Annotated in this window: 39 protein-coding genes and 1 pseudogene; 27 read left to right on the plus strand and 13 right to left on the minus strand. The window is 72.8% G+C overall.

Annotation, left to right across the window (positions count from 1 at the left end; genetic code table 11):
* Positions 1–297 precede the first annotated feature (297 nt).
* From QNO07_RS25650 to QNO07_RS25660, 3 genes are all read left to right on the plus strand, one after another.
* Positions 298–768 carry a hypothetical protein gene (locus tag QNO07_RS25650; RefSeq protein ID WP_283994846.1) on the plus strand — a complete coding sequence of 157 codons (471 nt, stop codon included), beginning with the start codon at positions 298–300 and terminating at the stop codon, positions 766–768.
* A 216-nt stretch (positions 769–984) separates the two neighbouring features.
* Positions 985–1,776 (plus strand): hypothetical protein, encoded by a 792-nt coding sequence (locus tag QNO07_RS25655; RefSeq protein WP_283994847.1) that lies wholly within the window; start codon positions 985–987, stop codon positions 1,774–1,776.
* Between the two features lie 186 nt (positions 1,777–1,962).
* Entirely contained in the window at positions 1,963–2,397 is a 435-nt protein-coding gene (locus QNO07_RS25660) for a VOC family protein (protein ID WP_283994849.1), read from the plus strand.
* Positions 2,398–2,457: 60 nt separating this feature from the next.
* On the opposite strand, the gene QNO07_RS25665 is transcribed toward QNO07_RS25660, so the two are convergent.
* Together QNO07_RS25665 and QNO07_RS25670 are read right to left on the minus strand one after the other, a co-directional pair.
* Complete coding sequence (locus tag QNO07_RS25665) at positions 2,458–3,255, minus strand: class I SAM-dependent methyltransferase (protein WP_502961941.1); 798 nt, start codon at positions 3,253–3,255, stop codon at positions 2,458–2,460.
* Entirely contained in the window at positions 3,255–3,857 is a 603-nt protein-coding gene (locus tag QNO07_RS25670) for a DUF3043 domain-containing protein (RefSeq protein ID WP_283994851.1), read from the minus strand. The genes QNO07_RS25665 and QNO07_RS25670 overlap by 1 nt, the downstream gene beginning before the upstream one ends.
* Before the next feature lie 276 nt (positions 3,858–4,133).
* Here QNO07_RS25670 and QNO07_RS25675 point away from each other — a divergent pair, with 276 nt between their 5' ends.
* Positions 4,134–4,916, plus strand: coding sequence for a PspA/IM30 family protein (locus QNO07_RS25675; protein ID WP_283994893.1), 783 nt, complete (start codon positions 4,134–4,136; stop codon positions 4,914–4,916).
* A 37-nt stretch (positions 4,917–4,953) separates the two neighbouring features.
* Positions 4,954–5,244, plus strand: a complete 291-nt coding sequence (gene pspAA, locus QNO07_RS25680; protein ID WP_283994852.1) for a PspA-associated protein PspAA — start codon at positions 4,954–4,956, stop codon at positions 5,242–5,244.
* A 161-nt stretch (positions 5,245–5,405) separates the two neighbouring features.
* Here the strand turns inward: pspAA and QNO07_RS25685 are convergent, their stop codons facing one another.
* A complete protein-coding gene (locus QNO07_RS25685; RefSeq protein ID WP_283994854.1) occupies positions 5,406–5,615 on the minus strand; it encodes a hypothetical protein in 210 nt (69 codons plus the stop codon).
* Positions 5,616–5,725: 110 nt separating this feature from the next.
* On the opposite strand from QNO07_RS25685, the gene QNO07_RS25690 reads away from it, so the two are divergent.
* Together QNO07_RS25690 and cobT are read left to right on the plus strand one after the other, a co-directional pair.
* The gene (locus QNO07_RS25690; RefSeq protein ID WP_283994855.1) at positions 5,726–6,934 is read left to right on the plus strand and encodes a bifunctional adenosylcobinamide kinase/adenosylcobinamide-phosphate guanylyltransferase; all 1,209 of its coding nucleotides are present in this window, start codon (positions 5,726–5,728) and stop codon (positions 6,932–6,934) included.
* Positions 6,935–7,045: 111 nt separating this feature from the next.
* Positions 7,046–8,143, plus strand: coding sequence for a nicotinate-nucleotide--dimethylbenzimidazole phosphoribosyltransferase (gene cobT / locus QNO07_RS25695; protein ID WP_283994856.1), 1,098 nt, complete (start codon positions 7,046–7,048; stop codon positions 8,141–8,143).
* A gap of 66 nt (positions 8,144–8,209) precedes the next feature.
* Here the strand turns inward: cobT and QNO07_RS25700 are convergent, their stop codons facing one another.
* The gene (locus tag QNO07_RS25700; RefSeq protein WP_283994857.1) at positions 8,210–8,962 is read right to left on the minus strand and encodes a hypothetical protein; all 753 of its coding nucleotides are present in this window, start codon (positions 8,960–8,962) and stop codon (positions 8,210–8,212) included.
* A gap of 42 nt (positions 8,963–9,004) precedes the next feature.
* Between QNO07_RS25700 and QNO07_RS25705 the strand changes: the two genes are divergently transcribed.
* The 6 genes from QNO07_RS25705 to aceE all read left to right on the plus strand — a co-directional run bounded on the left by QNO07_RS25705 (position 9,005) and on the right by aceE (position 18,972).
* Complete coding sequence (locus QNO07_RS25705; RefSeq protein WP_283994859.1) at positions 9,005–9,796, plus strand: adenosylcobinamide-GDP ribazoletransferase; 792 nt, start codon at positions 9,005–9,007, stop codon at positions 9,794–9,796.
* Positions 9,797–9,919: 123 nt separating this feature from the next.
* Positions 9,920–11,467 carry a leucyl aminopeptidase gene (locus QNO07_RS25710; RefSeq protein WP_283994861.1) on the plus strand — a complete coding sequence of 516 codons (1,548 nt, stop codon included), beginning with the start codon at positions 9,920–9,922 and terminating at the stop codon, positions 11,465–11,467.
* A gap of 424 nt (positions 11,468–11,891) precedes the next feature.
* The gene (gene lpdA / locus QNO07_RS25715) at positions 11,892–13,280 is read left to right on the plus strand and encodes a dihydrolipoyl dehydrogenase (protein WP_283994862.1); all 1,389 of its coding nucleotides are present in this window, start codon (positions 11,892–11,894) and stop codon (positions 13,278–13,280) included.
* 97 nt (positions 13,281–13,377) lie between these two features.
* Positions 13,378–15,114 carry a 2-oxoglutarate dehydrogenase, E2 component, dihydrolipoamide succinyltransferase gene (gene sucB / locus QNO07_RS25720; RefSeq protein ID WP_283994863.1) on the plus strand — a complete coding sequence of 579 codons (1,737 nt, stop codon included), beginning with the start codon at positions 13,378–13,380 and terminating at the stop codon, positions 15,112–15,114.
* A 188-nt stretch (positions 15,115–15,302) separates the two neighbouring features.
* On the plus strand, positions 15,303–15,926 hold the full coding sequence (locus QNO07_RS25725) for a GntR family transcriptional regulator (protein ID WP_283994864.1): 624 nt from the start codon (positions 15,303–15,305) through the stop codon (positions 15,924–15,926).
* A 337-nt stretch (positions 15,927–16,263) separates the two neighbouring features.
* Positions 16,264–18,972 carry a pyruvate dehydrogenase (acetyl-transferring), homodimeric type gene (gene aceE / locus QNO07_RS25730; RefSeq protein WP_283994865.1) on the plus strand — a complete coding sequence of 903 codons (2,709 nt, stop codon included), beginning with the start codon at positions 16,264–16,266 and terminating at the stop codon, positions 18,970–18,972.
* Between the two features lie 82 nt (positions 18,973–19,054).
* Here aceE and QNO07_RS25735 read toward each other — a convergent pair whose 3' ends face one another.
* Both QNO07_RS25735 and QNO07_RS25740 read right to left on the minus strand, forming a co-directional pair.
* Positions 19,055–19,195 (minus strand): methionine/alanine import family NSS transporter small subunit, encoded by a 141-nt coding sequence (locus QNO07_RS25735; protein ID WP_283994866.1) that lies wholly within the window; start codon positions 19,193–19,195, stop codon positions 19,055–19,057.
* Positions 19,195–20,754, minus strand: a complete 1,560-nt coding sequence (locus QNO07_RS25740) for a sodium-dependent transporter (protein ID WP_283994867.1) — start codon at positions 20,752–20,754, stop codon at positions 19,195–19,197. The genes QNO07_RS25735 and QNO07_RS25740 overlap by 1 nt, the downstream gene beginning before the upstream one ends.
* 147 nt (positions 20,755–20,901) lie before the next feature.
* Here QNO07_RS25740 and QNO07_RS25745 point away from each other — a divergent pair, with 147 nt between their 5' ends.
* The gene (locus tag QNO07_RS25745) at positions 20,902–21,873 is read left to right on the plus strand and encodes a helix-turn-helix transcriptional regulator (protein WP_283994868.1); all 972 of its coding nucleotides are present in this window, start codon (positions 20,902–20,904) and stop codon (positions 21,871–21,873) included.
* Between the two features lie 45 nt (positions 21,874–21,918).
* On the opposite strand, the gene QNO07_RS25750 is transcribed toward QNO07_RS25745, so the two are convergent.
* The gene (locus tag QNO07_RS25750) at positions 21,919–22,884 is read right to left on the minus strand and encodes an SDR family oxidoreductase (RefSeq protein WP_283994869.1); all 966 of its coding nucleotides are present in this window, start codon (positions 22,882–22,884) and stop codon (positions 21,919–21,921) included.
* A 355-nt stretch (positions 22,885–23,239) separates the two neighbouring features.
* On the opposite strand from QNO07_RS25750, the gene QNO07_RS25755 reads away from it, so the two are divergent.
* Positions 23,240–23,758, plus strand: coding sequence for a DUF4240 domain-containing protein (locus QNO07_RS25755; protein WP_283994895.1), 519 nt, complete (start codon positions 23,240–23,242; stop codon positions 23,756–23,758).
* 66 nt (positions 23,759–23,824) lie between these two features.
* Here the strand turns inward: QNO07_RS25755 and QNO07_RS25760 are convergent, their stop codons facing one another.
* Positions 23,825–24,331, minus strand: coding sequence for a GNAT family N-acetyltransferase (locus tag QNO07_RS25760; protein WP_283994870.1), 507 nt, complete (start codon positions 24,329–24,331; stop codon positions 23,825–23,827).
* 50 nt (positions 24,332–24,381) lie between these two features.
* Between QNO07_RS25760 and QNO07_RS25765 the strand changes: the two genes are divergently transcribed.
* The 6 genes from QNO07_RS25765 (at position 24,382) to QNO07_RS25790 (ending at position 30,746) form a co-directional block, all read left to right on the plus strand.
* Positions 24,382–25,272 carry a TIGR01777 family oxidoreductase gene (locus tag QNO07_RS25765; RefSeq protein ID WP_283994873.1) on the plus strand — a complete coding sequence of 297 codons (891 nt, stop codon included), beginning with the start codon at positions 24,382–24,384 and terminating at the stop codon, positions 25,270–25,272.
* A gap of 230 nt (positions 25,273–25,502) precedes the next feature.
* A complete protein-coding gene (locus tag QNO07_RS25770) occupies positions 25,503–26,828 on the plus strand; it encodes an FAD-dependent oxidoreductase (RefSeq protein ID WP_283994874.1) in 1,326 nt (441 codons plus the stop codon).
* A gap of 179 nt (positions 26,829–27,007) precedes the next feature.
* On the plus strand, positions 27,008–28,054 hold the full coding sequence (locus tag QNO07_RS25775; protein WP_283994875.1) for a phosphatidylinositol-specific phospholipase C domain-containing protein: 1,047 nt from the start codon (positions 27,008–27,010) through the stop codon (positions 28,052–28,054).
* A gap of 364 nt (positions 28,055–28,418) precedes the next feature.
* Complete coding sequence (locus QNO07_RS25780; protein ID WP_283994877.1) at positions 28,419–29,222, plus strand: polysaccharide deacetylase family protein; 804 nt, start codon at positions 28,419–28,421, stop codon at positions 29,220–29,222.
* Between the two features lie 170 nt (positions 29,223–29,392).
* A complete protein-coding gene (locus QNO07_RS25785) occupies positions 29,393–29,833 on the plus strand; it encodes an SPW repeat protein (RefSeq protein WP_283994878.1) in 441 nt (146 codons plus the stop codon).
* A gap of 190 nt (positions 29,834–30,023) precedes the next feature.
* A complete protein-coding gene (locus tag QNO07_RS25790) occupies positions 30,024–30,746 on the plus strand; it encodes a CPBP family intramembrane glutamic endopeptidase (RefSeq protein ID WP_283994880.1) in 723 nt (240 codons plus the stop codon).
* A gap of 196 nt (positions 30,747–30,942) precedes the next feature.
* Here the strand turns inward: QNO07_RS25790 and QNO07_RS25795 are convergent.
* Positions 30,943–31,815, minus strand: a pseudogene (locus QNO07_RS25795) (LysR family transcriptional regulator); the annotation flags it as partial.
* Positions 31,816–31,898: 83 nt separating this feature from the next.
* Between QNO07_RS25795 and QNO07_RS25800 the strand changes: the two are divergent.
* Genes QNO07_RS25800 through QNO07_RS25810 form a run of 3 tightly spaced genes read left to right on the plus strand, consistent with a single transcriptional unit; the run spans position 31,899 to position 35,465 of the window.
* The gene (locus tag QNO07_RS25800; RefSeq protein ID WP_283994882.1) at positions 31,899–32,603 is read left to right on the plus strand and encodes a succinate dehydrogenase cytochrome b subunit; all 705 of its coding nucleotides are present in this window, start codon (positions 31,899–31,901) and stop codon (positions 32,601–32,603) included.
* A 1-nt stretch (position 32,604) separates the two neighbouring features.
* A complete protein-coding gene (locus tag QNO07_RS25805; protein WP_283994883.1) occupies positions 32,605–34,725 on the plus strand; it encodes a fumarate reductase/succinate dehydrogenase flavoprotein subunit in 2,121 nt (706 codons plus the stop codon).
* Positions 34,722–35,465, plus strand: a complete 744-nt coding sequence (locus QNO07_RS25810; protein ID WP_283994884.1) for a succinate dehydrogenase/fumarate reductase iron-sulfur subunit — start codon at positions 34,722–34,724, stop codon at positions 35,463–35,465. Before QNO07_RS25805 ends, QNO07_RS25810 begins: the two co-directional genes overlap by 4 nt.
* On the opposite strand, the gene QNO07_RS25815 is transcribed toward QNO07_RS25810, so the two are convergent.
* The 4 genes from QNO07_RS25815 to QNO07_RS25830 all read right to left on the minus strand — a co-directional run bounded on the left by QNO07_RS25815 (position 35,416) and on the right by QNO07_RS25830 (position 39,314).
* Positions 35,416–36,276 (minus strand): alpha/beta fold hydrolase, encoded by an 861-nt coding sequence (locus tag QNO07_RS25815; protein ID WP_283994885.1) that lies wholly within the window; start codon positions 36,274–36,276, stop codon positions 35,416–35,418. The genes QNO07_RS25810 and QNO07_RS25815 overlap by 50 nt on opposite strands.
* Before the next feature lie 174 nt (positions 36,277–36,450).
* Positions 36,451–36,822 (minus strand): hypothetical protein, encoded by a 372-nt coding sequence (locus QNO07_RS25820; protein WP_283994886.1) that lies wholly within the window; start codon positions 36,820–36,822, stop codon positions 36,451–36,453.
* Positions 36,823–36,976: 154 nt separating this feature from the next.
* A complete protein-coding gene (locus QNO07_RS25825; protein WP_283994887.1) occupies positions 36,977–37,960 on the minus strand; it encodes a sigma-70 family RNA polymerase sigma factor in 984 nt (327 codons plus the stop codon).
* A 241-nt stretch (positions 37,961–38,201) separates the two neighbouring features.
* Positions 38,202–39,314: a medium chain dehydrogenase/reductase family protein gene (locus tag QNO07_RS25830; protein ID WP_283994888.1), complete on the minus strand. Its 1,113-nt coding sequence runs from the start codon at positions 39,312–39,314 to the stop codon at positions 38,202–38,204.
* Positions 39,315–39,751: 437 nt separating this feature from the next.
* Here QNO07_RS25830 and QNO07_RS25835 point away from each other — a divergent pair, with 437 nt between their 5' ends.
* From QNO07_RS25835 to QNO07_RS25845, 3 genes are all read left to right on the plus strand, one after another.
* On the plus strand, positions 39,752–40,069 hold the full coding sequence (locus QNO07_RS25835; RefSeq protein WP_283994889.1) for an SCO4225 family membrane protein: 318 nt from the start codon (positions 39,752–39,754) through the stop codon (positions 40,067–40,069).
* A 230-nt stretch (positions 40,070–40,299) separates the two neighbouring features.
* Positions 40,300–40,902: a GNAT family N-acetyltransferase gene (locus tag QNO07_RS25840; protein WP_283994890.1), complete on the plus strand. Its 603-nt coding sequence runs from the start codon at positions 40,300–40,302 to the stop codon at positions 40,900–40,902.
* A 198-nt stretch (positions 40,903–41,100) separates the two neighbouring features.
* Complete coding sequence (locus QNO07_RS25845; RefSeq protein ID WP_283994891.1) at positions 41,101–42,090, plus strand: aldo/keto reductase; 990 nt, start codon at positions 41,101–41,103, stop codon at positions 42,088–42,090.
* Positions 42,091–42,462 lie beyond the last annotated feature (372 nt).

The raw sequence follows: 42,462 nt of genomic DNA on the forward strand, positions 1-42,462 counted from the left end.
AGACCGCACTCGCAGCCTGACCACCACACCAATGGTGTCCGTCAAAGCGGAACAAGCTCAGTCATGGCCGCGCGGGCTGGACGGCGATATCAGCGGGGCACTGACGGCGCGTGGGCTCTGAGCGAAGCTCGTCGACCGCCCAGCGCAGACCAGATCGCTGTAGTTACTCGGCCAGCGGACGCCAGCCACACTCCCCATGCGAACAGGCCAAGTCACGGATGAAGCCGAGAAGCTTCCTTGCCGGAGCCCGGGAACAGCGATTGCCTTTCGCGTGAATGGAATCACCGTGGAGGGGTCATGACCTTCAAGAAGCGCTACCACATCGCTGCAGCCGCCCTCGTACTCGGGCTGGGAGCTCAGACATTTGCAGCTCCGTCAGCTACCGCTGAGTCGACGCGCTCGTTCGCAGCATCCGAAGAGGCAGTTCCGGGCGTTGCCCCGTTAGACGCCGATTCGACTGCTGTCTACTTAGACGGCTCAGGCAAGGAAATAGACATGTCAGCGGGCGAGGAGTCCACGTCAACTCCATCGGCCCTTGCAGGGTGCACGCCCTACAGCGGACGGGACAACCCCCACTACTCCAGGGGAGACGTTTCCGGTCACGGCTGGTGGAAGAAGGGGACCTGCACCAAGGACCGTGCCGACGTGTACAACTGCCTGTATGAGTGGTACACGGACAACTCCTGGCGCCAGAAGGCGTGCTCGCCGAAGAAGAGACTTCGGCCGTACACCGGAAGTGGCGATCGCACAGTGGCGCGCGAAGTGTGACGGCCGGCAGGAGACTTCATGGCGCAACCACGTGGATGTCGATGTAGTCGGCCAAGGTGACACCGCCGACCGGCCCTACAGGCAGGCCCAGGTCAACTGTCGGGTCTACTAGTCTGCGACATAGTTGAAGAACGGAAAGATAAGGGAGCCAGCGTGTCGGACGGCAGTATCTCAGCGCAGCCGGGCGTTATGCCTGGAGCCCGGCGGAGCGCGGGCATGATGTTCGCCGCTCTGTACGGCACGCTGGCTCCCCACTCATGGCACTCTGCGGATTCGGAGCCCGACGCCTATTCGCTGTTCCACGATGGTTCGATCGCGATGGGATGGCTCGACGACACGTCAGCCGGGGGCGGTTCCGAGGATCGCATGACCCGTGCACCCGGGCTTTGGGGCATGAACGACGCCGGGTGGGACCACCCACTGGAGACGGCCGGAACCGGCCTGATCGCGTGGTTCCAGGTAGAGGCCAGCGCAGTCGCCGACGACCGGCCATTGCCGGTACGTCCTTTCTTGCGATGCGCCGAGGCCGCGACAGCACGCGCCGGCACCCAGGACCTGTCCGCGGTGCAGCTTCTCCTACCGGTACAGGGCCTCGACCCTGCCTCGCGCCCCCCGTACGCGCCCGTGCCGGCCATGCTGACCAAGGAGTGGTTCGCTCAGAGCGCCCCGCACGCGAGGACCCGTGTGCAGGTCCACATCAGCAGCGGCCAGAACCCGGCATTCCCCGGTCTCTCACAGCAACTCGCCGACCACATCGCTCACCTGGACCAGGACGTCTTCACGTACGAGATCCACGAGGTGGCCGACCATGACGCCGTGATCCCTCCTCCGATCGACGACGGCGCCTGGGACGGACCGCCCCGGCACAGCGTGACGATGCGCGGAGAACTCGCAGAATGGACAGTGGACGCGATCGGATGGCTCAGCGAAGTGATCGCCGATTGTTACGCCTCCCTCGGGCTCCGCACACCTCTGCTGCTCACCGTCACACACACCCGACGACCCTGAGCCGATGACGAAGGCCGCGACACTGCGCAAAAGGGCCTGACTGAGGCCTATCTGCCTGCGCACGCCGGAACAGCTTGCCGCGAGTTCGAACGTGGCACAGCCGCCCCCACCAGTAAGGCGGGCCGAGCAGTCGCGTGCGCGAGAAACCGTGTGGTGAGGGAGGAACCCCGCCCCTATGGTGGGCCGATGGCGCTGATCAGGCAGGTCCAGGTCACCTTCGACTGCGCGGAACCCGAGCGCGTCGCCCGCTTCTGGTGCGAGGTACTGGGGTACGTCGTCCCGCCGCCACCGGAGGGCTTCGCCACCTGGGGCGAGTTCGACCGCACGCTGCCGCCTGAGCGTCAGGGGGCGGCGTTCGCCTGCACGGATCCCTCGGGTGCGGGCCCACGGCTGTTCTTCCAGCGCGTTCCCGAGAGCAAGGTCGTCAAGAACCGGCTGCATCTCGACGTGCGGGTCGGCACCGGGCTCGTGGGTGAGGAGCGCCTGGCCGCACTGGAGGCCGAATGCGCACGGCTGGTCGCGCTCGGCGCGGTACGCGGGCGGCTGCTGCGCGCCGACGGCGTCAACGAGTCGTGCCTCGGCATGCAGGACGTCGAGGGCAACGAGTTCTGCCTCGACTGAGCAGCCGCGAACCCGACCGCAGGACCGCGCGGAGTGCCTCAGCCGGGCGCGGGCGCGGGTTCAGCCGCGCACGCCGCACAGGTGCAGCAGGGCCGCCACCTGGCGGTAGGGGTCGGTGCGGCCGGCCCGCTCCTCGGCGGCGAACAACCGGTCCCACTCCTCGCCCTCGGGCACCGACGCGCCGTCGGGTGCCTGATCGGTGAAGACCCGGACGCCGTACCACTGGTGCAGCGGCGCGTTGATGCCCACCAGGTGGGCGGTGAGCGCGTCGAGCCGGTCGGCGCGGGCGGCGACCCCGAGCCGGTTGGTGTAGGCGGGGTCGTCGAAGGCGGCCTGCGCGCCCGTCCAGTCCCCGGCGAGACCGGGCCGCATCGCGAGCGCGGCGGCGTTGCGCACCAGCAGCGACAGCAGCCCGCCCGGGGCCAGCACCCGGGCCAGCCCGGCGAGCATCGGACCGGGCTCGTCGATGTACATCAGCACACCGTGGCAGAGCACGACGTCGAAGGTGCCCGGATCGAAGTGCGCGCCCGTCTCCCGGCCGTCGCCGGCCAGCAGCCGCACCCGGTCGCGTATGCCCTCGGGCTCCCCCGCGAGCGCGGCGCGGGCGGCGTCAAGCATCACCGGGTCGGGCTCCAGGCCCGTCACCTCGTGTCCGGCACGGGCCAGGCGCAGCGCCTGCACGCCCTGCCCCGGGCCGACGTCCAGCACCCGCAGGCGCCGGCCGACGGGGAAGCGGGCGGTTATCTGCTCGTCGAGCTGCCAGGCCACCAGCGACTGCCGGACCTCGTCCCGCAGCCGTCCGGCGCCGTCCAGCCACCGTTCGGCGGCGTCCCCGCCGAACTCCAGTACTCCGGTCATCAGCGGCGGGGGGCCTCACCACGGGCCACCTGGGGCTTGGGCAGCCGCATGCGGCGCATCTGCAGGGTGCGCATCAGGCCGTACATCGTGGCGCCACGCAGGTTCTCGTTCGGCAGGCGCTCCTGGAGCGCCTTCTTGAGCCGGAACCGGGTGAACACCGAATCGACGACGATCATGATGATCACGCCCATCCAGAGCAGCAGCGAGATGTTCTTCGCCTGAGCCGACTCAATCAGGCTCATCACCAGGATGAACACCGCGATCGGCAGGAAGAACTCCGCCACGTGCCACTTGGAGTCGATGAAGTCGCGGGTGAAACGGCGCACCGGACCCCGGTCACGCAGCGGCAGGTACCGCTCGTCACCGGTGGCGAGCGCCTCGCGCTGCTTCGCCAGTTCGGCGCGGCGCAGCTCACGCGACCGCTTGGCGGCCTCCTTGCGGTTGGCCGGCGGCTTGGAGAGGCTGCGTCGCTGGGACTGGGCCTCCCGTCGCTTGGGCGTAGGGCGGCCCTTGGGCGCCTGCGGGTTGCGGGTCGACTGCGTCAGGTCCTCGGTCGCCGGGGCGGGCGCGGCCTGCTCATCCTTGGAACGGCTTCGGAACACGAGCCAAGAGTACGTCGTGCCCGGGTATGGGCCCCACCCCCGGTGGGAACGATCCGGCAACGGTGGAACCGCACCGCGCGCGCGTCGCACGTTTCCTCGGGGCCGCGTCTACTCCCTGAGCGGGAGAAGGCGGCTGGCACGATCGTCCTGGAGAATGAGCGCATCCGGCGCCGAACAGTGCGGTAATGGAACCAGGGCCCGTAGTGTGGGTCCTGAGAAGGTGCGCAAGGCTCAAGTCCGTTACGAAGGGGGCGCGCGAGGCCCATGAGCGGTGTCATGAAGCGGATGGGGATGCTTTTCCGCGCGAAGGCCAACAGGGCCCTGGACCGGGCTGAGGACCCGCGCGAAACGCTGGACTACTCGTACCAGAAGCAGCTCGAACTGCTGCAGAAGGTGCGTCGCGGTGTCGCCGACGTGGCGACCTCCCGCAAACGTCTCGAACTGCAGCTCAACCAGCTGAACGGCCAGTCGGACAAGCTGGCCGAGCAGGGCAAGAAGGCGCTGGCGCTGGGCCGGGAGGACCTCGCCCGCGAGGCGCTGTCCCGTCGTGCCGCCCTCCAGCAGCAGGTCTCCGACCTCCAGGTGCAGCACCAGACGCTGCAGGGCGAGGAGGAGAAGCTGACGCTCGCCGCGCAGCGGCTGCAGGCCAAGGTGGACGCCTTCCGCACGAAGAAGGAGACCATCAAGGCCACCTACACCGCGGCGCAGGCGCAGACCCAGATCGGCGAGGCCTTCTCCGGCATCTCCGAGGAGATGGGCGACGTCGGCATGGCGATCCAGCGGGCGGAGGACAAGACCGCGCAGCTCCAGGCCCGTTCCGGGGCCATCGACGAGCTGCTCGCCTCCGGGGCGCTGGACGACCCCACCGGCACCGCCAAGGACGACATCACCGCGGAGCTGGACCGCATCTCCGGCGGCTCGGACGTCGAGCTGGAGCTGCAGCGCATGAAGGCGGAGCTGGCCGGCGGTACCAGCGGTGGCCAGCAGGCCATCGAGGGTGGCGACGGCACGGCGCAGGACCCCCGGGGCCAGAGCGCCCCCAGGTTCGACAAGCAGTGACGACAGTGGCTCTGAGCCCCGTGAGAAGGAGCGCAGCGTGATCGTAAGGATCATGGGGGAAGGCCAGGTGAAGCTGGACGACAGCCACTTCGCCGAGCTCAACAAACTGGACGACGAGCTGCTGGCGGAGATGGAGAGCGGTGACGAGGACGGTTTCCGGCGCACGCTGGAGGCCCTTCTCGACGCCGTCCACCAGCTGGGCTCGCCTATGGCGGACGACGTGCTGGAGCCGTCCGAGCTGATCCTCCCCGAGCGGGGGGCGACGATCGACGAGGTCCGCGCGATGCTCAGCGACGAGGGCCTGATCCCGCTGGAGCCCGGCAGCTGAACACCCGGACGCAGCAACCGCCGGTGCCCCGGCTCCCCTGAACCCCCGGGAGCCGGGGCACCGGCGTCTTCCGGGCGCACCCAGCCGCTCGCACCGGACCAACCGTTCCCACCGAACCGTCCGGGCGCGCCACGCCGGTCGGGCGCACCCGGACGGGTGGTTCAGTCCTGGGCCTCCTGCAGGCTCATCGGCCCGTAGATCTTGCTCCCGTCCTCGAAGAGCGTCACCTGGTCGACGCCGCCGTCGAGCAGCTCCTTCCAGATCTCCCCGATCCAGGACTCCGCGTCGCCCTGCGTGGAGAAGTCCTCAACCGCCACCGGGGAACCGGTCTCCGTACCGTCGGCCTTCTCGAACCGCCACGTCCACGCCATGTCCGCCTCCAGGAGATCATCGGCATCACTGCCCGCAGCGTACTCGTGACGCAGCGGTCCGCAGGCGGGGTCCCCGCGCTTTCCCGGCCCGGACAGGAGACGATCGTCAGGTGGACGTGACTCTGCTCGGCACCGGCGCCCCCGCCGGCCTCCCCTGCCCCGGCTGCTCCTGCGCGGTGTGCGCGACGGCCGTCGGCGAGCACGCCCGTGCCGCCACCGCACTGCTCGTGGACGGGCTCCTGCTGGTCGACCTCACCCCCGGTCCGGCGTTCGCGGCAGCGCGGGCCGGCCAGTCGCTCCAGGGCGTGCGCCAGGTGGTGCTGTCGCATCCGCAGGACGGCCCGCCGCTGGAGTTCCCCGCCGGGCTGCCCGCGCCGGTGCGGGTGCCGGACGGGCAGCGGCTGTCGCTGATCAGCGGGCACCGGGTGCGCGCGGTGGCGCTGGACGCGCCCGGCACCGGCTACGAGGTCGGCGGCCCGGACGGGCGCCGGCTGCTGTACCTGCCGCCCGGCGGGGCGCCCGCCGGGCCGGCCGGACCGCCGGGCGGCGAACCCTACGACCTGGTGCTGCTCGACGTGGTGAACCGCCCCGAGGCGCTGGCCCGGCTGCGGGCCGCCGGAGCCGTCGGGCCGACGACCGACGTGGTGGCCGTGCACCTGGGCCACCAGGTGCCGCCGGGCGTCGAGCTGCGCCGCCGCCTGGCGGCGCTGGGCGCGCGCTGTGTGCCGGACGGCACGACGCTGACCGTCGGCGACTACCGCCGGGTGCCGGACATCCCACGGCGGACCCTGGTGCTGGGCGGGGCGCGGTCGGGCAAGTCGGTGGAGGCGGAGCGGCGGCTCGCCGCGTTCCCCGAGGTCCTGTACGTGGCGACCGGCGGCACCCGCAGCGGCGACCGGGAGTGGGCGGAGCGCGTCCGGCTGCACCGGGACCGGCGGCCCTCCGGCTGGCGGACGGTCGAGACCTGCGACCTGGTGCCGCTGCTGGCCGACGAGCAGGGGCCGCCGCTGCTGGTGGACTGCCTGGCCCTGTGGCTGACCGACGCGATGGACGCGGTGGACGCCTGGACGGACGAGGTGTGGGCCAACGGCGGTGCCCGCAGGCTCGCCGCGCGGGTCGCGGAACTGGCGGAGGCGTTCCGGGAGACCGGGCGGACGGTGGTCACGGTCAGCAACGAGGTCGGCTCGGGCGTGGTGCCCGCCACCGCGTCGGGCCGCCGGTTCCGGGACGAGCTGGGCCGCCTCAACGCGGCGGTGGCCGCCGAGTGCGAGCACGTGCTGCTCGTGACCGCCGGCATCGCCAGCCCGCTGCGGGGCTGAACCGGCGGCGGGCACGGCACGCGGGACGCAGTCTCGCGCAGCCCCGGGCCGCGGGGCGGGGCCACGGGGCTGCGGAGCTACGGGGCCGCGGAGGGCCGGTAATCTCACCGCATGAGTGAAGACCGGCTGGACCTCGACGACTTCGGCAACCTCATCGAGCGCCCCGACGGCGGCATCCGGCGCGACGCCGAGGAGCGCCGCGCGCGGACCGCTCCGGCCCCCGGCTCCCTCGGCCGGCTGGACGAGCTGGGCGAGTGGCTGGCCGCCGCGCAGGGCCGCGTCCCCGCGCAGTACCTCAGCCGGCCGCGCATGGTCGTCTTCGCCGGGGACCACGGCGTGGCCTCGCTCGGCGTGTCCGCCCGTCCGGCCGGTTCCGCCGTCGAGCTGGTACGGGCCGCACTGGACGGGGAGAGCGCCGCCGCGGTGCTGGCCCGCCGGGCCGGGGTGCCGGTGCGGATCGTCGACGTGTCCGTGGACTGCGACCCGGCGGAGCTGCCCGCCGAGGTCACCCGCTTCCGGGTGCGGCGCTCCGGTGGGCGCGCCGACATCGAGGACACCCTGACGCCGGCCGAGGCCGAGCAGGCGTTCCGTGCGGGCATGGCCGTCGCGGACGAGGAGGCAGACGCGGGCACCGACCTGGTGGTGCTCGGCGACCTGAGCGTCGGCGGCACGACGGCCGCCGCGATCCTCGTCGCGGCGCTGTGCGGCACCGACGCTTCGGTGGTCACCGGCCGGGGCGGCACCCCCGTCGACGACCTCGTCTGGATGCGCAAGTGCGCGGCCATCCGCGACGGGCTGCGCCGCGCCCGTCCGGTGCTCGGGGACCAGCTGCAGCTGCTCGCCGCCGTCGGCGGCGCGGACCTCACCGCCATCACCGGGTTCCTGCTGCAGTGCGCGGTCCGGCGCACGCCGGTGGTGCTCGACGGCGTCGTGTCGGCCGCGTGCGCCCTGGTGGCGCAGCGGGTCGCGTTCCGCGCGCCCGACTGGTGGCTGGCCGGGCACCGCAGCGGGGAGCCGGCGCAGGCGAAGGCGCTGGACCGGATGTCGCTCGACCCGCTGCTGGACCAGCGGGTGACCGCCGGGGAGGGCACCGGCGCGCTGCTCGCCCTGCCCCTGGTGCTGGCCGCCTCGGCGCTCGCCGCGGAACTGCCGGCCCGGCCGGAGGAGCCGGAGGCCGCCGCCGAACCGGAGGTCCTGGACGCCACCTGACGGGAGCCGCCCGACGGGACGCCACCCGAGCGGTCCACGCGGCTGCCGTGGCGGCCCGCGCGGCGCTCAGTCCCGGTCGGGCGCGCCGGCCACCGCGTCGTCGAAGCGCCGCCGCAGCACGCCCCACCGGGCGTCGTGCCGGGTGGCGCGGCGCCGGGCCGCGGCGCGGGCCCTGGGGCGCCGCCGGTAGAGGCGGCGTGCCCACGGTGAGCCGGGCCGGGCCAGCCGCACCGCGCCGACCAGCGACACCAGCGGCACGAGCACGCCCAGCACCGCCATCCGGAACTTGCCCTTGGCCAGCGCCACCAGCGAGCAGCAGACGTGGAAGGCCACCGTGCCGAGCACCGCGGTCCGGTCACCGCGCTCGTCCTCGGTGAGGCCGTCCGTGCCGAACGGGGCGAAGCCGAGCAGCAGCAGACCCAGCAGCGCCGAGGTGAGCACCACCGCCTCCACGCTCTTGCGGCCGTTCTCGCTCCAGTACACGTCCGACAGGTGCAGCACCAGGGCGAACTCGTCGAGCACCAGGCCGGCGCCCGTGCCGAACACCAGCGCCGTGGCGTAGGCGACGGCGGACGCGTCGGGTGTGCCGATGCCCGCCGCGAACCCGCCGAAGCCTCCGACGACCATCAGCACGACACCGGGCACCACGTGGTGGACGTGCACGCCGCCGGAGGAGACGTTGCGGAACGGGCCGTGCCCGGCCCGGATCAGCCGGGTCACCGTGCGGGTGAGGAGGAACGTCGTCAGGAACGCCAGAAGCGCCAGCGTCAGCGGGAGCTTGCCCGTGTCGAGGATGTCGCGCTGCCACCAGTCACCCATGGCCACAGGGTCGGCCGCCGGGGGCGGTTAGCCTGTCGCCCGATGAACGACACACCGGCACGTCCCACGGACGGCCCGCGCTTCGCCTTCGGCACGCTGACCGTGCTGCCCGTCAAGGTCACCCGCTGGGACCGGGAGGCGGCGCGGGCCGGCATGCTCTGCGCCCCGCTGGCCGGCGTGGTGGTCGGGCTGCTGGCCGCGGCGGCGGGTGGTCTGCTGCTGCTGGCGGGGGCCGGTCCGCTGCTGGCCGCGGCGGTGACGGTGGCGGTGCCCGCGGCGCTCACCCGCGGGCTGCACCTGGACGGGCTGGCCGACGTGGCGGACGGGCTGGGCAGCGGCAGAGACGCCGACGGGGCGCTGCGGGTGATGAAGCAGTCCGACATCGGGCCGTTCGGTGTGCTCACCCTGGTGCTCGTGCTGCTGGTCCAGGTGGCGGCGGTGGCCGAGCTGTACGCCGCCGGCTGGGCGGCGGGCGGCGCGGCGGTCGTGGTGGCCGCCACCGCGGCCCGCGCGGCGCTCACCGCCGCCGCCCGCCGCGGTGTGCCGGCGGCGCGGCCGGAGGGGCTCGGCGCGGCGGTCGCCGGCACCGTGCCGGTGCCCGGTGCGGTGGCGGTCGCCGCTGTGACCGCGGCGGCGTCCGCCGCCGTTCTGGGCGCGGCGGGCGGCGTGCTCGGGGCCGTGCAGGGCGCGGTGGCGGTGCTGGCCGCGCTGGGATGCGCCGAGGTGCTGCTGCGGCACTGCCGGCGGCGGCTGGGCGGGGTCACCGGGGACGTGTTCGGGGCGCTCGCCGAAGTGGCCGCCACCGCGGCGCTGCTGGTGCTCGCCCTCGGATGAGACCGCTCGCCGCCGGGCGGGCGGGCGCTGCGGCGGGCGTCGCGGGACCTGACCCGTGAGGCGCACGGCGCGCAGGCGTAGGCTCGGGGCTCTCAGAAACCGACGAACAGGATCGCCACCACCGTGACTGCACTCACCCTGAGCTCATCGTCCGCCGCGACGCTGCGTGCGGACGTCGTTGTCATCGGCATCGCCAAAAGCGGTAAGCCGAACGGCACTCCTTCCGTCGCCCCGGGCGCGGAGGCCGTCGAGAAGGCTTTCGGCGGCAAGCTCGGTGCCACCCTGGAGACGCTCGGCGCGAGCGGGGGTGAGGGCGAGGTCACCAAGCTGCCCGCACCTGACGGCCTGAAGGCTCCCGTCGTGCTGGCCGTCGGCCTGGGCGACGCGCCCGCCGACGGTGCCTCCTTCTCCCCCGAGTCGCTGCGCAGGGCGGCCGGTTCGGCTGCCCGTGCCCTCACCGGCACCGCCAAGGCCGGGTTCGCGCTGCCCCTGACGGACGGCGCCGAGTCGGTCGCCGCCGTCGCCGAGGGCGCGCTGCTGGGCGCCTACACGTTCCGCGCCTACCGCAGCAAGGGCAAGGACAAGGGCAAGAACGGCGCGAAGGACTCCGGCGCACCGCTGGCCGAGATCGCCGTGCTGGGCGCGAAGTCCCGCGACAAGCAGCACAAGGCCGCCGCCGAGCGCGCCACGGTGCTCGCCGAGGAGGTCGCGCGGGCCCGGGACCTGATCAACATGCCGCCCAACGACCTGTACCCGGGCACGTTCGCGGAGCAGGCCAAGGCCGCCGGCAAGGAGTTCAGCGTCAAGGTCGAGGTGCTGGACGAGAAGGCGCTCGCCAAGGGCGGCTACGGCGGCATCCTGGGCGTCGGGCAGGGCTCGCAGAACCCGCCGCGCCTGGTCCGCCTGTCCTACACGCACGCCAAGGCGGCCAAGACGCTCGCCCTGGTCGGCAAGGGCATCACCTACGACTCGGGCGGCATCTCGCTGAAGCCGGCCGGCCACAACGAGACCATGAAGTGCGACATGAGCGGTGCCGCCGCGGTGTTCTCCGCCGTGGTCGCCGCCGCCCGCCTCGGGCTGAAGGTCAACGTGACGGGCTGGCTGGCGCTGGCGGAGAACATGCCCTCCGGCAACGCGACGCGCCCGGGCGACGTGCTGAACATGTACAACGGCACGACGGTGGAGGTGCTCAACACCGACGCCGAGGGCCGCCTGGTCCTGGCCGACGCCCTGACCCGCGCCTGCGAGGAGTCCCCGGACGCCGTGGTGGACGTGGCGACGCTGACCGGCGCGATGGTGCTGGCGCTCGGCAACCGGATCTTCGGCATCATGTCCAACGACGAGGCGTTCCGCGCCGAGATCCACGAGACGGCCGAGCAGGCCGGCGAGCAGGCGTGGCAGATGCCGCTGCCCGTCGAGCTGCGCAAGGGCATGGACTCGCCCGTGGCGGACATCGCCAACATGGGTGAGCGTATGGGCGGCGGCCTGGTCGCCGGCCTGTTCCTGAAGGAGTTCGTCTCCGAGGGCACCCCGTGGGCGCACCTGGACATCGCCGGTCCCGCGTTCAACGAGTCGGGCCCCTTCGGCTACACGCCCAAGGGCGGCACCGGCTCCGCCGTGCGCACCCTGGTCCGGCTGGCCGAGCGCACCGCGGACGGCGCGCTGGGCTGACCGCCGCACGTACCGGCCGGCCCGCCCCTCGGCGGGCCGGCCGCCTGCTGCGCCGCCCGCGCCCGCCCACGCCGACCGTGACGTCCCGCCGCGGGGTTTGGGTTGCCGCTTTCCGCGCACCCGGTCCTGCGGGCGGCCGGCGGGGCGCGGCGCGGCAGGTCGCCGGTGTGTTCGCCCAGAGCGATCCCCGTCACGTACCTGCCGGTAGAAGCGCCCTGAGTGCCGTGGTTCTGGCGGTACGACCGCTTGGTCACCCCTGGGACCCCGGCCCGGCGTCCCACCGCCCGCCAACAAGTGCGAAGATGTTGTACCGGCAGGACAGGGGCCCGCTGAATCCGAAGGGCCGAAGCAAGTAGCGGCCGCACATACAGCCGCCCGGTCATAGCCGACCGGCTCCGGCGCACCCATGCATGGAGGACGTGACGTGGCGAACGACGCCAGCACCGTTTTCGACCTAGTGATCCTCGGAGGCGGTAGCGGCGGTTATGCCGCCGCCCTGCGCGCTTCGCAGCTGGGCCTGGACGTCGCCCTGATCGAGAAGGGCAAGGTCGGCGGCACCTGTCTGCACAACGGCTGCATCCCCACCAAGGCGCTGCTGCACGCCGGAGAGGTCGCCGACGCCGCGCGCAACAGCGCCGAGTTCGGTGTCAAGGCCACCTTCGAGGGCATCGACATGGCGGCGGTCAACAAGTACAAGGACGGCGTGATCTCCGGCCTGTACAAGGGCCTCCAGGGCCTGATCGCCTCCCGCAAGATCACCTACGTGGAGGGTGAGGGCCGGCTGTCCTCCGCCACCTCGGTGGACGTGAACGGCACCCGCTACGAGGGCCGCCACATCCTGCTGGCGACCGGCTCCGTGCCGCGTTCCCTGCCGGGTCTGGAGATCGACGGCAACCGGATCATCTCCTCCGACCACGCGCTGGTCATGGACCGCGTGCCGCAGTCCGCGATCGTGCTCGGCGGCGGTGTCATCGGCGTCGAGTTCGCTTCGGCCTGGAAGTCCTTCGGCACGGACGTGACCATCGTCGAGGGCCTGCCCCACCTGGTCCCCGCCGAGGACGAGAACAGCTCGAAGTTGCTGGAGCGCGCGTTCCGCAAGCGCGGCATCAAGTTCTCCCTCGGCTCGTTCTTCGAGAAGGCCGAGTACACCGAGAACGGCGTCAAGGTCAGCCTGGCGAACGGCAAGGAGTACGAGGCGGAGGTGCTGCTCGTCGCCATCGGCCGCGGCCCCGTGTCGCAGGGCCTGGGCTACGAGGAGGCCGGGGTCGAGATGGACCGCGGCTTCGTCCTGGCCGACGAGTACTGCCGCACCAACGTCGAGACCGTCTCGGCCGTCGGCGACCTCATCCCCACCCTCCAGCTGGCGCACGTCGGCTTCGCCGAGGGCATCCTCGTCGCGGAGCGGCTGGCCGGGCTGAAGGTCGTCCCCATCGACTACGACGGTGTCCCCCGGGTGACGTACTGCCACCCCGAGGTCGCCTCGGTGGGCATCAGCGAGGCCAAGGCCAAGGAGGTGTACGGCGCCGACAAGGTCGTGACGCTCAAGTACAACCTCGGCGGCAACGGCAAGAGCAAGATCCTCAAGACCGCGGGCGAGATCAAGCTCGTCCAGGTACGCGACGGTGCCGTGGTCGGCGTCCACATGGTCGGCGACCGGCTCGGCGAGCAGGTGGGCGAGGCCCAGCTGATCTACAACTGGGAAGCGATGCCGGCCGAGGTCGCGCAGCTCATCCACGCCCACCCGACGCAGAACGAGGCCCTCGGCGAGGCCCACCTGGCCCTCGCCGGCAAGCCGCTGCACTCCCACGACTGAGCCGGTCGGGCGCGACCGCACGACCACATTCGCACTTCCCCGGGCGCACACGAGCAGTCCGAGCCCGGGGAGACCATCGTTAGGAGCAACAGAAACCATGGCGGTTTCCGTAACCCTTCCGGCGCTCGGCGAGAGCGTCACCGAGGGCACCGTCACCCGTTGGCTCAAAGCCGAGGGTGAGCGCGTCGAGGCCGACGAGCCGCTGCTCGAGGTCTCCACCGACAAGGTCGACACCGAGATCCCCGCCCCCGTCGCGGGTGTGCTGTCCTCCATCAAGGTCGCCGAGGACGAGACGGTCGAGGTCGGCGCCGAGCTGGCGCTGATCGACGACGGCTCCGCCGCGGACGACGAGGCCGCCGCTCCGGCCGCCGAGCCGGCGCAGCAGGCCGAACCGGAGCCCGCACCGCAGCAGCAGGCGCAGCCCGAGCCGCAGCAGGCCGAGCAGCAGCAGGCCGAGCCCGCGCAGAAGCCCGCACCGGACCAGAAGCAGGGCGGTGCCTCCGGCACCGACGTCGTGCTGCCGGCGCTGGGTGAGAGCGTGACCGAGGGCACCGTCACCCGGTGGCTGAAGGAGGTCGGCGAGTCCGTCGAGGCCGACGAGCCGCTGCTCGAGGTCTCCACCGACAAGGTCGACACCGAGATCCCCGCCCCCGTCGCCGGCACCCTGCTGGAGATCCTGGTGGGCGAGGACGAGAGCGCCGAGGTCGGCGCCAAGCTCGCCGTCATCGGCGAGGCCGGTGCGGCCCCCGCCCAGCAGGCCGAGCCGCAGCCCGAGCCGGCCCAGCAGGCCGAGCCCGAGCCGCAGCAGGCCGCGCCCGCGAAGCCGCAGCAGCCGGCACCGGCCGCGCAGCAGCAGGCGCCGGCCCCGCAGTCCGCTCCCGCGCCGCAGCAGCCCGCTGCCGGCGGAGGCGAGGGCGCCTACGTGACCCCGCTGGTGCGCAAGCTCGCCGGTGAGAACAGCGTGGACCTGTCCTCGGTGAAGGGCACCGGCGTCGGCGGCCGCATCCGCAAGCAGGACGTGCTGGCTGCCGCCGAGGCGGCGAAGGCGCAGGCCCCGGCCGCCTCCTCGCCCGCGGCCTCCGGACCCAGGTCCCCGGCTCTTGAGGCGTCGCCGCTGCGCGGTCAGACGGTCAAGATGTCGCGGATCCGCAAGGTCATCGCCGAGAACATGATGAAGGCGCTGCACAACCAGGCGCAGCTGTCCTCCGTCGTCGAGGTCGACGTCACCCGCGTGATGCGGCTGCGGCAGCAGGCCAAGGAGGGCTTCCTGGCGCGCGAGGGCGTCAAGCTGTCCCCGATGCCGTTCTTCGTGAAGGCCGCCGCCGAGGCGCTGAAGGCCCACCCGGTCGTCAACGCCAAGATCAACGACGACGGCACCGTCACCTACCACGACGTCGAGAACATCGGCATCGCGGTGGACTCGGAGAAGGGCCTGATGGTCCCGGTCATCAAGGGTGCGGGCGACCTCAACATCGCCGGCATCGCGAAGAAGACCGCGGAGCTGGCCGGCCGGGTGCGTACCGGCAAGCTCAGCCCGGACGACATGTCCGGCGGCACGTTCACGATCAGCAACACCGGCTCGCGCGGTGCGCTGTTCGACACGATCATCGTGAACTACCCGCAGGTGGCCGAGCTGGGCATCGGTGCGACCGTGCGCCGCCCGGTCGTCATCGACCACCCGGAGCTGGGTGAGACCATCGCCATCCGCGACATGGTCTACCTGACGCTCTCCTACGACCACCAGCTGGTCGACGGTGCCGACGCCGCCCGCTACCTGAGCGCGGTCAAGGCCCGCCTGGAGGCAGGCGAGTTCGAGGGCGAGCTGGGTCTCTGACCCGCTCCCCGTCTGCACGGCGGTGCCCCGCCCGGAGACCTCTCCGGGCGGGGCACCGCCGTCTGCGGTCCGCCCCTGGGACCCGGGGCGGACCGGGCGGCTTCCCGCGGCGGGTGGATCGGGCCACCGCGCGGCACGGCTGCCGGGTGCGGCGCCGTATCGTCAGGGAACGACAGTTAGGAGCCCCCATGACCCCGCCGGTCGTCCACTCGCTGCGCGAGCAGATCCGCGAGCACCTCGTGGAGGGCATCGTCAGCGGCAGGTGGAAGCCGGGCGAGCGGATCGTGGAGCGCCGGATCGCGGTGGAGCTGGAGGTCAGCCAGACACCGGTCCGCGAGGCGCTGCGGGAGCTGGAGACGCTGCGCCTCATCGAGTCGGCGCCGAACAAGGGCGTGCGGGTGCGGGCGCTGTCGGCGGCGGACCTGGAGGAGATCTACCCCGTGCGGGCGGGCCTGGAGCAGATCGCCGCAGAGGCGGCGGCCCCCCGGCTGGCCGCCGACGTGTCGGCGCTGGAGCCGCACGTGCGGGCGCTGTACGCGGCGGACCGGGCGGGGGACGCGGAGGCCCAGGTGCGGCACACCGTGGCCTTCCACCGGGAGCTGGTGCGGGCCTCGGGCAACAGCGTGCTGCTGCACACCTGGGAGTCGCTGGGCATCGAGGTCTGGACGGCCCTGTCGATCCGCTGGCTGGGCACGGTGCAGGAGTCCTACGCGGAGGAGCACGAGGCGCTGGTGGAGGCGTTCAGGTCCGGTGATCCGCGGGTGGCCGAGCTGGTGAAGGACCACGTGCTGGGTTGCGCACCCCGCCCGTGACAGCCCGCCCGTGACAGCCCGCCCGTGACAGCCCGCCCAAGTCCGCCGGTGACATCCCGCCGGTGACTCCGCCGCCGGTGACGTCCCCGCAGTGACTCCCGCCCGTCCCGATGGGGACCAGCGCGCGGCAGCACCTTACGCACCGAACATCACTTTTCTCCCTGCACTGGGTGCCCGCTTCAGTGGCACGGAATGCCAACTTTGCCCGGCGAAAGCTCTTTTTGGCTCCGACACTTTGATCGATCATCGATCGCGACTTACAGTCGACCCCGCGGGCGCACCCCTGTCCTGCCTGCCCCGAACACCCCGCACCGTCCCCATCCCGGAAGGCGGCCTCATGACCGACCCCGTGTCCCCCCGTACCAGCGAGCTCGACCAGCTCGTGGACCGCGACCCGCAGGAGACCGCCGAGTGGCGCGAGTCCCTGGACGCCGTCACCACGGCCGCGGGGCCGCATCGCGCCGCCTACCTGGTACGCAGGACCGTCGAGCACGCCCGGCACAGCGGGCTGGCCGTGCCGTCCCTGCTGGAGACGGACTACGTCAACTCCATCCCGACCGACGCCGAGCCGGAGCACCCCGGTGACGAGGCGATGGAGTCCCGCATCACCGCCTGGAACCGCTGGAACGCCGCCGCGATCGTCACCCGCGGCAGCCGCCACGGCGTCGGCGGCCACATCGCCACCTTCGCCTCCGCGGCCTGGCTCTACGAGACGGGCTTCCAGCACTTCTTCCGCGGCAAGGAGGACGCCGGATCGCACGGCTCCGGCGACCAGCTCTACATCCAGGGCCACGCCTCCCCCGGCATCTACGCCCGCGCCTTCCTCGACGGGCGGCTCAGCGAGCAGCACCTCGACCACTTCCGCCAGGAGGCGGGCGGCCAGGGGCTGCCGTCCTACCCGCACCCGCGGCGGCTGCCGTGGATGTGGGAGTTCCCGACCGTCTCCATGGGCCTGGGCCCGCTGTCCGCGATCTACCAGGCGCGTTTCAACCGCTACCTGACGCACCGCGGCATCAAGGACACCTCCGCCTCGCACGTGTGGGCGTTCCTCGGCGACGGCGAGATGGACGAGCCCGAGTCGACGGCCTCCCTCGCCCTGGCCGCCCGCGAGGGCCTGGACAACCTGACCTTCGTCATCAACTGCAACCTGCAGCGCCTCGACGGTCCGGTCCGCGCCAACTTCAAGATCGTGCAGGAACTGGAGGCCCAGTTCCGGGCCGCCGGCTGGAACGTGGTCAAGTCCCTGTGGGGCAGTGCCTGGGACGAGCTGTTCCGGCTCGACACCACCGGCGCGCTGCTGCGCCGCCTGCGCGAGGTGCCGGACGCCCAGTTCCAGACCTACGCCACCCGTGACGCGGCCTACATCCGCGAGCACTTCTTCGGCGCCGACCCGGCCCTGGTGGAGATGGCCGGGCTGATCGGCGACGCGAAGATCGCCGAGTGCTTCCAGAGGTCCCGGGCCGGGCACGAGCCGCGCAAGGTGTACGCCGCCTACCGGGCCGCCGTCGAGCACAAGGGCGCGCCGACCGTGATCCTCGCGCAGACGGTGAAGGGCCACACTCTCGGGCCGGGCTTCGAGTCCCGCAATGCCAACCACCAGATGAAGAAGCTCTCCGGCAAGGAGTTCCGCGCCATGCGGGACCTGCTGGACCTGCCCATTCCCGACGCGCGGCTCGACGACGACCTCGTCCCCTACGCCCACCCCGGCCCGGACTCGCCGGAGGTCCGCTACCTCCAGGAGCGCCGCGCCGCCCTCGGCGGCCCGGCACCGGCCCGGCGGGTGCATCCGGTGGCGCTGCCCGAACCGCCGCAGAAGGCGTTCCAGGCGGGCGAGAGGGGTTCGGGCTCGCAGCCCGTCGCCACCACCATGGCGTTCGTCCGGCTGGTCAAGGACCTCATGCGGGACAAGGAGACCGGCGCCCGCTGGGTGCCGATCGTGCCGGACGAGGCCCGTACCTTCGGCATGGAGGCGCTGTTCCCGTCGGCGGGCATCTACTCGCCGCTGGGGCAGACCTACGAGCCGGTCGACCGCGACCAGCTGATGTACTACAAGGAGGCCAAGGACGGCCAGATCCTCAACGAGGGGATCACCGAGGCCGGGGCCGTGGCCGACTTCACCGCCGCCGCCACGTCGTACGCGACGCACGGCGAGCCGATGATCCCGTTCTACATCTTCTACTCGATGTTCGGCTGGCAGCGCACCGCCGACCAGTTCTGGGCGCTCGGCGACCAGCTCGGCCGGGGCTTCGTGGTCGGCGCGACCGCGGGACGCACCACGCTGACCGGCGAGGGCCTGCAACACGCGGACGGCCACTCGCCGCTGATCGCGGCGACCAACCCGGCGGCGCTGAGCTACGACCCCGCGTTCGCCTACGAGGTCGGCGTCATCGTCCGCGAGGGCCTGCGCCGCATGTACGGCCCGGACACCGGCCAGGATCAGAACGTCTTCTACTACCTGACGGTCTACAACGAGCCGATGCCGCAGCCGGCGATGCCGCCGGGTGTCGAGGAGGGCATCGTCCGCGGCCTCTACCGGTTCCGCGAGGCGGATCTCGCCGCCCTGCCGAAGGCCGACGCGACCGACACCCCGCGCATCCAGCTGCTCGCCTCGGGCACGGCCGTGCACTGGGTGCTGGAGGCGCAGCGGCTGCTGGCCGAGGACTGGGGCGTGGGCGCCGACGTGTGGTCGGCGACGTCCTGGGGTGAGCTGCGCCGGGACGCGCTGGACTGCGACGCCGCCGCGCTGCGCGGCGAGGACCGCACGCCGTGGGTGACCCGCGCGCTCGCCGGCGCGCCCGGCCCGGTGCTGGCCGTCAGCGACTGGATGCGCCAGGTCCCGGACCAGATCAGCCAGTGGGTGCCGCAGGAGTACTCCTCGCTCGGCACGGACGGCTTCGGCCTCTCCGACACCCGTGAGAACGCGCGCCGACACTTCGGCGTCGACGCGCCCTCGATCGTGGTGGCGGCACTGGCGCAGCTCGCACGGCGCGGTGACGTGAAGCGGGAGACGGTCAGGCTCGCGGCGGAGCGGTACGGCCTGAGCTGAGGTTCCCGCACAGGCGAGAGCGCCCCCGGCCGGAGGCTTCCGGCCGGGGGCGCTCCGGTACGGCAGGGGGTCGGCCGCTGACTCAGGCCGGCGGACCGGTCTGAGCGTCGGCCTCCGGCTCGACCTCCTGGGGGTGGCCCCGCAGCTTGAGGATGGCCGCGATCAGGCCGCCCCACACGATGACGATGGAGATGATCATCATCACGATGGCACCGGTGGACATCAGCTGTTCCTCTCGTCGGGGGCGGCCGGGGGCTCCTGGGTGTCGGTGACCACCGGGACGCCTTCCTCCGGTGGCAGGTCACTGGGCCGCCGCCAGGGGATCAGGGCGATGAGTACGGCGACGACCAGCGCGCCGATGGCCGCGCCCCAGCCCCACCAGATCAGGAAGCCCGTGTCGTAGCCCTCGTAGTTCTCCGACAACTCCTGGCGGAGTGCGTCGACCAGCATCCAGCCGAGCACGACCGGCGTGATGACGCCCAGGCAGATCTTCCACCAGTGGCCGAGCCGCACCGCGGACGTCGCGTCGGCGTCCTTCTGCAGGGACGGGAGCCGGCGCAGCACCCACGCGATCGTGATCACGCTGACCAGCGCGGCGAGCGCGATGCCGTACTGGTTGATGAAGTGGTCGGAGGCGTCCAGCAGGTACAGGCCGCCGTCCGTGGGGAACAGCACGAGGGAGACCAGCGCGACAGCCCCGCCGCAGACCAGCACGGCCGGCACCCGGGCCATCCCGGTGCGGTCCTGCACGGCGGAGACCACCACCTGCACGATGCTGATCAGGGAGGACAGGCCGGCGATCACCAGCGAGCCGAAGAAGAGCACGCCGAACAGGGTGCCCAGCGGCATGTTGGAGATGATCGTCGGGAAGGCCACGAAGGCCAGTCCCAGGCCGCCCTGCACGTCGCCGACCTCACCGCCGGTGCTGGCGGCGAGGAAGCCCAGCGTGGCGAAGACGCCGATGCCGGCGAGCAGTTCGAAGGAGCTGTTGGCGAAGCCGGCCACCAGCGCGGAGCCGGTCAGGTCGGCCCGGCGGCGCAGGTAGGAGGCATAGGTGATCATGATGCCGAAGCCGATGGACAGCGAGAAGAAGATCTGCCCGTAGGCCGCCACCCACACCTTGCCGTCGGTGAGCGCGTCCCAGTCGGGTGAGAAGAACGCGTCCAGCCCGAGAGAGGCGCCCTCCAGCGTGACGGCCCGGATGACGAGCGCCACGAAGAAGACGACGAGCAGCGGGATGAAGATCTTGTTCGCGGCCTCGATGCCGCGCCGCACGCCGAAGGCGAGGATGACCAGGACGGCCACCCACACGAACAGCAGCGGCCAGAAGACCCCGCTGACGTAGGTCGAGGATGTGCCGGGCTCCTCGCCGAGCTTGAGGAAGTCCCCGAACAGGAAGCTCTCGGGGTCCCCGCCCCACTGCTGACCGACGGAGAACCCCACGTAGCGCACGGCCCAGGCGAGGATGACCGCGTAGTAGGTGGCGATGACGAAGCAGATCGCGACCTGCCACCAGCCGATGAACTGCGCCGGTTTGGCCAGTTGCCGGTACGCGGCCGGCGGGGACTGGCGGTACTTGCGGCCGATCGTGTACTCGAGGATCAGCAGCGGCAGACCGGCGGTGAGAAGGGCGATGAGGTAGGGCAGCAGAAACGCTCCGCCACCGTTGCTGTAGGCCTCGGCCGGGAATCTCCAGATGTTGCCCAGCCCGATCGCGGAACCGATCGCGGCAAGCAGGAATCCCGCCCGAGTGCCCCACTGCTCGCGGGGTTTAGTGACCATGGCTCAAATCCTTGGTGACGGTAGAGGTGACCGAACGTTAGCAGTGAAGAACATTTCAGACATCTCGTCAGGCCTCGTGTCCGGAAAGCGAGACGGCTGCAACGCCCCGGTCACCCATCCGCACCCGCCGCGCGGCACAATGCAGCCATGCGTGCTGCCCGGCTGATCAGGATGGTGCTGCTGCTGCAGCACCGGCGGACGATGACCGCCGCCGAAATCGCCGCGGAGCTCTCGGTGTCGGAACGCACCGTCACCCGGGACGTGGCCGCACTCGGCCAAGCGGGTGTCCCGGTCTACGCCGAACGTGGCAGGTCCGGCGGATACCGCCTGGTGGGGGGCTATCGCACGGGCCTCACGGGCATCGCCAAGGGCGAGGCGGAGGCACTGTTCCTCTCCGGTGTGCCCTCGGCGCTGCGGGACCTCGGCCTGGCGGACGCGGCGTCGGCCGCCCGCCTGAAGGTCTCCGCCGCGCTCAGCCCCGAGCTGCGCGACGCTCCCCGCACGGTGGCCCAGCGGTTCCACCTGGACGCGCCGAACTGGTGGCAGGAGGTCGAGACGCCGGCCTTCCTGCCGGCTCTCGCCGAGGCGGTCTGGGACGACCTGCCCGTGACGGTGCGTTATCGTCGCCGCAACGGCGAGGTGGTCCGGGAACTGGAGCCCTACGGCCTCGTGTTGAAGGCGGGCGTGTGGTATCTGGCCGCCGCGACCGGCGGCGGTTTCCGGGTCTACCGGGTCGACCGCTTCGGCGAGGTGACGGCCCGGCAGGGGCGCTTCGTGCGGGACGAGGAGTTCGACCTCCCGGGCTTCTGGGACGAGCGGGCCGCGGCGTTCGCCCGTTCGGTGCTGCGAGAGCAGGTCGTGCTGCGGCTCACCCCGGCCGGGGTGCGGAACCTGCGGTTCGTCTGCGGGGACCGCGTCGCGGCCGACGAGGCGGTGGCCGCCGGGACCCGCGAGGAGGACGGCCGGCTGACGGTCACGCTGGCCGTGGAGTCCCAGGAGGTGGCCTTCGGGCAGCTGTTCGCGCTGGGACCGGAGGCGGAGGTGTGCGCGCCCGCCCCGCTGCGGGAGCGCTTCGCCCGGGCCGCGGCGCGCATGGCCGAGGTCTACCGGCGCCCCTGACGGCCGGACGGGAGCACCCGGGGGCGTTCCCGTCCGGCACCCGGCTCAGCGGTAGTCCGCCACGTCGACCTCCCTGCCGCTCATGACCTCCTTCAGGTAGCGCCAGGCGTCCGGCTGCGACCCGTCCGCGTCCTTCACGCCGTACTCGCGAGCGAGCTGTCCGCTGTCCACCGACTGCCCGTTCCAGCGCGCCACGTCGGTGTCCGCTGCGAGCGCGGCCACGCAGCGGCCCAGGAACAGCGGCGACTCGGCGATGGCGAAGGTCGGCTCCTTGGCTACGGCGTCCCGCCAGTTCTCCTCGGTGACACCGAACGCGTCGAGCATCTGCTCCGACCGCAGGAAGCCCGGGGAGACGCACACCGCGTGGCCGCCGTGCGGCTTCAGCTCGGCGGCGAGGGCCTTCGCCATCCGGATGGGGGCGTACTTGGCGACGTCGTAGCAGAAGCTCTCGCGGTACTCCCGGTTCGAGTCGGCCGTGCCGTCCGTCACCTCGATCACCAGGGCGCCCGGCCGGCGGATCAGCAGCGGCAGCATGCGGTGGCTGGTGATGACGTGGCTGTCGATGCCCAACCGCAGCATGCGCAGGTTGGCCTCAAGGTCGAGTTCCCACAGCGGCTTGTGGAACACGAGCAGGTGGTCGCCGCCCCAGATGTCGTTGACCAGCACGTCCAGCCGCCCCTGCTCGCGGTCGATGCGCTCGGCGAGCCCCGCCACCTGCTCCGGGTCCAGGTGGTCGACGACCACCGCGATGCCGGTGCCGCCCGCCTCGTCGACGAGTTCCGCGGTCTGCTCGATGGTCTCGCCCGCCCGGCCGACCTCGCTCAGCCGGTCCCTTGTGGTGCGCCCGGTCGCGTACACGGTCGCGCCGGCCCGTCCCAGCTCCACCGCCATCGCCCGGCCGGCGCCCCGGGTGGCGCCCGCGACCAGCACGACCTTGCCGGCCAGCGGGCGCCGGGGACCGTCCGACGTGTCCCCGGGGCCGTCCTGGGTGGGGTGCGCGTGCTCTGTCATGGTGCAACGTCCTCTCGTCCGGTTGCCGTCACCAGGTCGTCATCGGCAACTCCCGCCACGCTGACAGGGAAACCGGACATCTTCTGTCGCCTTTCCCGGACCGGGTTCCGGACCGGATTCCGGGCGGCCCCGCCGGGCGGCCTTCCCGCGCTGGGTCGCCCGCCGGATCAGGGGCCAGGTCGCCACGGCTCAGCCCAGGGCGACGAGGTTCAGCCCAGGACGGGCAGCTCGCCGCCGGGGCGCAGCCGACCGGTCAGCGCGTTCGACGCCCGCATGCCGCACGTAACGACACGGGCGCATCCGCGTGGCTCCGCGTGCGCGAAGGGCCGCCAGGCCCGATGCTGGTCCCGTGACACTGCACGAGGACGAGTTCTGGCAGCTCATCGACGCCACCCGGCAGGCCGCCGGAGGTGATCCGGACGAGCATGCCGAACTGCTGGTCGACCGCCTGGCCGGTCTCGACCCGGACACGGTGGTCGACTTCGCGCGCCACTTCGAGGCCCGCTACCAGCGGTCCTACCGCTGGGACCTGTGGGGCGCCGCCTGGGTGCTGCTCGACGGGGCGAGCGACGACGTCTTCGACTCGTTCCGCTGCTGGCTGATCGGGCAGGGCCGGCAGGTGTTCGAGGGGGCGCTGCACTCCGGCGGCGACGCGCTGGCGAAGCTGCTGGAGGACTTCGACCCGGAGGCCGACGGTGAGGGCGAGGATCTGGCGTACGCCGCGGACGAGGCGTACGAGCAGCTGACCGGAGGCGAGTTGCCCGATCTGGGCCCGGAGCCTCCGGCCGATCCGCAGGGCACGCCGATCGCCCTGGAGGACGACGCGGTGCTGGCCGAGGAGTTCCCCCTGCTGTGGGCCCGCTTCCGCAGCTGAGCGGCTGAAGCAGCCCGCGGGCGAGCGGGTCCGGTCGCCGGCCGGAGCGCGACGCGGGCCCGTCGCTCAGCGTCCGCCGGGCGGGAGGACGCGGCCCATCAGCACGTCGTCGACGGTCCGGCCCTCGACGACGAACTCCCCCGGCAGGACACCCTCCACGGTGAAGCCCTCCGTCGCGTACAGCCGGCGGGCCGGGGTGTTGGTGGCGAGCACCCGCAGGGTGAGGCGGGTGACGTCCTGGAGGCGGCAGGTGTCGGCGGCGGCCCGCAGCAGGGCGCGGGCCACGCCCCGGCCGCGGGCCCAGTCGTCCACCGCCAGGCCCTGGATCTGGCGCACATGGCGGTTGCTGGGCAGCGGGGTGGGGGCCACCAGCCGCAGGTACCCGGCGGTGCGTCCGCCGACCACCGCGACCAGGTGGTTGCGGGGCAGGTGGTGGCCGTCGAAGAACGGCCCGTACGGCCTGCGCGGTCGCGGCGTGACGGCGTGCAGCGGCGACCAGGTGCGCCCGTCGAGGTCCGCCAGGGCCTCCCCGTCGGTCGCGGCGGCGGTTCGGATCAGCGGTTCCCCTTGCATGCCGGGCACTCTGCCTCGCCTTCCGGGCGGGTGTCCACCAGGATGGGGCCATGCGAATCGTGATCACCGGTGCGTCCGGACTCATCGGCTCCGCCCTCGTCCGCTCGCTGCGGAGTGACGGGCACGACGTGGCACGGCTGGTGCGCCGCCCGCCTGCCGCGGCGGACGAGGTCGAGTGGGATCCGCAGGCCGGCCGGGTGGACTCCGCAGGGCTGGAGGGCTGCGACGCGGTCGTCCACCTGGCCGGTGCGGGCGTGGGCGACAAGCGCTGGACCGACGGTTACAAGCGGGTGATCCGGGACAGCCGCGTCCAGGGGACCGCGACGCTGGCCGCGGCGCTGGCCGACCTGCACACACCGCCGAAGGTGTTCGTGTCCGGCAGCGCCATCGGCTTCTACGGCGACACCGGCGACCGGGCGGTGGACGAGGACGCACCGCCCGGCACCGGCTTCCTGCCGGAGATCTGCCAGGAGTGGGAGGCGGCGGCGGCGCCGGCCGCCGACGCGGGCATCCGCACCGTGTTCCCGCGCACCGGCCTGGTGGTGTCCCGGGAGGGCGGCGCGTGGGGCCGGCTCTTCCCGATCTTCAAGGCGGGTCTGGGCGGCCGGATGGGTGACGGCCGGCAGTTCTGGAGCTTCATCTCGATGCACGACGAGATCGCCGCCCTTCGGCACCTGATCGACACCGGGTCGCTGTCCGGGCCGGTCAACCTCACGGCGCCCGACCCGGTGCGGAACCGGGAGGTGACGGCCGCGATGGGCCGGGTCCTGCGGCGCCCGACGATCGCCGCGGTGCCGGCCCCGGTGCTGAAGGTGGCGCTGGGCGAGTTCGCCCAGGACGTGCTGGGCAGCCAGCGGGTGGTGCCGCTGCGGCTGCTGGAGTCGGGTTTCCGGTTCGCCTTCCCAAAGATCAACGAGTCGATCCGGGCAGCCCTGGGCTGAGCCGGGGCGGCGCGGGGCACACCGCGGAGGGGAGCCGTCCGCACACGCCGGCGGGTCGGCGCAGGACCGGCGGCAGGGCTCCGGTGGCGTGCGACCGCCGTGCGACCGTGCACTGCCGGTGCGCGACTGCCCCGGAGCCCTTACCTTCGTAGGGTCGTGTCGTACGTGAGTTCCGCTCGCACGGGCCGGGGACCGGCCCGCACATCGGGTAAGCATTCTCGGGAGGGCATGTGCCCAGCACCGCACCGATACGTCGCACGGACACCGCCGACGTGGTGATCATCGGCGCCGGACTCGCCGGACTCGCCGCCGCGCACCACCTGAGCAGCGCCGGCGTCGCCGTCACGGTGCTGGAGGCCGCCGACCGGATCGGCGGCCGACTGGGGACGGAGCGCACGGACGGCTACCGGCTCGACCACGGCGCCCAGCTGTTCTGCGCCGACTGGCCCGAACTGGCCCGCTGCCGCGGGCTGGAGGCGCTGGCACTGCGGCCCTTCTCGCCCGGCGCGGTCGTGCGCAGCGGCGACCGTTCGGTGCGGGTGAGCGGTGCCCGCACCCTGCGCCCGGGGGGAGGCGCAGGGGGCGCACGCCATTCCGCACGCGCCCTGGCGGGTGCGCTGGACGCCGCCCGGCTGCGGGGGCAGCTGGCACGGCTGGGCAGCACCCCGATCGCCCGGCTGCACACCCGCTCGGAGCTGCCGGCGGGTCGCGCGCTGACCGCCCGCGGCGTGCCGGCGCGGACCGTCGAGGGGCTGGTCAGGCCGCTGGTCGGCGCGCTGCTCGGGGACCTCGACCTCACCACCTCCAGCCGCGTCGTCGACCTCGCGCTGCGCGGGTTCGCCCGTCGCGGCCTGTGCCTGCCGGCGGGCGGCGCCGCGGCGGTGCCCGAGCTGCTGGCCGCCGCGCTGCCGCGCGGCACCGTGCGCACCGGGGTGCGGGCGGTGTCGGTGTCCACCAACGCGGTCGAGACCGAGGCGCACGGCGTGCTGGCGTGCCGGGCCGTGGTCATCGCCACCGGCGCGCGGGACGCCGCCGCGCTGCTGCCGGGCCTGCGGGTGCCCGCGTTCCACCCGGTGACCGTGCTGCACCACGCGGCGGACGCCGACCCGCCGCTGGAGGACACCTCGCTGCTGCTGGACGCCGACCGCCGGGGGCCGGTGGCGCACACCATGGTCGCCTCGGCGGTGGACCCGTCCCGGGCCCTGCCGGGGCGGACGCTGGTGACGTCGGTGGTGCTGGGCAGGAGCGCGTTCGACTCGGTGGCGGCCCTGGACCGCGCCGCCCGGGCCCAGTTGACCCGGTTGCACGGGGCCGGCGCGGACAGCTGGGAGCTGCTGTCCGCCCGGCACGACGCGTACGCGGTGCCCGCGATGCCGGCGCCGCACGACCTCCAGCGCCCGGTGCGGGTGCTGACCGGGCTGTACGTCTGCGGTGACCACCGGGACACCAGCACCCCGCAGGGCGCGCTGCACTCCGCACGCCGGGCGGCGAGAGCCGTCTGCCGGGACTTCGGGGTGGCCACCACCTCCGGCGCGGCCTTACCGGCCGCCGCCTGACCACAGCGGCGACGGGCGCACCCGGGCAGCGAGCCCCGGGTGCGCCCGTCGCCGTGCGCCCCTGCCCTCCCCCTTGCTGCGCACGTTGCCGTGCCGTCGCCGCAATGTGCGTCGGCGTTTGTCGACCCTCTGCCTGCGAGGGAGTCAACTGCCCTACGCTGTCGCCCACTTGACTGGCCATGACAGCGAAGGCGGCGTCCGACGTGCTCAAGTCCACCCCCCTGGCCGCAGCAGCGGCTCTTCTCCTGCTCGCCACCGCTCCCGCGCAGGCTGCCGACACCGGCTCCCTGCCCTACTCCGCCACCACGGGCGTGGGCGTGCACAACGCCTACGAGAAGTCCACCTTCCCCTTCCTCGCCGACGCGTTGGACTCCGGGGCGGGCCTGCTGGAGTTCGACGTGTGGACGAACAGTTTCGCGCCGGGCTGGCGCGTCTCCCACAACAAACCGCTCGCCAACGACAACAACTGCGAGAACGCCTCCTCCGCCGCGCAGTTGCGCACCCGGCCGCGGAACCAGCGGCTGGACGGGTGCCTGGCGGACCTGCGGGCCTGGCACGACGCGAACCCGGGGCACCGGCCGATCCTGTTGAAGATCGAGATGAAGGACGGCTTCTACGGCAAGGGAGGCCGCGGACCTGCCCAGTTCGACGCGCTGGTCAACAGCAAGCTGGGCGACGCCGTCTACCGGCCCGGCCAGCTGACGGGCGGCCACGCCACGCTCGACGAGGCGGTGCGGGCCGACGGCTGGCCCACCCGCGACCAGTTGGCGGGCAAGTTCCTCATCCACCTGATCCCCGGCACGGTGGAGGAGGGCAATCCGCTCGACACCCTGTGGACCGACCGCGAGTACGCCACCCACCTGCGCACGCTCGCCTCGGCGGGCCGCCTGAACGAGGCCGTCGCCTTCCCCGCGGTCCACCGCGCCGAGGCCGGCGACCCGCGGGTGGGCCGCTACGCCGACGCGTCCATCCGCCCGTGGTTCGTGGTCTTCGACGGGGACGCCGCCGCCTACGGGTCGATCGACACCCGCTGGTACACCAGCCGCAACTACCTGCTCGTGATGACCTCGGCGCACAACGTGCCGCCTGCGATCGACGCGCGCACCCCGTCCGAGCCCGACGCCACCGCCCGCGTCGCCCTGCTGGCCTCCCGGGGCGCGGGCCTGGTGACCTCCGACTGGGCCTCGCTCCCCCGGGTGCTCGGCACCGTCCTGCCGCACGGCTGACCGGCTGACCGGCCGGCGGCCGGATGGACGGGCCGACCGGTGGATCGGCAGACGGGTGGACCGGCAGAACGGCAGATCGGCTGGACTGACCGGCAACGCTAGCGGCTCGGGAGCGGTGGCGCGCGCTGGAACGGTCGTACGGGTGCTGTACGGCCGGACACGGCGCCGCCGCCCCGGGTCAGCGGCGACTTCGTGAGACCTGTACGTCATGCAATATGACAAATCCGATGCGCTCTGCCACTCAGCGAGGACACCCCAGCACCCCGCGGACCCGCCGCCCGCGGGTCCCGACGAGTCGCCAGGGGCGGTCGGGTCGCAGGCCCCGACCCCGGACGGGCGGGCCGCCCCGCGCGCGACACGGCGCATGCTGCTGCGCGGCGCGGCCTGCCTGGGGCTGGTCGGCGTCCACCGCCTGCTGGCGGCGGCTCCCGCACACACACCCGGCTTCGGCGGCGTCGCGGCGGTTGCCGACGACGCACGGCCCGCTGCCGAGTCCTACCGGCTGCGCCCGCTCGCCGGCACCGAGCGCCTGCCGTCAGGTGCGCCACCGCACGGGCCGCGCACGGTCCGCACCGAGGCGCATCTGACTCTCAGTGAGCCGGGCAGCAAGATCGCGCTGACCTTCGACGACGGTCCCCACCCGCGCCAGACCCCGGCGGTGCTGCGCATCCTGCGCCGCCACGGCGCCCGGGCCACCTTCTTCGTCATCGGCGAGAACGCCGGCTGGAACCCCGACCTGGTCAAGGCGATCGCCGACGACGGCCACCTGATCGCCAACCACTCCTGGAGCCACCCGCAGCTCAACCGCGTGCCCGAGGCCAGGGTCCGCCGAGAGCTGGGACGCACCTGCGACCTCATCGAGCGGGCCCTCGGCGCACCCCCGCGCTTCGCACGGGCGCCCTACGGCGCCTGGCACGCCCCCTCGCTGCGCATCTGCGCGGAGCTGGGCATGGAACCCATGGGCTGGTCCATCGACACACTCGACTGGCGGGAGCCGGGCAGCCGCACCATCCGCTCCCGCGTCCTCACCGGCGCGCACCCCGGCGCGATCGTGCTGGCCCACGACGGCGGCGGGGACCGCAGCCAGACGGTCGACGCACTGGCCCACTACCTGCCCCGGCTGATCGACCAGGGCTACACCATGGTGCCGCTCTCCGAGCCCACCTGAGTCGCCCTGCCCGCGCCCCTGGGGCTCCTGGGGCCACCACCGGCACACGCCGAGCGGGGACGCCGAACCGGACCGTTATGTACAGATATCTTTCGATCTGCCCAACTGAGGCGCACAATGGAACATGCGTGGAGGCTTGCGTTTCGACAGACCAGAAAGGGGCGAGTCGCATGGCCGACGTCTCACACCACAGGGGTGACCTGACCGGTCACCCGGACGCTTCCGAGATGCGGGAGCGCTATTCCCGAGTGCTGGGCGGACGGGACGTGGCGTTCGTGGACGGGCCGGTGTTCCTCGCCGGTCTGTACTGCGCCATATCCCCCTGGGTCGTCAACTTCTCCGGTTCACAGCCGGCGCTCGCGACCCATCACCTCATCATCGGCATAGCCATCGCCGTCATGGCGCTCGGCTTCACCATGGTGCCCGAGCGGATGTACGGGATGAGCTGGGCCATGTGCGCCATAGGTGTCTGGCTGGCCGTGTCCTCGTGGATCGTGGGCACCAACCCCGACGCCGGGATCATCTGGAACAACCTCATCGTCGGCGCCGTGGTGTTCTGCCTCGGTCTGGCCTGCGCGGCGACCGCCGCACGGGTCACACGGGAGCGGTGATCCACCGCTCCCAAGACCGCACCCGCACCCGTTTCACACCAGGAGGCCATCCCTGAGGCCGCGCCGCCCGCGATCCAGCCCTCGCGGACGGCGCGGCGGCCTGGCTTCTCACGTCGGCTCACCTTCGGCACGGCGGCTCCCCCAGTGCGACGGCTCACCTTCGGCACGGCGGCGGCCGTAGGGTCGCGGTATGCCTCTTCGCGAAGCCGCAGCGCCGGTCGCCGTACTGGGCGTGCTGGGCGCCGTGAACCTGCTGAACAACCGGTGGGCGCCGCAGGCGAGCGTGCCGACCTCGGTGGCGGCAACCGCCGTCGTCGCCGCGATCGGCCGAGGCCACGCCGCCGGCCGGCGTCCCGCGGGCCCGCCGGCCCCGGGGGACGCACGAGCCCGGCGCCGCCGCGGGCTGCGGTACGGGGGCGCGGCGGCCGGTGCGGTCGCCGCCGCCTACACCGTCGCCGCCGTGCTACCCGCCACCCGGCCGCTGTTCGCCGACGACCGCGCCGAGGACACGCTGCCCGGCGTGCTGCGCCAGGCGCTCGTCGACGTGCCGCTGGGCACCGTGCTGCTGGAGGAGACGGCGTTCCGGGGGGTGCTTCCCGCGGTACTGCGGCAGACCTGCGGGCCGGTCGGCGCGGAATGGGCCTCGATCGCCCTGTTCGGCCTGTGGCACGTCCTGCCGTCCGGCGACCTGCTGACGGCCAACCCGGCACTGACGGAGGTCTCGACCGGCGGCCGGACACCGACGCGACTGGGCGCCGCCGCCGGCGCGGTGGTCACCACCGCTGCCGGGGGCGCGGTCTTCACCCTGCTCCGGCAGCGGAGCGGCAGCCTGCTCGCGCCCGCACTGCTGCACACCGCGCTCAACTCCGGCGGCTACCTGGCCTCCTGGGCGGTCCGGCGGCTCAGCCGCTGACCTCCGGGGGCCCGCCCACCCCCGCCGCACCGTCCGCGTCGCCGCCCGTGGCCGGACCGCCGTCCGCGTCCGGCCCGTCGCCGCCGCTCTTCCCGCCCTGCACTCCGGGCTCGTCACTCCCGCCGGGCTCGTCACCCCCGCCGGGCTCGTCACCCCCACCCGACTCGTCACTCCCGCCCGGCCGGAGGCGGTGTCCGTGCTCGTGCAGTATGCGTTCCAGCTCCCGGGCGGCCCGCGGCGGCGACACGTCGCCCCTGTGCGCGACGGAGACCGTGCGGTGCAGGCCCGGTGGCGGAAAGGGCATGATGCGCAGGCCGGAGCGCACCGCCACCATGCTGGGCACCACGGCCAGGCCCAGGCCGGCGCGGACGAAGCCGAGCACGGCGTCCATCTCCCCGCCCTCCACGCTCAGCACCGGCTCGAACCCCGCGGCACGGCTCACTGAGAGGGTGAACTCCCGCAGGTCGTAGCCGTGGCGGAACATCACCAGCGGATGCCCGCGCAGGTCGGCCACCTTCAGGTACGGGCCGGGCACGGGAGGAGGCGCACCCGGCGACGAGACCACCACCAGCTCCTCCCGCAGCAGTTCCTTCGTCACCAGGGCCGGCGACTGCCCCGGCAGCGGCGTGATCACCAGCGCGAGATCCAGCTCGCCGGACGCCAGTACCCGCACCAGGTCCTGGGACCCGTTCTCGTGCACCACCAGCTCCACCCCCGGGTAGCGCCGGTGGAAGACCCGCAGCACGTCCGGCAGCAGGCTCGTGCACAGGCTCGGCGGGGCGCCGATCCGCACCCGGCCCCTCCGCAGCCGCACCACCTCCTGCACCTCGCGGCGGGCGGTCTCGGCGTCGGCGAGGATGCGCCGGGCCAGCGGCAGCAGCGCCTCCCCCGCGTCGGTCAGCGCGATGTGCCCGCGCGCGCGATGGAACAGGTCGGCGCCCAGCTCCCGCTCCAGGGCCCGGATCTGCTGCGAGAGCGAGGGCTGGGCGACGTGCTCACGCTGGGCCGCCCGGGTGAAGTGGCGGGTGTCGGCGACGGCGACCACATAGCGGAGCTGCTGGAGCTGCATCCTTCCAGCATAGACATCGGCTATCGACATGAACTCTTCTATGTCTTGGACTGATCGCGCTCGGCTGCCTACCGTGGTGACTTATGGCAGGTACCCCGCTAACCGAGCGCCGCCCCTCCACCGTGCGCCTGCTGTGGCAGTCCACGCTGGGGAAGAAGGCCGTCATGGCCGTCACCGGCGTGATGCTGCTGCTCTACCTGATCGCGCACATGCTGGGGAACCTCAAGATCTTCTTCGGTCCTGAGGACTTCAACGGGTACGCGCACTGGCTCCGGACCATCGGTCAGCCAGTGCTGCACCACGAGTGGTTCCTGTGGATCGCCCGCGTCGTGCTGCTCGCCTCGGTGGTGCTGCACGGCGTCGCCGCGTACCAGCTCAGCCGCCGGGACATCGCCGCCCGCCCGGTGCGCTACGCCCACCGGCGGGCGCGGACCAGCTACGCGACGCGCACCATGCGCTGGGGCGGGGTGATCATCGCGCTGTTCGTCGTGTGGCACCTGCTGGACCTGACGACCGGCACGGTGAACCCGCGCGGTGAGGCCGGACGCCCCTACGAGAACGTGGTGGCCACGTTCAGCACCTGGTACGGCAACGTCATCTACGTGGTGGCGATGCTCGCGGTAGGGCTGCACATCCGGCACGGCTTCTGGAGCGCGGCGCAGACGCTCGGCGCGAGCAGTCCCGCGCGGGACCGGGGCCTGCGGCTCCTGTCCAACGGGCTGGCCCTGATCCTGACCGCGGGTTTCCTCGCGGTCCCCCTCGGCGTGATGACGGGACTGGTGAGCTGACATGTCCTCCCCCGACAGCCCGGCCCCCGGCACCGCACCGGCCGCCCCGGCACCCCCCGCCCCGGACGTCTCGGCGCCGGACGTCGCGACGCCGGACGTCTCGGCGCCGGACGTCTCGGCGCCGGACGTCTCGGCGCCGGACGTCTCGGCGCCGGACGTTGCCGACCCGGGCGGCGACGGCGACCGCTGGGTGACGGGCAGCCCGCTCACGGCGGACGACTGCGGCGCCCCGGAGGGGCCGATCGCGGAGCGCTGGGACCGGCGCCGGTTCGAGGCGAAGCTGGTCAACCCGGCCAACCGCCGCCGCTACACGGTCATCGTGGTCGGCACCGGTCTGGCCGGCGGCGCCGCCGGTGCGACGCTCGCCGAGCAGGGCTACCGGGTGGTGCAGTTCTGCTACCAGGACTCGCCGCGCCGGGCCCACTCCATCGCCGCCCAGGGCGGCATCAACGCCGCCAAGAACTACCGCAACGACGGCGACTCGGTGCACCGCCTGTTCTACGACACCGTCAAGGGCGGCGACTTCCGCGCGCGGGAGTCCAACGTGCACCGCCTCGCCGAGGTGTCCGTGGAGATCATCGACCAGTGCGTGGCGCAGGGTGTGCCGTTCGCCCGCGAGTACGGCGGCCTGCTGGACACCCGCTCGTTCGGCGGTGTGCAGGTGTCCCGCACCTTCTACGCCCGCGGCCAGACCGGCCAGCAGCTCCTGCTGGGCGCCTACCAGTCGCTGTCGCGGCAGATCGCCGCCGGACGGGTGGAGATGCACGCCCGGACGGAGATGCTGGACCTGGTGGTGATCGACGGCCGGGCCCGCGGCATCGTCGCCCGGGACCTGGTGACGGGCCGGATCGACACCTACTTCGCCGACGCGGTGGTGCTGGCCACCGGCGGCTACGGCAACGTCTTCCACCTGTCGACGAACGCCAAGAACTCCAACGCCACCGCGATCTGGCGGGCCCACCGGCGCGGCGCCCTGTTCGCGAACCCCTGCTTCACCCAGATCCACCCCACCTGCATCCCGCGGTCGGGCGACCACCAGGCGAAGCTGACGCTGATGAGCGAGTCGCTGCGCAACGACGGGCGCATCTGGGTGCCCGTGCGCGCCGGCGACGACCGGCCGCCGGGAGAGATCCCGGAGTCCGAGCGGGACTACTACCTGGAACGGCTCTACCCGGCCTTCGGCAACCTGGTGCCCCGGGACATCGCCTCCCGGGCCGCGAAGAACGTGTGCGACGAGGGCCGCGGCGTCGGCCCCACCGGCCAGGGCGTCTACCTGGACTTCGCCGACGCCGTCGAACGGCTGGGCCGCGACGCGGTCGAGGAGAAGTACGGCAACCTCTTCGAGATGTACGAGCGGATCACCGCGGAGGACCCCTACGAGGTGCCGATGCGGATCTACCCGGCGATCCACTACACGATGGGCGGCCTGTGGGTGGACTACGACCTGCAGACGACCGTGCCGGGCCTGTTCGCGATCGGCGAGGCGAACTTCTCCGACCACGGCGCGAACCGGCTGGGTGCCTCGGCGCTCATGCAGGGCCTCGCCGACGGCTACTTCGTGCTGCCGGCCACGCTCGGCGACTACCTGGCCCGGCACCCGCACGAGGACGTCGACGCCGAGCACCCGGCCGTGCACGAGGCGATGACCGAGGTCACCGACCGTCTGTACCGGCTGCTGTCCAACAACGGCGACCGCACCGCGGACTCCTTCTCCCGCGAGCTGGGCGAGATCCTGTGGGAGGAGTGCGGCATGGCCCGCTCCGCGGAAGGGCTGCGCCGGGCCCTGGACCGCATTCCCAGGCTGCGGGAGGAGTTCTGGGAGCGCATCAGCGTGCCGGGCGGCGGCGAGCAGCTGAACCAGTCGCTGGAACGCGCCCACCGGGTCTCCGACCACCTGGAGCTGGCCGAGCTGATGTGCGTGGACGCGCTGCACCGGGCGGAGTCCTGCGGCGGCCACTTCCGCACCGAGAGCCAGACCGAGGACGGAGAGGCCGAACGCGACGACGAACGGTTCTCCTACGTCGCCGCCTGGGAGCACACCGGCGTCGGTGAACCTCCGGTGCTGCACCGCGAGGACCTGCACTTCGAGTACGTACACCCCACCCAGCGGAGCTACTCATGAAGCTCACCCTGCGCATCTGGCGGCAGACCGGCCCCGACGAGCCGGGCCGGATGACGCCCTACGAGGTCGACGGCATCTCCCCCGACATGTCGTTCCTGGAGATGCTGGACACCCTCAACGAGCAGCTGACACTGCGGGGCGAGGAACCGGTCGCCTTCGACCACGACTGCCGCGAGGGCATCTGCGGCGCCTGCGGCATGGTGATCAACGGAGACGCGCACGGTCCGGAGCGGACCACCACCTGCCAGTTGCACATGCGGCACTTCACCGACGGCGAGACGGTCGACGTGGAGCCGTGGCGGGCCGGCGCGTTCCCCGTGGTGCGGGACCTGGTGGTCGACCGGTCGGCGCTGGACCGGATCATCGGCTCGGGCGGCTACATCACCGCGCCGACGGGCAGCGCGCCCGACGCGCACGCCACCGCGGTGCCCAAGCAGGCGGCCGACACCGCGTTCCAGAACGCCGAGTGCATCGGCTGCGGTGCGTGTGTGGCCGCCTGCCCCAACGGCGCGGCGATGCTGTTCACCGCGGCCAAGGTCATGCACCTCAACGTGCTGCCGCAGGGCGCCCCGGAGCGCGAGAGCCGGGTGCTGGACATGGTGTCGGCGATGGACGACGAGGGGTTCGGCGGCTGCACCAACGTCGGGGAGTGCGCGGCGGCGTGCCCCAAGGGGATCCCGTTCCAGTCGATCACCGCGATGAACCGGGAGTTCCTGCGCGCCAACCGCCGCCGTCCCTGACCCGGCGCCAGGTCGCTCCCCGGCCGAGCACTTGGCTGAGCGGCAGCGGCAGCGGGTGACGCGTCCCCGTCCGGCCCGGGCGGACGCCGGCGCCACCGTCAGGGTCGCTGTCCGTGTCGCCGTGCGGACCACCGACCGGACCGCTGTCCGGGCCGGTGGTCAGTGCTGCGGCGAGCGGGGCGGGCATCCGGGCCGGGTCGAGCAGGCCCCGGACCGCGGCGGCGGTGATCCGGTGCCAGTCGGTGGCAGAGCGCACCATCGCATGGTCACCGCCGGGCACGACCACCCCGCAGGCCGCGGACCCGGCAGCCCGCGCACGGGCGGCGAAGGCCCACGTCTGCCGCGGGTCGGTGACGCGGTCGCGGTCACCGTGCACCAGAACCACGGTGCGGCCGGCGAGCTGGGTGACCGGTTCACCCGGCGGGCACCAGGGCGCGAGGCCCACCACTCCCGCGATGTGCGGGGCGTCGGCGACACGCAGTGCGGCCCGGGCGCCCATCGAGTGCCCGACCAGCACGACCGGCAGCGGCCCGCACGCCTCGGCCAGTGCACGCAGCGCCGCACGGGCGTCCGCGGCGGGGTCCGCCCGTCCGCCGTTCCAGCCGCGGTGGCGGTAGCGGGCGGCGGCGATCACCAGGGACGGCACGGGGGCGGCACGGCCCAGCGCGCGGGCGAGCAGACCCAGACGACGGGCCGGCAGGTTCCATCGGGTCGGGGGCTCCAGCGCGTCGGCCCGACCGCCGTGCAGGAGCAGCACCGCGGCCTGCGAGGTGGCCGGGCGGACGCGGATGTCCAGCGGGACGTGCTGCACGACGGGTGCCTTCCCTCGGCCGGCCCGGCAGGTGCCGGCCGGGAACGTGTGGGCCGCCGCCGACCTGACACGTGTGACGGCGGGACCGTTTGACGGTGGCGTGGTGGCGCGGTGATGTGTGGTCGCAGGCCGTGGACGGGCCCTCGCCGGGGCGCTTGCCCGCCTGAGGCGGGGTCAGTCCGCACCGGGGTGGCGCAGCAGCCCGGCCACCGAGAGCGCGCCCCAGGCGACGGACACGGCGACGGCCTTCCAGCGGTAACCGCGCGGCAGGGTCGCGGCCAGCAGCGCCGCGTCGCCGAAGTCGGCGGCGATGCGCAGCGACGCCGCCGCCCGCAGCGGGCCACCGGCGGGCGCGACGGCCATGGCGGCCCCGCAGGCGGCGTCCCGCCAGGCCAGCGGCCGGAGCGAGGTCGCCGTGTCGGGTGCCGTGCGGCCGGCTGCGTCGACCAGCCCGGAGGGCTTGGCGAGCAGCTGCGGGCGCAGGGTCACCGCCAGCCCGTACACGGCGGTGGCGGCTCCGACCGCGCGCAGCAGCTTGGTGTCCACGGTTTCTCCTTCGTGTGCCGGTGGCGCGGCCGCATCCTGCCGGGTGGCGTGGCGGCCCGTTCCCCTCCCTTTCCTCGCCCGCCGGTGCGGCGGATTCGCCCCGGCCGCACCGGGCGCGGGCGCTCCAATCACGGGTCGCCGGCCGGGGGCCCGGTCAGGATGCAGCGGGCAGCACCGAGGGCAGCCCGAAGCGGCTGAAGAGGTCCAGCTCGAAGAAGGCCACCACGTGGGAGACGCCGCTGCCCGAGAGCGTGAGGACGTGCAGGTTCCAGGGCGCGAAGCTGCCGTCCGCCTGGCGCATGTACATACCGAACGCGGGCTGGCCGTTGAGCGCGGCAGGCACCAGGCGCAGGTCGCCGGGCCCTGCGGGGCACTGGTTCTTGATGAGCAGGCCGATGTCCTCCGGCCCCCGGTACCAACCGGTGAAGGGTGGCATCTCCCAGACGGCGTCCTGGGTGAACAGCTGCACGATGGCGCTGATGTCCTTGTTCTCGAAGGCCGTGACGTAGCGGTCGAGCAGCTCCCGCTGGGCGGCGTCGGACGGCTCGGAGACGCTCTCCTCCGTCGGGGTGAGCTGCTTGAGCTGGGCGCGGGCCCGCTGCAGCGCGCTGTTCACCGAGGCGGTGGTGGTGTCCATCAGCTCCGCCACCTCGGCGGCCCGCCACTTCAGCACGTCCCGCAGCAGCAGCACCGCCCGCTGGCGCGGCGGCAGGTGCTGGAGGGCGGCGACGAACGCCAGCCGGATGCTCTCCTTGGAGGTGACGACGGCCGCCGGGTCGGCACCCGCGGCTCCGACCATCGCGTCAGGCACGGGCTCCAGCCACGGCACCTCGCCCTGCTCGACCAGCGTGTCCGAGGGGTCGGAGCTGGGCGCGCCAAGACCGGTGGGCAGGGGCCGGCGGCTGCGGCTCTCCAAGGCGTCGAGGCAGGTGTTGGTGGCGATGCGGTGCAGCCAGGTGCGCATCGAGGAGCGCCCCTCGAACCGGTCGTAGGCACGCCAGGCACGCAGGTACGTCTCCTGGACGAGGTCCTCGGCGTCGTGCACCGACCCCAGCATGCGGTAGCAGTGCGCCAGCAGTTCCCGCCGGAACGGGTCGGCCAGCCGCGGGAACTCCTCGTCGATCTGCTTCTGTGCCATGGCTCTGCCCTTCCAGACCTCACACGCCGCCTCGGATGCCGCCATCCTCACACCGGGGTCTGACAACCCGCCGGAACCCGCCGAACTCGGGCGGTGGCCGGCCCTCGGGGGAGGCCGGCCCGTTCCGGCGGGAGCCGCTCGGGGCCGGCCTTCGAGGCTTCCAGCATGCCCCGTGCGGCGGCGGTCGGCCATCGGCGGAACCGGCTCCGCGTCCCGGTGGCGGTCGGGAGCCGAACCGGGCTCAGACGGCGGGCGGGTCCGGAACGAGGACCACCTTGCCGGTGACCGTGCCGGACTCCGCGAGGCGCATCGCCTCGGCCGCCCGGGAGAGCGGGAGCCGGGCCGCGACCTGCGGGACCAGCGCACCCTGCTCGACCAGCGCGAACACCCGCCCCAGGTCCTCCCGCAACCGCGCCCGGAACCTCGCCGGGCGGCGCCTGCCGGACCAGATGTTGTAGAAGTGGGTGCGCCGCCCGTTGGGCAGCACCCTCCACAGCAGCAGCCGGGCGACCAGTTTGAGCACCGGCAGTTTCGACGAGCCGGACACGTCCCTGGTGGACGCGGTTCCGTAGGCGACGAGGCTGCCACCGGGGGCCAGCAACCGGAACGAGTCGACGATGCCCTCGCCACCGACGTGGTCGAACACCGCGTCCACCCCGCCGGGCACCGACTCGCGGATGCGCTGCGAAAGTTGCGGATCGCGGTAGTCCAGCGGCTCGGCCCCCAGCCGCGCCACCGCCTCGTGGTGACGCGGGGACGCTGTGCCGATCACCCGCAGCCCGGCATGCCGGGCGAGCTGCACCAGCGTCGAGCCGACGCCGCCGTTCGCTCCGAGCACGACCACGGTGCCGCCCGCCGGCACCCGCGCCACCCGGTGCAGCATCTGCCAGGCCGTCACCCCGTTGACCACGGCCGTCTCCGCCTCGGCCGAACCCACCGACGCGGGCACCTCGACCAGGTCCGCCGCGTCGACCGCCACGTGACTCGCCCAGCCACCGGTCTTGGTCAGCGCCGCGGAACGCCGCCCCAGCAGCGCCGCGTCGACGCCCTCCCCCACCGCGGCCACCGCTCCGACCAGGTCGTAGCCGGGCACGAAGGGGAACGGCGGCTGGTCGAAGTACTTGCCGCGGCGCATCTGCTGCTCCGCGAAGGACACCCCGGTCGCCTCCATCGCCAGCACCACCTGTCCCGCTCCCGGCACCGGCACCGGCCGACGCCGCACGCGCAGGCCCTCCGCCTCGACCACCCCGGGCAGCACCACCTCCGTGGCCGTACGTCCTTCGGCTACCTCCGCCTGCTCCCCCGCGGCGTCGCCACCGCTCGCCGGCTCCGCACTTCGCCCCGTACCAGTCATGACCCTCACCTAGCTACATATAGTCACTGTTGTTAGATGTTGTAACTTGCAGTCTGCTCACCCGGCAGGCCCTCGTCAAGCGGCACCCCTGCCAGCCACCCCCGACCGGGCCCCCGGCCACCGGCCCGGCCAGGCACAGGCCTCGGACGACTTTCCCTGTATCCCCGCCACCAGAATTCACGCGAGTCCCCCACCTACTTCCGGGCCCAGCGACCCCCCGTTCGATCTCTGCTTTTCTCCTGCTTTCCTCTTGCCGGACTCTTGTTCACACCTTGCACATGACGGACACCAATCGCCCTGGAAGTAAGGAGAATAGCAAACTCCCAGTTCAGAGCCCTGCTCAACAGACAAGAAATCCATATGAGTACGAGTACCCATATGGATTGACCGACCCTCCTGCCATGCTGTTCCCACGACCTCCCGAAAGGCAGAGAAAAATGAGCGACAACAATCGAGTGCAGGGTTTCCTCTCCGCAGTGGCCGGCAACTGGGTTTCACGCCTGTACCTGGCAGCGACGCTGGGCCTGCTGATCTGGGCGATGGCCGACCACGCGTTCGTGACGCACCAGGACGCCTCGTTCGCGGCCGTCGTACCCCTGCTCGCCACCGCGCCGACCAGCCTGCTCACCCTGCTGCTCCCGGAAGGCGCTCCGGCGGCGCTCTTCTTCGCGGTGATCGCCACGGCCGCCGTCGTCAACGCGGCGCTGCTCGGGGCGCTGACGCAGCGCCTCCTCGGCCGACCCGTGCGGGCCTGACCACCCCGTGCGGGCCTGGGTCACCCGTGCGGGCCTGACCATCTCGTGCGGAACCCGACCTCGTACCAGCCTCGCCCCGGAGCCCGCAGCAGTCACCGCCCCCCGGTGGGGAGCGGCTGCGGCACCGGGGCCGCCGCATGCCCCGAGGTCCCACGCGGTATGCCGTTCCGCCGTCCGAGGAGCGCACGCACCGGCCCGCCCGGCGCCACACCGCCCGGCATACTCCGCCCATGGATGTCCCTGCGAAGCACAGCCCGGTGACCCTGCACCCAGCCACCGGACAGCACGCCCGGCGCACCGTCGAGAACCTGGCCCAGCTCTACCGCCACGACCTCTCCGAGTTCACGGGCCAGCTGCCCGCCGCCGACGGCACGTTCCGCTTCGGTCCGCTGCCGTCGTTCTTCGACGCACCGGACCGCCGGGCCTACCTGATCCGAGCCGCCGACCAGCTCGCCGGTTTCGCGCTCACCCGCCGCATGGACGAACGGGTCGGTCCGGACGGTGACCAGCGCACCTCACTTTCGGCCTTCTTCGTGGTGCGGGCCCTGCGCGGACACGGCGTCGGCCGGCGGGCCGCGCTGTACCTGCTGTCCGGCCGGCCCGGGCCATGGGGAATCGCCTACCAGGAGGCCAATCCGGGCGCGGCCCGCTTCTGGCGGCAGGTCGCCGCGGACGCGGCGGGCACCGCCTGGCATGCGGAGCGCCGCCCATCGCCCTCCGGAGCCGCCGGCGCCGCGCCGGACGTCTGGCTGCTGCTCGACACCGCGAACCGCCACCGCGAAGCAACCTGCCCCCCGGGTGAGCAGTCGGCCGGAACGACCGCGACCCCTTGAAGCCCGGGCGCCCCCGCAGCCCCCTGACGACCGGACGGCCGCAGCTCCGTGAATCGGTCCGGTATTCCGCTCGCCGATCGGTCCGGGACACCGGACCGTTCCCTGCCTACGTTGAGGAGCACGCCCGCCACCGGTGACCGCCGGTGGAGCGGGCGGTGTTCACCTTTCACCCCTCCTCGACCCAGCAAGGAGCCACTCATGAGGCGACGCAACATCGGTGGGCCGTCCGGCCCGAGCGCGGGACTCCTCTCCCTGGGCGCGATGCCGTTCGGCAGCCTGGTGGACGAGGCGACGTCCTTCGCCATCCTGGACCGCTTCCGTGAGGCGGGCGGCAACCTCATCGACACGGCCAACAACTACGCGTTCTGGATACCCGGCTGCACCGGGGACGAGTCGGAGACCGTCGTCGGCCGCTGGATGGAGTCCCGCGGGGTGCGGGACGAGATGCTGATCTCCACGAAGGCCGGCGCTCGGCCCACCGTGCCCGGTACGGGCCTGGAGACAGCGGAAGGCCTGTCGGACGCGGTGATACGCAGCGCCGCGCAGGACAGCCTGCGCCGGCTGCGGACGGACCGCATCGACGTGTACTGGACGCACATCGAGGACCGTTCCGTCCCACTGGAGGAAACCCTCGGCACCCTCGACGCGTTGGTGCGGCACGGGCAGGTCAGGCTGCTCGGCAGCTCCAACCAGCCCGCCTGGCGCATGGAACAGGCACGGGCGACGTCCCGCAGCCACGGCTGGACCCCCTACACCTGCGTGCAGCAGCGCTACTCCTACCTCCAGCCGCGCTTCGACGTGGCGTTCCCGGAGTCGGGGCACGTGCACGTCACCGCCGAACTTCTGGACTACGTGCGCAACGAGCCCGATCTGACCCTCACCACGTACTCGACGCTGCTGTCCGGCGCCTACACCCGCGCCGACAAGCCGTTGTCGGCCGCCTACGAGCATCCCGGCACCCCCGCCCGGCTCGCCGCGGTGCGCGAGGTGGCGGCAGAGGTGGGCGCCACCCCGAACCAGGTGGTACTGGCCTGGCTGCTGGGCGGCGACCCCCAGCCGCTGCCCGTCGTCGGCGTCAGCTCGGTGGCACAACTGGACGAGGTGCTGGGCGGCCTAGACCTGAAACTGGAGCCGGAGCTGAGGACCCGACTGGACCGGGCCGGCGGTCCGCCCCCGCAGGACGCCTGAACGAGGCGCCCGCCGGGCTCGCACCTCTCGGGGTGGTCCGTGACCGGCACGCGCGGGGACGTCTCCATCGTCTGCACAGGGCATTCGAGTTCCTGGTGCAAAGCCGTCCGCCCGGCGGCTGTGGCCGGTTCTGAGGCGTCACGTCATGGGTCTCGGGGTAAGGAGCAGGGGCTTCATCGTGTGGTGGATGCCTCAGCAACTGTGGGCGCTCGTCTTCTCCTTGCGGTGGGAACCGGGTTGCTTGGTGGCTACAGTGTCAGGGCGCATCACGCCGGGATCGGGCGGTGACCATCGATGCGGTGACGTGTGGTGAGTGGGGGAGTGGGTTTCTGTGGGTGATGGGCAGGGTGGGGTGCGGCCGTCGGAGCCGCA

The organism is Streptomyces sp. 549, assembly GCF_030124175.1.
Lineage (GTDB): Bacteria > Actinomycetota > Actinomycetes > Streptomycetales > Streptomycetaceae > Streptomyces.

Excerpts from the sequence above, each read along its gene's own strand:
- QNO07_RS25650 (WP_283994846.1), top strand. The coding sequence starts at position 298 with ATGACCTTCAAGAAGCGCTACCACATCGCTGCAGCCGCCCTCGTACTC.
- QNO07_RS25655 (WP_283994847.1), top strand. The coding sequence starts at position 985 with ATGATGTTCGCCGCTCTGTACGGCACGCTGGCTCCCCACTCATGGCAC.
- QNO07_RS25660 (WP_283994849.1), top strand. The coding sequence starts at position 1,963 with ATGGCGCTGATCAGGCAGGTCCAGGTCACCTTCGACTGCGCGGAACCC.
- QNO07_RS25665 (WP_502961941.1), bottom strand. The coding sequence starts at position 3,255 with ATGACCGGAGTACTGGAGTTCGGCGGGGACGCCGCCGAACGGTGGCTG.
- QNO07_RS25675 (WP_283994893.1), top strand. The coding sequence starts at position 4,134 with ATGAAGCGGATGGGGATGCTTTTCCGCGCGAAGGCCAACAGGGCCCTG.
- QNO07_RS25685 (WP_283994854.1), bottom strand. The coding sequence starts at position 5,615 with ATGGCGTGGACGTGGCGGTTCGAGAAGGCCGACGGTACGGAGACCGGT.
- cobT (WP_283994856.1), top strand. The coding sequence starts at position 7,046 with ATGAGTGAAGACCGGCTGGACCTCGACGACTTCGGCAACCTCATCGAG.
- QNO07_RS25700 (WP_283994857.1), bottom strand. The coding sequence starts at position 8,962 with ATGGGTGACTGGTGGCAGCGCGACATCCTCGACACGGGCAAGCTCCCG.
- QNO07_RS25705 (WP_283994859.1), top strand. The coding sequence starts at position 9,005 with ATGAACGACACACCGGCACGTCCCACGGACGGCCCGCGCTTCGCCTTC.
- sucB (WP_283994863.1), top strand. The coding sequence starts at position 13,378 with ATGGCGGTTTCCGTAACCCTTCCGGCGCTCGGCGAGAGCGTCACCGAG.
- QNO07_RS25725 (WP_283994864.1), top strand. The coding sequence starts at position 15,303 with ATGACCCCGCCGGTCGTCCACTCGCTGCGCGAGCAGATCCGCGAGCAC.
- aceE (WP_283994865.1), top strand. The coding sequence starts at position 16,264 with ATGACCGACCCCGTGTCCCCCCGTACCAGCGAGCTCGACCAGCTCGTG.
- QNO07_RS25735 (WP_283994866.1), bottom strand. The coding sequence starts at position 19,195 with ATGTCCACCGGTGCCATCGTGATGATGATCATCTCCATCGTCATCGTG.
- QNO07_RS25740 (WP_283994867.1), bottom strand. The coding sequence starts at position 20,754 with ATGGTCACTAAACCCCGCGAGCAGTGGGGCACTCGGGCGGGATTCCTG.
- QNO07_RS25745 (WP_283994868.1), top strand. The coding sequence starts at position 20,902 with ATGCGTGCTGCCCGGCTGATCAGGATGGTGCTGCTGCTGCAGCACCGG.
- QNO07_RS25750 (WP_283994869.1), bottom strand. The coding sequence starts at position 22,884 with ATGACAGAGCACGCGCACCCCACCCAGGACGGCCCCGGGGACACGTCG.
- QNO07_RS25760 (WP_283994870.1), bottom strand. The coding sequence starts at position 24,331 with ATGCAAGGGGAACCGCTGATCCGAACCGCCGCCGCGACCGACGGGGAG.
- QNO07_RS25765 (WP_283994873.1), top strand. The coding sequence starts at position 24,382 with ATGCGAATCGTGATCACCGGTGCGTCCGGACTCATCGGCTCCGCCCTC.
- QNO07_RS25775 (WP_283994875.1), top strand. The coding sequence starts at position 27,008 with ATGACAGCGAAGGCGGCGTCCGACGTGCTCAAGTCCACCCCCCTGGCC.
- QNO07_RS25780 (WP_283994877.1), top strand. The coding sequence starts at position 28,419 with ATGCTGCTGCGCGGCGCGGCCTGCCTGGGGCTGGTCGGCGTCCACCGC.
- QNO07_RS25785 (WP_283994878.1), top strand. The coding sequence starts at position 29,393 with ATGGCCGACGTCTCACACCACAGGGGTGACCTGACCGGTCACCCGGAC.
- QNO07_RS25790 (WP_283994880.1), top strand. The coding sequence starts at position 30,024 with ATGCCTCTTCGCGAAGCCGCAGCGCCGGTCGCCGTACTGGGCGTGCTG.
- QNO07_RS25800 (WP_283994882.1), top strand. The coding sequence starts at position 31,899 with ATGGCAGGTACCCCGCTAACCGAGCGCCGCCCCTCCACCGTGCGCCTG.
- QNO07_RS25805 (WP_283994883.1), top strand. The coding sequence starts at position 32,605 with ATGTCCTCCCCCGACAGCCCGGCCCCCGGCACCGCACCGGCCGCCCCG.
- QNO07_RS25810 (WP_283994884.1), top strand. The coding sequence starts at position 34,722 with ATGAAGCTCACCCTGCGCATCTGGCGGCAGACCGGCCCCGACGAGCCG.
- QNO07_RS25825 (WP_283994887.1), bottom strand. The coding sequence starts at position 37,960 with ATGGCACAGAAGCAGATCGACGAGGAGTTCCCGCGGCTGGCCGACCCG.
- QNO07_RS25830 (WP_283994888.1), bottom strand. The coding sequence starts at position 39,314 with ATGACTGGTACGGGGCGAAGTGCGGAGCCGGCGAGCGGTGGCGACGCC.
- QNO07_RS25835 (WP_283994889.1), top strand. The coding sequence starts at position 39,752 with ATGAGCGACAACAATCGAGTGCAGGGTTTCCTCTCCGCAGTGGCCGGC.
- QNO07_RS25840 (WP_283994890.1), top strand. The coding sequence starts at position 40,300 with ATGGATGTCCCTGCGAAGCACAGCCCGGTGACCCTGCACCCAGCCACC.
- QNO07_RS25845 (WP_283994891.1), top strand. The coding sequence starts at position 41,101 with ATGAGGCGACGCAACATCGGTGGGCCGTCCGGCCCGAGCGCGGGACTC.